Origin of the sequence: Streptomyces sp. CB01201, from assembly GCF_002803085.1 — a bacterium.
GTDB lineage: Bacteria > Actinomycetota > Actinomycetes > Streptomycetales > Streptomycetaceae > Streptomyces > Streptomyces hundungensis.
The window spans coordinates 96852-154032 of the sequence record NZ_NNBJ01000013.1; the positions used below are offsets into that span (position 1 = coordinate 96852).

Genomic DNA, 57181 nt, shown 5'->3' on the forward strand with positions numbered 1-57181 from the left:
GCGTGAGCAGCACGCCGAGGACGAAGACCAGGACCGGCCAGCCGAGCAGGTGCCCGTTGCCGCCGAGTTCGAGCGGAACCGTGGTGTGCGCGGCGTCCGGCATGCGCGAGACGAAGCCCGAGTCGACCAGGCCGATCAGCATGATGAACAGGCCGATGCCGATCGCGATGCCCTTGCGCAGGCCCAGCGGCACCGCGTTCATGACGCGCTCGCGCAGGCCGGTCGCGACCAGGAGCATCACCACGATGCCCGCGAGCACGACCATGCCCATGGCGTCCGGCCAGCTCATCCGGGGTGCGAGCTGGAGGGCGACGACGGTGTTCACGCCGAGCCCCGCCGCGAGCGCGATCGGCACATTGCCGATGACGCCCATGAGCAGCGTGGTGAAGGCCGCGGTGAGCACGGTCGCGGTGACCAGCTGACCGCTGTTGAGCTGGTGCCCGTACATGTCCTTCGCGCTGCCGAGGATGATCGGGTTCAGCACGATGATGTAGGCCATCGCGAAGAAGGTCGCGAATCCGCCACGGACCTCGCGGGCCAGGGTGGAACCCCGCTCGGAGATCTTGAAGTAGCGGTCGAGGCCGTTGGTCGGCCTGTTGGGCACCGGCGGCTGAGCTGCGGCGTCGACCGTGTCGGGGGCCGAGGAGGGCATGCGGAACCTCAGTCGTGAAGGGGCGGGGGAACGGCACGTACCCGAACTTCTTTGGACGTTTTAACGAACAGAATGAGTCAGCCGTAAGCCGTTTCAGTATGAATACATAAGTCGAAGATCACCATCTCCGCGCGTAGACCCCTGTCGCACCAAGGGTCCGAGCGGCCCGGACCAGGTGTGTTCCGGCGCCCGACCCGGCATTCTCCGGTGTCCGGATTCCCGCGAAAGGAGGCGAAAGAGCGCGCCCTACACTGATCGCATGGCGAAGTGGACACCCCAGCACGAGGCGCCGGAGCCCCTTGAGGGCCCCGTGGTCGCCACCATCACCGGCGGCACGATCCTCTGGTTCGTCCTCTTCCTCGTCCAGCTCCCCTTCTACGGCTGGTTCGACGACCACGGCCACCTGTGGTGGGTGTGGACCTGCCTGGCCGGCGGCGGCCTGGGCCTCATCGGCATCTGGTACGTCCGCGGCCGCGACGCCGCCCTCAAGCGGCACGCCGCACAACAGGCGGACGGCACCGCGACGGGCGCAAGGGCCGAAAGTCAGTAGCAGGCGGGACCTGTGTACGGCCACAGGACCATTCGCCTCCTCCCAGGGTCGGATGTTCGGCCGTCCCGGCAGGTGAAGCGCCCGAACCCCCCGTACCGTCGACATCATGACGCAGCCCGCCAACATCGATGCCGGGGCCGAACTCGACCCCGTACACCCCATGAAGTGCCCCGCGACGGCGCGGCGGGCCGGCGGTCTGACGACGGCCGAGGTCGCCGAGCGGGTGGCGCGCGGCGAGGTCAACGACGTTCCGGTACGCAGCAGTCGCTCCACCGCGGAGATCGTCCGCGGCAACGTCTTCACCCGGTTCAACGCGATCATCGGCGTGCTCTGGGCGATCATGCTCGTCGTCGCGCCGATCCAGGACAGCCTCTTCGGCTTCGTGATCATCGCCAACACCGGCATCGGCATCATCCAGGAGATGCGCGCCAAGAAGACGCTGGACGGGCTCGCGGTCATCGGCGAGGCCAAGCCGACCGTGCGGCGCGACGGGCAGGCCGTGGAGATCTCCACCTCGGAGATCGTGCTCGGCGACGTCATCGAGCTCGGGCCCGGCGACAAGATCGTGGTGGACGGCGAGGCGGTCGAGGCGGACGGCCTGGAGGTCGACGAGTCCCTCCTGACCGGTGAGGCCGACCCGGTCCTGAAGAAGCCCGGCGACAAGATGATGTCGGGCGCCTTCGTCGTCGCGGGCGGCGGCGCGTTCACCGCCACCAAGGTCGGCCGGGAGGCGTACGCGGCTCAACTCGCCGAGGAGGCGAGCCGGTTCACGCTCGTCCACTCCGAGCTGCGCAGCGGCATCTCCACCATCCTCAAGTACGTCACATGGATGATGATCCCCACCGCGCTAGGCCTGGTCATCAGCCAGCTGGTGGTCAAGGACAACAACTTCAAGGACTCCATCGCCCGCACCGTGGGCGGCATCGTGCCGATGATCCCGGAAGGGCTCGTCCTGCTGACCTCGGTCGCCTTCGCGATCGGCGTCATCCGGCTCGGCCGCAAACAGTGCCTGGTGCAGGAACTGCCCGCGATCGAGGGCCTGGCCCGGGTCGACGTGGTGTGCCTCGACAAGACGGGCACGCTCACCGAGGGCGGCATGGACGTCACCGAGCTGCGCCCGCTGAACGGCACGGACGAGGCGTACGTGCGCAAGGTGCTCGGCGCCCTCGGCGAATCCGACCCGCGGCCCAACGCCTCCCTCCAGGCGATCATCGACGCCTATCCGGACAGCGAGGTGTGGCGCTGCACCGAGTCGCTGCCGTTCTCCTCGGCCCGCAAGTACAGCGGTGCCGCGTTCAGCGAGGGCGACGGCGAGAACAGCACCTGGCTGCTCGGCGCGCCCGACGTCCTGCTGAAGTCCGGCGACCCGGCGCTCGCGGAGATCGACGCGCTCAACGAGCAGGGCCTGCGCGTGCTGCTGCTCGCCCGCGCGTCGCGCGACCTCGACGACCCCGCCGTCGCCTCCGACGCCAAGGCCACCGCGCTCGTCGTCCTGGAACAGCGCCTGCGGCCGGACGCGGCCGACACCCTGCGCTACTTCGACGAGCAGAACGTCAAGGCCAAGGTCATCTCCGGCGACAACGCGGTGTCCGTCGGCGCGGTGGCCGGGAAGCTCGGCCTGCACGGTGCGGCCGACACGGTGGACGCCCGTCAACTCCCCACCGAACAGGAGGAGATGGCCGACGTCCTCGACTCCAACTCGGTCTTCGGACGGGTCACCCCGCAGCAGAAGCGCGACATGGTGGCGGCCCTCCAGTCACGCGGGCACACCGTCGCGATGACCGGCGACGGCGTGAACGACGTCCTGGCCCTGAAGGACGCCGACATCGGCGTGAGCATGGGCTCGGGCTCGGAGGCGACCCGGGCCGTCGCCCAGATCGTCCTGCTCAACAACAGCTTCTCGACACTGCCTTCGGTGGTGGCGGAGGGACGCCGCGTGATCGGCAACATCACGCGGGTGGCCACGCTCTTCCTGACCAAGACGGTGTACTCGGTCCTGCTGGCCGTCCTCGTGGTCTGCTTCCAGGTCGAATACCCCTTCCTGCCGCGGCACTTGACGCTCCTGTCCACCTTCACCATCGGCATCCCGGCGTTCTTCCTCGCCCTCGCGCCCAACAAGGAGCGCGCCAAACCGCACTTCGTGCGGCGGGTGATGCGGTACGCGATTCCCAGCGGGGTCATCGCGGCGGTGGCCACGTTCGTGACGTACATGATCGCGCGGGCGTACTACACCGGGCCCGGCGACCTGGACGCGGAGACCAGCGTCACGACGCTGACCCTCTTCCTGGTCTCCATGTGGGTCCTGGCGATCATCGCCCGCCCCTACACGTGGTGGCGGATCACCCTGGTCGTCTCCATGGGCGTGGCGTTCCTGCTGGTCCTCGCCGTGCCGTGGCTCCAGAACTTCTTCGCGCTGAAGCTGGTGGGGGCGGTGATGCCGTGGACCGCCGTCGGCATCGCGGTGCTGGCGTCGGCACTGCTGGAACTGGTGTGGCGCCGCGTGACGCTCCGCTACCCGGACTAGGCCCCCGCCCGCCGGGGTGGGTGGGCTTCCGGGGCTGCGCCCCGGGCCCCATTTTTCGGCTGCGGACCGCGGTCGCTTCTCGCGCAGTTCCCCGCGCCCCTAAATGCCTTGGTGCTGGCCCGCATCGGCATCCTCAGCCCGTCATGGGGGTCCCCCCTGGCCCTTAAGGCCTTGGGGGAGATTGAGGACGAGCGCCCTTGAGGCGCGAACGGGGGTCTGGGGGCGGAGCCCCGGCGGCGCGCACCCCGCTAGTCGAACCAGCGGGCCGTAGCGAGTTCGGCGGTGCGGGACGGGTCCTCCAGGAGGGCCGCCACCTCGAAGCGGCGGGGCCACTGGGAGGTCGCCCAGGCGAGGCCCGCCGCCACCCCCTCCAGGGTGGACGCGTGGACCGTGCCGTCCGCCGCGCGGCGCCAGTCCAGCTCCACCCCACCCGCCCGGAGTTCCTCGTGCTCGACGTACGTCGAAGGCGTACCCGGGCCCAGCAGAGCCCGCACCGCCTCCGGCACCGCGTGCTCGACGCCCTCGGACGTCACCTCCGCTGCCGCCGCCTCGCCGAGCCGTCCCACCTGGAGCAGCTCCGCGAGCTCGGCCGCCCGCGCGGGGGCGACCGGGAGCAGGGGCAGGCCGGCGGCGAGCGGCAGCAGGTCGGGGGCGTCCGCCACGACCGCGTCCGCCGCGTCGACCACCCGCACCTCCCCGTCCACCACCGCGCGCAACTCGTCCGGCAGCGTGACCTGCTCGGGGTCCAGGTCCGCCAACGCCGTGTACAGCGCGTGCAGTTGGGAGGCGGACACCGTACGGTCCCGGTCGGCCAGGCGGCCGAGGAGTTCCGCCGCACCGCCCGGCTCGTCGAGCAGCGCGGCCACCGAGGTGCGTACGCCCAGCGCCCGCAGGACCTGTACGTCGTCGAAGCCGGTCGCGTCCACGGACTCGTACAGACCGGCGAGCAGCGGGTCGGAGCCGGCCGCGCGCAGACCCGCGGGGCGGCGGCCGGCCAGCACCGGGTGGTCGCGCAGCCACCACGCGGTGTAGGGGCGTACGGACTCCGTCGTGCCGTCGGGCAGCAGGACGCGCACCGGCTGGACCAGGGCATCCCGCAGCGGCGGCTGCGCGAGCAGCGCGAGCGCCCGCGGCCAGGCGTCGTCGTCGACCAGGTCGAGGTCGCGGACCGCGACGATCTCCGTGGCGACGGGCGGGACCGGCGATTCGGGCAGCCGGTCAAGGACGTCCTCGCACCACACGTCGACCGCGTCGAGCAGCCCCGCGTCGTCCGGCTCGGCGAAGTCCCCTTCGCGGGGCTCCAGTTCGTCCGGGTCGAGGACGACATCGGCGGCGCGTACGAGGGCGAACGTGGCGAGGACGCCGCACGCGGTGAGCGGCTGCACACCCCAGCGTTCCGCCAACTCACCTTCCACTTCTGCGAGTTCACCCTCCCGAATGACGGCGGCGAAGGGCGAGCCGGGCAGTACGAGTTCACCGGCCGGGGCCAGTTCGCCGTCCTCGTCGGGCAGGGCGAGCGCACCGAGCCACGGCTCGTCGCCGGGTTCGAGGTTCGCCTCGCGCACCAACGTCAGTACGGTGTCGGCGAGTTCATCGGCATCGAGGCCGCCGTCCTCGTCCCAGACCTCCCCGCTGTCGAGCGAGGCCGCCACCGCGGCCCGCACCTGAGGGGTCGTCAACACGGCGCGCGGGGTGGCGGGCAGCGCGCCGAGCTTTTCGAGCAGCGGATGGGCCGCATCCGGGTGGGCCACCTTCAGGCCGAGACGGCCCAGGTCCAAGGGGGTGTCCGCGAGCGGAAGCAGGATCTGCCGGGGGCCGATCGCGGTACGGCCGCCCACGAGCGGCACCGGAAGCCCGGACAGCCGGTCGGGGTCGACCCCGGCGAGCGTGTCGTACAGCCGGTGCCACCACTCGGGGGCCCGTTCGGCCCCCGCGATCCGCTCGACGGCGTCACCGAGCGAGAGCCGTCCGACCTCCAACGCCCGCAGTTCTGGGCGCCGTTCGAGCCCACCGGGCAGCAGCGTGGGCAGCACTTCGGCGAGCACCCGCACGGTGTCCACGCCCGCGCCCTCGACGACCTCCGCCTCGAAGGGGCGCAGCGCGACGAGCTCCTCGGTGGGCGCGGCGGGCGCCAGGAACGCGACCCTGGGCAGCCGCTTCAGCACGGCCGCGCGCAGGGCGCCGTCCAGCTCGCCCCGCCCGAGCGGCCCCGGCACCAGGTCGACGACGCCGGTCGACACCGGCCGCCAGGCGCCCAGGAGTTCGGCGTACGCGTCGGCCGCGCGCTGCACCAGGAAGTCGGTGAGGGGGCCGGGCGCGGGGTGGCGGCGCGCGGTGTCGAGCGGGAACGAGGCGATGAGCAGCGCGGGCACGCCGAGCGGCTCGTCGGTGGGGGTCGGCGCGTGCACCACGGCGGCGGTGCGGGGGCGTTCGGGCGCGCCGTCCTCGTCGACCGGGACCGCCCAGGTCACCGTCCAGTGCGGACGCAGCCGCTCCTCGACGGGTCGGTCGGCGAGCAGCTCCTTCCCGATGGGCCCATGGTGACTGACCGTCCGCCAGCGGTGGACGGATGCGTCCCGGCTGTCGTCGATGTGCACGTACGCCTCGTGCACGGACCGGGTCAACACCCTTGTGGCGTCCGGGGTTTCGACGACGATCTCGGTCAGGCCGGGAAGGGTCAGCAGCAGGGCGTCGTCGATGCCGTCGAGGAGGCGGCGCACGAGGTCCTCGGCGGTGCCGTCGCGCAGCGGCAGCACCACAACGGTGTCGTAGCCCTCCGGGGCTGCGCCCTCGGCGGGCAGCGGCAGCCTGAGCAGCGGTACGTGTCCCTCGCGGCGGCGCAGCTCGTCACCCAGGCCGGGGCTGGCGAGGGCCGCTTCGGCGGCCAGCTCGCGGCCCTCGGCGAGCGACCAGCGCACGCCGCCGGTGCGTCCCACCACGGCGGGCTCGTCGCTGACGGCGAGCACCGCCGCGAAGCCGACGCCGAAGCGGCCGACGGCGACCTCGGTGTCGGCCCGCTTGGCGCTGGCGCGCAGCGTGGACAGGGACTCGACGCCGACGGCGTCCAGCGGGGAGCCGGTGTTGGCCGCGGCCAGCACGGCGGGGGTGTCGGGGGTCGCCGGGTGCAGGGTGAGCCGCAGGCGGCCCGTGGTGTTCGCCCTGGCCGCGGCGTCGGCGGCGTTCTGGGCCAGCTCCACGATCAGTCGGTCGCGGTAGCCGCCGAGGGCGAGGTCCTCCTCGGCGTTGGCGTCCTCGCGGAACCTCGCCGGGGCGGCGCCCCAGGCGTTCAGGACCCCGCGCCGCAGCCGCGCCGTCCCGAAGGGGTCGGCCCCTTCGGCCCCCATCGCCATGACGATCACGCCGTACTCCGCTCTGTCCTGCCCCGCGTCCCGGGACCGCGGCCCGAAGGTACCGCGCGCCGGGCCCGCCCCCTCAATCCCCCTCCCCCGGGGCTTGCCCCGGACCCCGGGGGTGCGGCGCCCCGGGGCACGCTGGGGAACGCTGCGGATGCGCTGGGGCTTCGCCCCGGGCCCCGGGGGTTTTGCCCCTCCCCGCCCCTTCCCGTAACCCTCCGGGGGTGGAATGGGGGTGGCTTCCCAGGGGCTGCGCCCCGGGTCCCGTTTGTTTCGGGTGCGAATCGTGCGTGGCTGGTCGCGCAGTTCCCCGCGCCCCCAACCCCCTGTCGGCCTCGCACCGTGCGTGGTTGCTCGCGCAGTTCCCCGCGCCCCCAACCCCCTGTCGGCCTCGCACCGTGCGTGGTTGCTCGCGCCCCCAAAATCCGTTTTCGTCCGCGGGTCGTGGTCGCTTCTCGCGCAGTTCCCCGCGCCCCTAAAAGCCGGTGCTGGCCCGCATCGGCATCCTCAGCCCGTCCGGCGATTGAGGACGAGCGCCGTTCAGGCGCGAACGGGGGTTCGAGGGGCGCAGCCCCTCAGGGGGTCTGGGGCGCAGCCCCAGGGCTCAGCTGATCCAATCCGCTGCACGGGCGGGTGGGTGGGCAAGATGCCCGGGGTCTGGGGCGGAGCCCCAGGGGCCCGGGCTACGGGCGGGCGAACCCCCAGCGCCCCGCGGGGCCAGGGCTACGAGTGGCCCAGGTCTTCCGTGGGGTCCGGCGTCTCCGGGACCGAGCCGTCGCGGGCGGGACGGAGCGGCAGCGGGTCGGGACCGATCGTGTCCAGGACCGGCGCCGCCGGACGCGGCGGCTTCGGCATGACCGCAGCCTCCGAATGCCCCCCGCACCCGTAGTCGAGCGCCACGACACGCCCATCCGCCGGACCGAACTCATTCGCGCAGATCCCGAACGCCTGCGACAGCGACCCCGCGATCGGAACGAGGAACGCGCAGGACTCGCAGGAGGCCGGCGCCGCCTGCGCCATCGCGGTCTTCCCGCCGAAGGACTCCTCCCAGCGGTCGGCCGCCGCGTGCAGCCCGTACCGCGAGAGCACCCGCGCCCGCCGCATGCCGAGCTCGTCGGCGACGGCCGCGATGGAGCCGCGCGCGGTGCCGGCGGAGGCCGCGTCGGACCGGTCCGCCAGCTCGGCGTCCTCCGCGTCGACCCGCTCGGCCATCTCCTCGGAGACCGCCGAGTTCGGCGGCGGCACGTCCTCGCCGGTGTAGCCGGGTTCGAGCCGCAGGTCGTCGGCCTCCGTCGGAAGCAGGTCGCCGGGGCCCATGTCGCCGGGCCGCAGCCGCTCGCTCCACGGCACCCACTCGGGGGCCTGGAGGGCGTCGGGCCCGGGCAGCAGGACCGTCTCGTCGAGGGTGACCAGCTTGGCGCGGGAGGCCCGGGCCACCGTCACGGCCCAGCGCCAGCCCCGGTAGCCGGGTTCCTTGCACTCGAAGAAGTGCGTGACGACCCGGTCGCCCTCCGAGACGAGGGTCACGTGCTCGCCGACCACACCGGGCGCGGCGGCTTCCTCCGCCGCCTCGCGGGCTAGGTCGACCGCCTCGGCGCACAGGCGGTCAGGGGTACGGCTTCGCGTCGTCGCAGCACTCACAGGTCTCGCTTCTCTCCTACGCCGTCTCACGGGTGCGCCGGGGAGCCGAGTGCGTACGGGGCGGGCGGAGCGGACCAGGGGGCCGCGTCAACGTCCGCGCCCGGGCGATCAACTGCCCAGCGGCTGTCCAGTTCACTGACCAAGGGGGTCCCCCCTGCTCCGTATGAGCGTGGAGGCGCACCTTCTGCGACCCATTCTGCGGGATCGCGGAGAGGCGCGCGGCCTTGGGCAGCCGCGGGCGGCGCGCCTGTCACGCTACCCCCTTCGTGGCCCGCGGCCCACCTGCACGTCCGAATCCTGGTTCGGGTCGGACGGGGTTGGGGCACTATGGCGGGGTGGCAACCGCGAGGTCGTCAGGTTCTTCGGACGGGTCCGGCCGCCTGGGCAGGGCAGGGCGGGCGGTCGGTCGCGCCCTGCATCTGCCGTTCACGGGGACGGCGCGTTCGATCAGAAAAGCCACCCATGCGCACGGCGCCGGTGAGTCGGGCCTCGGCAAACTGATCGAGCTGCACGCGGTGAACGGCGCCGGCGACGTCATGATCACCGTGGCGCTCGCCTCGACCGTGTTCTTCTCCGTGCCGACCGACCAGGCGCGCGGCCGGGTGGCCCTCTACCTGGCGATCACGATGGCCCCGTTCACCCTCCTGGCGCCCGTCATCGGCCCCCTGCTCGACCGGATGCCGCACGGCCGGCGCGCCGCGATGGCCGGCGCGATGCTGGCCCGCGCGCTGCTCGCCCTGACCATGTCGGGCGCGGTCGCCACCGGCGGCCTGGAGCTCTACCCCGCAGCCCTCGGCGTGCTGGTCGCGTCGAAGGCGTACGGCGTGGTCAGAAGCGCCGTGGTGCCGCGTCTGCTGCCACCCCGCTTCTCCCTGGTGAAGGCGAACTCACGGGTCACCCTCGCCGGTCTGCTGGCCACCGGCGCCGCCGCCCCGATCGGTGCCGGGCTCTCCCGCATCGGGCCCGAGTGGCCGCTCTACGGGGCGTGCTGTGTCTTCCTGGGGGGTACGTTCCTGGCCTTCACGCTGCCCGCGAAGGTCGACTCGGCCAAGGGCGAGACGAAGGCACGCCTCTCCGACCGCCGCTCCGACCGACTCTCGGACCGTCTCACCGACCGCCTGTCGGACCGGGGCGGCCGCAAGCCCGGCCTGCGGACCGTCGGAGTGTCCGTGCAGAACGGTCTGTACGCCAACGCCGCGCTGCGCGCCCTGTCCGGGTTCCTGATCTTCTTCCTCGCGTTCCTGCTGCGCGAACACCCGCTGTCCGGGCAGAGCGCGGCCGTATCGCTCGGCATCGTCGGCGTCTCGGCGGGCATCGGCAACGCGCTCGGTACGGCGGTCGGCTCGCTCCTCAAGGCGCGCGGGCCCGAGGTGCTCATCGTGACGATGCTGACGATCGCGCTGGGCGCCGCCGTCCTGTCGGCCGCGTTCTTCAGCGGCGTGATGGTGGCCGTGCTCGGCGCCACGGCCGGGCTCACCCAGGCCCTGGCCAAGCTGTCCCTGGACGCGATGATCCAGCGCGATGTGCCCGAGGAGGTCCGCACCTCCGCGTTCGCCCGCTCGGAGACGTTCCTCCAGGTGGCGTGGGTCCTCGGCGGTGCCATCGGCATAGCGCTTCCGCTGAACGGGATCCTCGGCATGTCGGTGGCCGCGGGCCTGCTCGCGCTCGGCGCGGCCGTCTCGGTACGCGGCCTGCTCGGCGCGGCCCACCGCGGCACGCCCCACCCCCGGGTGGCCTGAGCCGCCGGGGACCGGGCGGGCACGTCGGCCGGCCCGCGCCACACCGCACGCCGCACCCCCGCGCGGCGTGGCTCGGGGCGACCGATAGCCTTCACTTCATGACCGTTGCCCCGCGGCGGAGCCGCACAATGTCACTTCATTCCGGTAGGGCCCGCCGGGCCGGCGCCGCACTCGCCGCCGCCTCCGCCGGACTCCTCGTCCTCTCCGCCTGCGACAAGCCGACGCCTCTCGCGACCGTGACGGTCGGCACCAACTCGGTCAACGCCGAGGCGTCCTGCCGCGGCGAGGACGGCAAGCCGCTCGCCGAGTCCAAGCTGACCGGCTGCCTCAGCGGCGTCAAGGACGCCAAGTCGATCGACTACGCGCCCGGCTCGACCCTGCGTCTGGGCGTCGACCCCAAGGTCGTCGAGAACGGCAGCAAGTGGATCGCGCTGCTCGACGGCAGCCCGATCACGGAGGCGTCCGCCCAGACCTACCGGAGCTTCCCCAACGCCGACGTCTTCGCCAGCGGCCAGGGCGGTGCCGCGCCGAAGGAGAAGAAGGTCAGCATCGTGCAGGTCGACAAGGACAACAAGCCCGAGTCGGTCTGGAGCTTCACGCTCAAGCGCACCAACTCCTGACGACCGGGCCTGCCTGATGCGCGTACTGGTCGTGACCGCGGTGGCGGCGGAGGCGGACTCCGTCGCCGCCGGCCTCGCGGTCGCCGGGTACGCGCCGCCCGTCGGCGAACACGTACGTCCCGACGGTACGCGCCCGCCGCTCACCCGCTGCCGTGCCGCAGGCCATGCCGTCGAGATCGACGTACTGCCCGTCGGCGTGGGCCCCGCGGCGGCCGCGGCCGGTACCGCCATCGCGCTCGCCCGCACCCCGTACGACCTGGTCGTGTCGGCCGGGATCGGCGGCGGCTTCCCCGGCGTCGCGCCGCTCGGCTCGCTCGTCGTCGCCTCGCACCTGATCGCGGCCGACCTGGGTGCCGGCTCCCCCGAGGGCTTCCTGCCCGTCAGCGAACTGGGCTTCGGCCGCGACCGGCTGGCCTCCCCGCACCGCCTGTGCCAGGACGCGGCCCGGGCCCTGGGTGCCCTCCCGGGGCCGGTCCTCACCGTCACCACCGCCACCGGCACCGCCGAGCGCGCCGCCGAACTCCTGGCCCGCCATCCGTCCGCCGCCGCCGAGGCGATGGAGGGCTTCGGTGTCGCCGAGGCTGCCGACCAGTACGGCCTGCCGGTCCTCGAAATCCGCGCGATCTCCAACTCCGTTGGCCCGCGCGACCGTTCGGCCTGGCGGATCGGCGACGCCCTCGCCGCCCTCACCGAAGCATTCGGGAAGCTACCCCCAGCATTGGAGAGTTGGACCTCGCATGAGCACTGAACCGGCGCTGAAGATCGCCTACTCTCCCTGCCCGAACGACACCTTCGTCTTCGACGCGTGGGCGCACGGCCGGGTGCCGGGCGCACCCGCACTCGACGTGACGTTCGCCGACATCGACATCACCAACGGCATGGCCGAGCGCGGGGAGTTCGACGTGCTCAAGGTGTCGTACGCGGTGCTGCCCTGGGTCCTCGACGAGTACGCGCTGCTGCCGTGCGGCGGCGCGCTCGGCCGGGGCTGCGGCCCGCTGGTCCTCACGCGCGAGCCCGGCATGGACCTCACGGGCCGGACCGTCGCCGTGCCCAGCGAGAAGTCGACGGCGTACCTGCTGTTCCGGCTGTGGGCCGCGGACGTAGTGCCGGGCGGGGTCGGCGAGGTCGTCGTGATGCCGTTCCACGAGATCATGCCCGCGGTGCGCGACGGCAAGGTGGATGCCGGACTCGTCATCCACGAGGCCCGCTTCACGTACCAGAACTACGGGCTGCACTGCCTCGCCGACATGGGCGAGCACTGGGAGTCGACCACCGGGCTGCCCATCCCGCTCGGCGCGATCATCGCCAAGCGCTCGCTGGGTGCGGACACGCTGCGCCTGCTCGCCGAGTCGGCCCGCACCTCCGTGCGGCTCGCCTGGGAGGACCCCGAGGCGTCCCGGGCGTACGTACTGGAGCACGCCCAGGAGATGGATCCGGCCGTCGCCGACCGCCACATCGGGCTGTACGTCAACGAGTTCACCGCCGACCTCGGCGAGGACGGCTACGCCGCGGTGCGGGGTCTGCTGACACGCGCCGCGGCCGAGGGGCTCGTACCGCCCCTCGGCCGCGATGCGCTGTCGTTCGCCTGAACCCCGACGGGGTCACACGTCCAGTTGGTCCGCCACCGCGCGCAGCAGGCCCGCGATCTTCTTGCCGGCGGCCTTGTCGGGGTAGCGGCCCTTCTCCAGCATGGGCGTGATGTTCTCCAGGACGGTGGTCAGGTCCTGCACGATGGAGGCCAGTTCGTCGGGCTTGCGGCGCTGGGCCGCGGCCACCGAGGGGGCCGGGTCGAGGACCGTCACCGACAGGGCCTGGTCGCCGCGCTGACCGGCGACGACGCCGAATTCGACGCGCTGACCGGGCTTGAGTGCGTCGACCCCGGCGGGGAGCACGGAGGAGTGGACGAAGACGTCGCCGCCGTCGTCGCGGGAGAGAAAGCCGAAGCCCTTCTCGCTGTTGAACCACTTGACCTTGCCGGTAGGCACGTCTGTCCTCGTCCTCGTACTCGTCGTTGTGTGCGGGGGCGCCGAAAACGGCTCTGGATAGCACGACAGCGGGTCGCCTTCCGACCCGCCGACACCAAGGCTAATGGTCCAGGGGCAGCTGACAAGACGTCCCGGCCTGTCCTTACGAGCAGGGAACTACCCTGGCGGGGTGAGTACCGAAACCCAGGCCAGGACCGACCGCGACGCCCTCACCACCGGTGATCGGCTGGTTCGCGTCGGCGTCGTCGTGTTCTTCGTCGGCGCGCTCGCCACACTGGTCACCGTGGCACCGCTGTTCCTGCACACCGCCCCGTTCCCGTCCGTCGCCTATCTGGTCTGCATGCTGATGGGCGTCGGCTTCCTGATCGCGGGGGCGGGCGTGCTGCTCACCATCGGGGAGCAGCGCCGCCGGGCCCGCGTCTGACCGGGCCGGAAGCCCACCCGAACCGGCCGGTCCCGTACGCGAGTACGAGGCCCGGCTGTCAAGCACGTTCGGCGGCGTAACCCTTCAACCAGGCCGGAAATGACGTCAGATCGTCCAGGACGACATCGGCGCCGGCCTCGCGCAGCTCCGCCGCGCCGATCGGTCCGGTCGGCACGCCGACGGACAGGGCGCCCGCGGCCCGCGCGCCGAGTACATCGCCGAGGTGGTCGCCGACGTATATGGCCGCGCCGTGCTCGCGCAGCGCCGTCGCCTTGCCCTCCGCCCACAGCCCGCCGACGACCTCGTCGGGGGTGATGCCGAGGTGGTCCAGGTGCAGCCGGGCCTGGGGCGCGTTCTTGGCGGTGACGACGACGGCCCGCCCGCCGAGTTCCTGCACCGCGCGCACCGCGTCGGCGGCGCCGGGCAGCGCGGGGGTGGGCAGGATCGCGCGTGTGGGGTAGATCTCACGGTAGGCGAGGACCATCGCCGCGATCTGCTCCTCGGGGAACCAGTGCCGCAGCTCCCAGTCGAGCGGCGGCCCGAGTCGGCTGACGGCCTGGTCGGCGTCGATGAACGTCCCGGTCCTGGCGGAAAGCTCCTGGTAGACGGCGTGGATGCCGGGTCGCGAGTCGATCAGGGTCATGTCGAGGTCGAAGCCGACCGTGGGTGCGTCGAGGGGCATGAAGGCCATTGTGCCCAGACGGGCGGCGGAACCGGCCCCCTAGACTGGCCCGGTAGTTAGCCAAGCCTTACCGAAGCCGGCCCGCCGAGGTCAGACCTCGTCGGAGCCGGCCTCACCGAACTCTCGAAACGTCGACCGTGATGGGCCTTATGCCAGCCGCCGCACCCCGCCGGACCAGACGCGTGCTCGCGACGGCGGCGGCCGTCGCGGCGCTCCTGGTCGCCGTCCTGCTCTCGCTCGCCGTGGGCGCGCGCCAGATCCCGCCGTCGGAGGTGCTCGACGCGCTGTTCGGCGGCGCGCACACGCCCAACGCCGAGGTCGTCCGCGAACTGCGGGTGCCGCGCACCCTGATCGGCCTGATGGTCGGCGCCGCCCTCGCGGTCGCGGGCACCGTCCTCCAGGGCATCACCCGCAACCCCATCGCCGACCCCGGCATCCTCGGCATCAGCCAGGGCGCCTCGGTCGGGGTGGTCCTGGCGATCGCGTTCCTCGGCGTGCACACGCTGACCGGGTACGTGTGGTTCGCGTTCGCGGGCGCGGGCATCGCCTCCGTCGTGGTGTACGCCATCGCCTCCAGCGGGCGCGGCGGTGCGACCCCGGTGAAACTCGCGCTCGGCGGGGCCGCGATCAACGCGCTGCTCGTGTCCGTGACGATGGGCGTGCTCACCACGAAGGCCGCGGCGCTCGACGAGTTCCGCTTCTGGCAGGTCGGTTCGCTCGCCGGCCGCGATGCCCAAGTCGCCCACCAGATCTGGCCGTTCCTGCTCGTCGGGGTCGTCCTGGTCGCCTGGGTGGCGCGCGGCCTCGACGCGCTCGCGCTCGGCGAGGACGTCGCGAAGGGCCTCGGCCAGAACGTCGCCACGGTCCGCGTCCTGGGCGGCATCGGGGCGACCGTCCTGACCGGCGTCGGGGTGGCGGCGGCCGGGCCGATCGCCTTCATCGGCCTCGCGATCCCGCACATCGCCCGCGCCATCGTGGGCAGCGACCACCGCTGGGTGCTGCCGATGGCGGCGCTCGTGGGCCCGGTGATGCTGCTCGTGGCCGACACCGCCGGCCGGATCGTGTTCCCGCCGAGCGAGATCCCGGCGGGCGTGATGACCGCCCTGATCGGCGTGCCGTTCCTGGTCACGCTGGTCCGCAGGAAGGCGGTGCCGGCATGAGCGGCACCGAAGCACTCGACCCGCAGGCCCCCCGGCCCCTCGCGAAGGCGGTCCCCGCATGAGCGCCCTCTCCTCGGCCGGGCCGCGCGTACGCCCCGCCGGATACGCCGTCGTGCGGGCCGGCCGGGCCGCCTTCCTGCTGCACCGCAGGGCGGCGGCGGTGGGCGGCTGCCTCCTCGCCCTGCTGGCCGCGCTCTGCGTCGCCTACCTCTGCGTCGGCGAGAGCTTCGTGCCGCCCGGCGACGTGCTCAAGGTGCTGACCGGCCAGGACTCGGACGCCGAACTCGTCGTCAACACCCTGCGGCTGCCCCGCATGGTGGTGGGCCTGATGGTCGGCGCCGCGTTCGGCATCGCGGGCGGACTCATCCAGACCGTCGCCCGCAACCCGCTGGCCAGCCCCGACATCATCGGCATCAGCCAGGGCGCCTCCGCGCTGACCGTGGGCGCGATGACGTTCGGCGTCACCTCGTACACCGTGCTGCCGTATCTGTCCGTCGTCGGCGGAATTCTGGCGGCGGCGCTCGTGTACGTCTTCGCCTGGCGCGGCGGGCTGCACGCCACGCGCTTCGTCCTGATCGGCATCGGCTTCGCGATCGCGCTGCGCTCGATCACCACCCTGTTCATGACCAAGGGCGACTATCTGGTCGCCCAGCAGGCCCAGATCTGGATGACCGGCTCGCTCAACGGGCGCGGCTGGGACGAGGCCGCGCCGCTCGGCTGGGTGCTGCTCGCGCTGGTGCCGGCCGTGCTGTGGGCGGCCCGCGCCCAGCGCACGGTCTCCCTCGACGACGACACCGCGACCGCGCTCGGCGTGCGGCTCGGGCGGGTGCGGCTCGGCCTGGTCGTGATCGGCGTGATCCTGGCGTCGGTCGCCACCGGCGCGGCCGGGCCGGTCGACTTCGTGGCGCTGCTCGCGCCGCAGATCGCCCGACGGATGACCCGTACCGCCCAAATACCCTTGTTCTGCTCGGCGTTGACGGGCGCGGTGATCGTCGTGCTCGCCGATCTGCTCGCCCGCAAGCTGTTCTCGCCGACCGAGCTGCCGGTGGGCGTGCTCACCGCCGTGATCGGCGCCCCGTATCTGATCTGGCTGATCGTGCGCAGCCGTACGACTGGAGGAAAGTAGATGACCAGCCGGCTGACGGCCCGTGAGCTGACCCTCGCCTATGAGGACCGGACCGTCGTGCACGGCCTCGACCTCGCGGTGCCGGACGGGCGGGTGACGGTGATCGTCGGCCCCAACGCCTGTGGAAAGTCGACCACGTTGCGCGCGCTGGGCCGCCTGCTCAAGCCGCGGGGCGGCGCGGTGCTCCTCGACGGTACGGAGCTGGCGCGCATCCCCACCAAGCGGATCGCCCAGGCGATCGGCCTGCTTCCGCAGTCGCCCGTGGCGCCGGAGGCGATCACCGTGGCCGACCTGGTCTCGCGCGGACGCCAGCCGCACCAGCACTGGTGGCAGCAGTGGTCGGACGCGGACGAGCGGGCGGTCACCGACGCGATGGACCGCACGGACGTGACGGCCCTCGCCGACCGCCCGGTCGACGAGCTGTCGGGCGGCCAGCGCCAGCGGGTGTGGATCGCGATGGCCCTGGCCCAGGAGACGGACGTCCTCCTGCTCGACGAGCCGACGACCTATCTGGACATCTCCCATCAGGTCGAAGTCATGGACCTGGTACGGCAGTTGAACCACGAGCGGGGCCGTACGGTGGTGATGGTCCTGCACGATCTCAACCAGGCCGCGCGGTACGCCGACCACCTCGTGGCGATGAAGGCGGGGCGGATCGTCGCCGAGGGGCGCCCCGAGGAGGTGGTGACGGCGGAACTCGTACGCGAGGTGTTCGGCCTGGACTCGGTGGTGGTCCCGGACCCGGTGACGGGCTCGCCCCTGGTGGTGCCCGGCGCCCCCTACGCACCCCCGAAGGAGAGGATTCCCGGATGACCCTTCCCCGCCGTGGCGTGCTGCTCGGCGCGCCGGTGCTGGCACTGGCGGCCTGCACGCCGTCGGGCCGCTCCAACTCCCCTGCCGAGGGCGGCAGTTCACATGTCATGAAGACCGTGATGGGAGACGTACGGGTCACGTCCCGTCCGGAGCGGGTCGTCGTCCTCGACACGGCGGAACTCGACTCGGCGATCACGCTCGGCGTCCGCCCGGTCGGCGCGACGCACACGGACGCCGCCTCCGGGTTCCTCGACTACCTCCCCAAGGACCGGCTCGCCGGGATCAGGGACGTGGGCGCGATGTTGAACCCCGGCCTGGAGTCCGTCGCGGCGCTGAAGCCGGACCTGATCCTGACCAGCAAGGTGCGGCACGGGGACAAGTACGGGGATCTGTCGAAGATCGCGCCGACGGTGATGACGGAGTCCACGGGCTACCCCTGGAAGCAGAACTTCCAGGTGCACGCACAGGCGCTGGGGCGGGTGTCCGAGGCGGCGCGGGTGACGGCCGCATACGGTTCGCGGGTACGGGAGTTGACCGCGCGGCTCGGCGGCCCCGCCAAGGCGGCGGCACTGAAGGTGAACGTCGTACGGTTCGTCGAGGGCGCGGACATCCGCATCTACGAGCGGCAGAACTTCATCGCGACGATCCTGGCGGACGTGGGCCTCGGGCGGCCGGCGGTCGTCGACCAGGCGAAGGGCGGGTTCGCGTACGAGGTGAGCCCCGAGCGGATCGATCTCGCGGCGGCGGACGTGATCTTCTACGCGACGTACGGCGACCCGGGGAAGGCGGGGGCGCCCCGGACGCTGGCCGGCTCCCTGTGGAAGGGGTTGGCCGCGGTGCGGGCGGGGCGGGCGCACGGGGTGGACGACCAGCTCTGGATCCAGGGCATCGGTTACACCGCTGCCGATCAAGTGCTGCGTGAACTTGCCGAGTTGCTCCCGCGCTGACGTCCCTGGGGGGGTTGCCTGCCCACCCACCCGCCCGTTACCCGGGGTTGGTAGGCCCCGGGCCCCCCTGGGGCTCCGCCCCAGACCCCGGGAGGCTTGCCCACCCTCCCCCAAGCTCTTAATGAGCAGGGGGGACCCCCATCCCGTGCGGCGGGGTTGAAGGGCTCGGGCCCTGGGGCTGCGCCCCAGACCCCCTGAGGGGCTGCGCCCCTCGAACCCCCGTCGCGCCTGAACGGCGCTCGTCCTCAAACGCCGGACAGGCTGAGGATGCCGATGCGGGCCAGCACCGAGGCATTCGGGGCCACCTACAGGGGCGCGAGGAACTGCGCGAGAAGCGACCACGACCCGCGGACGAAAACGGATCTTTGGGGGCGCGGGGAACGGCGCGAGAAGCGGCCACGGTCCGCAGACGGAAACGGGTTGGGGGCGCGAGGAACTGCGCGACCAACCACGCACGGTGCGAGGCCGACAGAGGGTTAGGGGCGCGGGGAACTGCGCGACCAACCACGCACGGTGCGAGGCCGACAGAGGGTTAGGGGCGCGGGGAACTGCGCGACCAACCACGCACGGTGCGAGGCCGACAGGGGGTTGGGGGCGCGGGGAACTGCGCGACCAGCCACGCACGGTCCGCACCCGAAACAAACGGGGCCCGGGGCGCAGCCCTTGGGAAGCCACCCCCATTCCACCCCCGGAGGGTTACGGGAAGGGGCGGGGAGGGGCAAAACCCCCGGGGCCCGGGGCGAAGCCCCAGCGCACCCCGGCCAGCCGGACCGCCCTCCCCGGCACCACAAGGCGGAGCCCCCGCACACCCGCCCACCCCCTCAGCGCACGCCCCGCTGAGACCGCCAGACCAGGAACGACGCCGACCCCACCGCCGCGATCCGGATCAGCCACGGCCACATCCCCGACAGGGCAACCCCCATCTCGCCCTGGGCGATCGGATCGCCCCAGCGGCCGTCCTGGCGGCCCCAGAGCCACACCAAGCCCCCCACCAGCGTGAGGCCGGGCACCCCGAAGACCGCCCACTTCGACTCCGCGGGGGTCAGCCGCCGGGACGCGTACGCCAGGAGCCAGCCCGCGCCCAGAGCCAGCCACAGGCCGAACAGCGCGCCCGCCACGAGCAGCGCCGCCGCGAGGAGCAGGAGGGGGTTCGACAGCGCGGCGGCCCGGCTCCTGGCGGGGCGGCGCAGACGCAGGCGGCGGCGCCGCAGAGGGGGCGCCTCGACGAGATCGACGTCCTCCGAGCCATCCTTGCTCTTGCCCTTGCCCTCGGCATCGCCCTCGCCCTCGCCATCCGCGTCCCCGTCCGCATCCCCCTCCCCCTCCTCGTCCTCGTCCTCCACCGGCGGCCGCAGTATCTCCGGGATCTCGACCCCGCCGACGAACCCCGCGACGGAGTCGCCCCCGAGCGGGCCGGGCGGCCCCAGCCGCCACCAGTCGGGCTCGTCGCCCTGGCGGCCGAGTTCGTCCATCCCGGCGAGGTGCGGCGGCGCCGGGACCGAGGGCGCGGGAGGCTCCTCCGCCACCTCACGCCGACGCGGCCGCGGCACGCGTTTGGTCCGCCCCGGGAAGAGCCGGTCCCGCTGGACCGGCACAGCCCGCTCCGAGGCGGGCGACCGCTCCGGGACGGCGTACGACGCGCCGGAAGAGGAACCGGATGAAGAGGAAGGCGCCGCGGGAGGGGAGGGCGCGCCCAGGTCGAGGCCCGCGCCGGAGGCGGCCCGTTCCACCAGCTCCTCCGGCGTGCCGAACCGCCCGAGCACCCGCCGTACCGTCGCCGGGGTTTCCGTCCCGTACTTCGCCCGCTGCCGGTCGATCTCGTTGCGCAGCGACGACACCAGGCGCCTCCGGTCCCCGGAGGGCAGTTGCCGCTGTTGGGCCAGGTCGCCGACCCGGCTCAGATAGTCGTAGACCAGCTGGTCGCTCTCGATCCCCACGCGCGTTTCCCCTCCGCGAGCCCGCCCCGCGGCCACCTGCGAGCCGCCGTCCGCCGGTCCGGTCGCGTTTCGGACCCCGGCTACGGGTCCTGACGGTAGCGCGCACGGGCTACCGTGGGGCGGATGGGGACCGGCGAGCGCAATCAGGAGGCGCACGTGCCCGAAGGATCGACCGGCGCTACGGACAGAGCTGACGCGGCAGCGCGCACCGCCGCCTCGGCACCCCGTACCCTCGCCGAGTCCCTGCGCGCCCGCCCCGACGAATCCCTCGCCGCGCTGCTGCGGACCCGCCCCGATCTGCTCAGCCCGGTGCCGGGCGACCTCACGCAGCTGGCCACCCGGGCCGGCACCCGGGCCTCCGTCGTCCGGGCCCTGGAGCGGCTGGACACGTTCGCGCTCCAGACCGCGCAGGTCCTCGCGGTGGCCCCGGACCCGGCACCGTACGACGCCGTACGCGAGCTGCTCGCCGGGGACGACGGCGACCCGGAGGTCGAGGCCGCGCTGCCCGGCGCGCTCGCCGCGCTGCGCGAACAGGCCCTGGTGTGGGGCGGCGACGACCGGCTGCGCCTGGTGCGCACCGCCCGCGAACTGCTCGCGCCCTCCCCCACGCATCCCTCGCCCACCGGTCTCGGCCCGACCGTCGCCGAGGCGACCTCGGGGATGTCGCCGGGGCGCGTCCAGGAGATCCTCCAGGCCGCCGGGCTCCCGGCCACGCACGATCCGGTGTCCGCGGTCGCCGCGCTGACCGCGCTGTTCACCGACCGCACGCGGATGGCGGAGCTGCTCGACAGCGCTCCGGCCGGCGCATTGACCGTCCTGGACCGTCTGGTGTGGGGCCCGCCGTACGGCGAGGTGTCCGCCGATCCGCCGCCCCCGGTGCGCTGGCTGCGCGACCACGGCCTGCTGCTCCCGGCGACCGCGCGCACCCTGGTGCTGCCGCGCGAGGTCGCCCTGCATCTGCGCGCCGGGCGCGCGCACCGCACCACCGAACCGGTGCCGCCCGCCGTCGCGCCGCTGCGCGAGTACCGTCCACAGGTTGTGGACGCGACCGCCGCGGGCCAGGCGTTCACCGCGCTCACCACCGTCGAGGACCTGCTCGCCGAATGGAACGAGGGCGGCCCCGCCGTGCTGCGCGCCGGCGGTCTGTCCGTACGGGACCTCAAGCGCACCGCGACCGCCCTGGACAGCAGCGAGCCGATCGCCGCGTTCTGGCTCGAACTCGCTTACGCGGCAGGCCTGTTGGCGTCCGACGGCGAGGCGGACGAGCGCTATGCGCCGACCCCCGAGTACGACGACTGGCTGGAGCTGCCGCCCGCCGAACGCTGGTCCCGGCTCGCCGTGGCCTGGCTGGGCGCCACCCGTACCGCCGGGCTCGTCGGCGAACAGGACGCCAAGGGCCGCACCCTCGCCGCGCTCGGCCCCGACCTCGACCGCTCGCCGGCGCCCGAGGTCCGCCGCCGCGTACTGACCCTGCTCACCACGCTGCCCGAGGCCACCTCGCCCGACCCCGCGTCGCTGCTCGCCCGGCTGCGCTGGGAGCACCCGGCCCGCAGCGGACCCGAGGACCTGCGCTCGCGGCTCGCCCAATGGGCCCTGTCCGAGGCCGAGTTGATCGGTGTGACCGGCCGGGGCGCGCTCACCACGCACGGCCGCACGCTGCTGGCCCCGGCCGCCGGCCCGGCCGAACGCGGGGCACTCGGCGTGCTCGCCGCGCAGGCGCTCGCCCCGCACCTGCCCGAACCCGTCGACCACGTCCTGCTCCAGGCGGACCTGACGGCGGTCGCGCCGGGGCCGCTGCGGCGTCCGCTGGCGGCCATGCTGGGGGTGCTCGCGGACATCGAGTCCAAGGGCGGCGCGACGGTCTACCGCTTCACGGCGGGCTCGGTGCGCCGCGCACTCGACGCCGGGCAGACCGCCTCCGACCTGCAAGCCTTCCTGACCGAGCACAGCCGTACGCCGGTGCCGCAGCCGCTCAGCTACCTCATCGACGACGTGGCCCGCAGACACGGGCACCTGCGGGTGGGCGCCGCTTCGGCGTACGTACGCTGCGACGACGAGGCGATGCTGGGCGAGATCCTGGCCGACCGGCGCAGCCAGGCCCTGCGCCTGCGCCGGCTCGCCCCGACGGTCCTGGCCACCACGGCCGAGCCGGGCGCGCTGCTCGACGGGCTGCGTTCGATGGGCTACGCCCCGGCCGCCGAATCCGCCGAGGGCGACGTCCTGATCACCCGTGCCGACGCCCGCCGCACCCCGCGCCGCACGGCCCCCGTGCCGGTCCCGGACGGGCCGCCGCTGCCCGACGAGACACTGCTCGACGCGGCGGTACGGGCGATCCGGGCGGGGGACACGGCGGCCACGGTCGTCCGCAAGGACCAACCCGAGACGGCCCGCACGGACGGCTCGCTCCCGCGCACCTCACCGGCGGAGACGCTGGCTACGGTGCAGGCGGCGGCGATGACGGGCTCGGCGGTGTGGATCGGCTACGTCAACGCGGAGGGCTCCGCCAGTCAGCGGGTCATCGCGCCGGTGCGGGTGGAGGGCGGGTTCGTCACCGCGTACGACCACACGGCGGACGAGGTTCGTACGTATCCGCTCCACCGCATCACCGGCGTGGCCGAACTCGCCGACGACCCGGCGTAACCCCTCCAGGGGCTTGCCCCCTCTCTGCCCCCGGGCTGAACCCCGGCTCCCCGGGGCTCCGCCCCAGACCCCGGCGGATCTACCCACCCACCCGCCCGTATGCCCAGGGTTGGAGAGGCCCGACCCCTGGGGCTCCGCCCCAGACCCCGTTCGCGCCTAAAGGGCGCTCGTCCTCAAACGCCGGACCGGCTGAAATGCCCGGTGCGGGCCCGCACCAAGGCTTTTAGGGGCGCGGGGAACTGCGCGAGAAGCGATCACGGTCCGCAGACGGAAACGGGGTTGGGGGCGCGGGGAACTGCGCGACCAGCCACGCACGGCCCGCAGACGGAAACGGGGTTGGGGGCGCGGGGAACTGCGCGACCAGCCACGCACGGCCCGCAGACGGAAACGGGGTTGGGGGCGCGGGGAACTGCGCGACCAGCCACGCACGGCCCGCAGACGGAAACGGGGTTGGGGGCGCGGGGAACTGCGCGACCAGCCACGCACGGCCCGCAGGCGAATCAGGGGCCCGGCGCGCAGCCCCGGAAGGTCGCCCACGCCGCCCTTCACCCCCGGAGGGTTGCGGGAAGGGGCGGGGAGGGGCCAAATCCCCGGGGCCTGGGGCAGAGCCCCAGCAGCCCACACCCGCCCGGCCGCCCGGCCGCCCGGCCGCCCGGCCGCCCGGCCGCCCAACGAGCTAGTCGATGTCGACCGAACCGTCCCGCTTAGAGGGGCCGTCGCCGGACCCCGATCCCGACCCCGACCCCGATCCCGACAGCAGCCCCGGCAGGGACAGCTGAGCCGGGCCCTTGGAGTCGCGGTCGCCCGAACCGCCGCCGAGGTTCTGCCGGACGGAGTCGAGGATCGTCAGGCCCTGCCCGACGAGCCCGGCCGCGATCTCGCCCAACCCGTCCGCCCCGTTCAGGACGTTGACGTTCGCCCCCGCCAGACCCCCCGCCGCTTCCTTCACGATCAGCGGCAGCTGGTCGATCAGCATCCGGTCGAGCGCGACGCGGTCGTAGGACGCCGCCGCCTCCGCCTGGATCTTCATCCGCTCGGCCTCGGCGATCGCGAGCACCTTGATGCGCTCGGCCTCGGCCTGCGCCGGCTTCACGATCTCCGCGACGAGCTGCTGCTGGCGGAGCTCGGCCGCGCGCTGGGCCAGTTCGGTCTGCGCGAGGAGCACCTCCTGCTGGGCGTGCGCCTGGGCGAGCGGGCCGGCCTGCGCGGCCTGCGCCTGCGCACGGTCGACCTCCGCCGAGTACTCCGCCTTCACGACCGCCGTCTGCCGCGCGTACTCCGCCTGGTTGCGCGCCGCGACCTGCTCCGCCTCGACCGAGGCCTGCGTGGCCTGCGCCTGCGCGACCTGCGCGGCCCGCTGGATCGCGGCCTTGTGCGGCGCGGACATCGCGTCGATGTAGCCGACGTCGCCGTCGTCGATGGACTGGATCTGGAGCGAGTCGACGATGAGGCCGATCTTCGCCATCTCGGTCTTGGAGGTCTCCAGGACCTCCGCCGCGAGCTTCTGGCGCTCGGTGACGATCTCCTCGACGGTCATCGAGCCGATGATGGACCGCAGGTGACCGGCGAAGATCCGGCCGGTCAGGACCGACATCTGGTCCTGGTCGGACAGGAAGCGCTGGCCGGCGTTCACGATGGACTCGGTGTCGTTGCCGACCTTGAACGCGATCACGGCGCGCACGTGCAGCGCGATGCCCTGCTTGGTCACGCACGTCTCGGTGACCTCGGCCTCGCACATCGACAGCGTGAGGAAGCGGGTCTTGCGGAAAATCGGCAGGACGAACTTGCCGTGGCCGGTCACTACGCGGAACGGGGCGCCCCCGAGTCCGCGCCTGCCACCCGAGATCAGCATTGCCTCGTCGGGGGCGGGCACCCGGTAACCGAACATCCTTTGTCTCCTTAGCCGGCGTCGGCGGTGAAACCGCCCAACGCATCCAACGGATCGGCCCACTCGATGACGTCCACCTGGCGAGTGCCACGGGAACCGATCACGAGCACGGTCGCCCCTCTCGGCAGGGGCTCCTCCGACCAGGCGAGGAATGCCTCCGTGCCACCTCTGACGCTCACCACGACCTCACCGGGTCCGGCGGTTCCACGAGTGGCCACGTGCAGCACCCCGGGGCAGCCGACGACGTCGTTGTCCTGTTCCACGGCCTGGCGCCCCCCATCGTTCTGGTCCTGGATTCCAGACCTTAGACCTGCCGGGATCACCCGCCTATGGTCGGGCCACCCCGTGTTGGCCTACCCCTCCAGGGTCCCACCGCAGAGCAGCACGAAGAACATCAACAGGAGCATCAGACCCAAGGCCGCGATCTTCGAGAACAGGACGGCCGCGCCCGCGCCCGTCACCCCCAGACCGATCCGCGCCGGCCGCAGGTTCCGCCGGTGCGGAAGCAGCCAGCTCACGGTGACCAGCACGGCCGGCACCGCGTAGCAGAACGCCGTCTTGGCCGGTCCGGACATCCCCGTCCCGGCCAGCACCGAGAGGTCCAGCCCCGCGCACAGCACCAGCACGACCGTGGACACGGCGGGCGCCACCCACCACCGGCCGTCGGGCCCGACATCACGAATGCCACCCCCGCCAACGGCACCACGGCCGCCCACGAAGCCCCCGAAGCCCCCGAAGCCACTGGCGCTCTGCGCCCATCCCCCGGCCGAGGCCTCCCGGTAGGCGTACGGGTTCCGGTTCCGCCGCGTCTGATTCCCCTGCGTCGTCATGCCCCCATCCCACCCGCCGCCCCCGCCCCACCGGCACCGTCCGCCTACTCATCCGGCCTGCGCCCCGTACTCACCGCGTTCGGATCCGGTGCGCGCCCCACCGGGGCCGCCGATGCGGCAGACTGGAAGTTTGCCCGCCCTCCCCGGGTGGCCAGCCGTCGGAAGGACACGCCCCAGGTGACCGGACCACTCATCGTCCAGAGCGACAAGACCCTGCTCCTGGAGGTCGACCACGAGCAGGCCGACGCCTGCCGCCGTGCCATCGCGCCCTTCGCGGAGCTGGAGCGGGCGCCGGAGCACATCCACACCTACCGGGTGACACCGCTGGGCCTGTGGAACGCGCGGGCCGCCGGGCACGACGCGGAGCAGGTCGTGGACGCGCTGGTCGAGTACTCGCGCTACCCCGTCCCGCACGCCCTGCTCGTCGACATCGCCGAGACGATGGCCCGCTACGGCCGCCTCACCCTCAGCAAGCACCCCGTCCACGGCCTGGTGCTGACCTCGACCGACCGGCCCGTCCTCGAAGAGATCCTGCGCTCGAAGAAGGTCACCCCGCTGGTCGGCGCCCGCCTCGACCCGGACACGGTCGCCGTGCACCCCTCCGAGCGCGGCCAGATCAAGCAGACCCTGCTGAAGCTGGGCTGGCCGGCCGAGGACCTCGCCGGGTACGTGGACGGCGAGGCGCATCCCATCGAGCTCGCCGAGGACGGCTGGGCCCTGCGCCCGTACCAGAAGCAGGCCGTCGAGGGCTTCTGGCACGGCGGCAGCGGCGTGGTCGTGCTGCCGTGCGGCGCGGGCAAGACGCTGGTCGGCGCCGGGGCGATGGCCGAGGCGAAGGCGACCACCCTGATCCTGGTCACCAACACCGTCTCGGCCCGCCAGTGGAAGCACGAGCTGGTGAAGCGCACCAGCCTGACCGAGGACGAGATCGGCGAGTACAGCGGCACCAAGAAGGAGATCCGCCCGGTCACGATCGCCACGTACCAGGTGCTCACCACCCGCCGTAAGGGCGTCTACGCGCACCTGGAGCTGTTCGACTCGCGGGACTGGGGCCTGATCGTCTACGACGAGGTGCACCTGCTGCCCGCGCCGGTCTTCAAGTTCACCGCCGACCTCCAGGCCCGCCGCCGGCTCGGCCTGACCGCGACGCTGGTCCGCGAGGACGGCCGCGAGTCGGACGTGTTCTCGCTGATCGGGCCGAAGCGCTTCGACGCGCCGTGGAAGGAGATCGAGGCGCAGGGCTACATCGCGCCCGCCGACTGCGTCGAGGTCCGGGTCAACCTCACGGACTCCGAGCGCCTCGCCTACGCGACCGCCGAGGCGGAGGAGAAGTACCGCTTCTGTGCGACGACCGCGACCAAGCGGAAGGTCACGGAGGCGCTGGTGCGCCGGTTCGCGGGCCAGCAGATCCTCGTCATCGGCCAGTACATCGACCAACTCGACGAGCTGGGCGAGCACTTGAACGCGCCGGTCATCAAGGGCGAGACGACCAACGCGCAGCGCGAGAAGCTGTTCGGCGCGTTCCGCGAGGGCGAGATCAGCGTGCTCGTGGTGTCCAAGGTGGCGAACTTCTCGATCGACCTGCCGGAAGCGACGGTCGCCATCCAGGTGTCCGGCACGTTCGGCTCCCGCCAGGAGGAGGCTCAGCGCCTGGGCCGCGTGCTGCGTCCGAAGGCGGACGGCCACCAGGCGCACTTCTACTCGGTGGTCGCCCGCGACACCATCGACCAGGACTTCGCGGCGCACCGCCAGCGCTTCCTGGCCGAACAGGGCTACGCCTACCGGATCATGGACGCGGACGAGCTGCTCGCGGACAACCGGCCCACCGGAGAAGCGGACAACTGACCCGCCCCACATGGGGCGTTGGGCCCGGCGGCGACGGACCGCCGGGCCGCCCACCCCGCCCAGCCCAGCACCGCGAGCCCGGCCAGTGCGTACGGTGACGCCAACGGCTGCTGCCACAGCGGCAGTTGGAGATCCAGGTCACCAGCGTGCGGTACGAGCCACAGGCTACGGGCGGTGAAGACGAGGGCGACGACGACGGCCGTACGGGTCCGCCCCTCGGCCCACAGAACGGCGATCAGCGGAACGCACCACACCCAGTGGTGCGACCAGCTGATGGGCGAGATCAGCAGCGCGGTGAAGGCCGCCGCGAGCAGGGCCCGGGGTTCGTCGGCACGGCGGGCGACCCACAGCCCGGCAGCGCCGACGGCGACGGCCCCGACCGCCCACACCGCGCCGGGTTCGGCGGTGTGCAGCAACCGCGCGGTCAGCCCTTGCAGGGACTGGTTGTCGACGATCCACGCCTTGCCCACCCGCCCCGTCTCGAAGAGCCGCCGGGTGAAGAACTCGACGCTGGCGCGCGGGAGTACGAGCGCCCCGATGAGCACGGTCGCCCCGAATCCGGCGAGCGCGGTGACGGCCTCCCGTCGACGGCCCCGCACCAGCAGATACAGGACGAAGAACAGCGGGGTGATCTTGACCCCGGCGGCGATCCCGACCCCGAAGCCCTTACCGAAGCCTCTGTCGAATCCCTTGCCGAAGCCCTTGCCGGGGGCGCCCGTCGGCCGGGAGAGGTCCCAGAGCACGAGGCAGGCGAGCGCGATGTTGACCTGCCCGAAGAGCAGCGTCTGGAAGACGGGCTCCAGCCAGAGCCCGAGAGCGACGGCGACGAGCGCGTGATGGCGCCGGGGCCGGATACCGGCCAGCCGGCAGGAGAGCAGGACGAGAACCGCGAGCAGTGCGGCGTTCCCGACGCAGAAGGCCACCTTCAGCAGCGGAAGCGGCACGAAGGCACTCGGGACGAACACGAGGGCCGCGAACGGGGGGTAGGTGGCGGGCAGGTGCCACGAGGTGACGGTGAACCCGTACAACGAGGTGCCGTGCGCCACGGCGGCTCCCTCCGCCCGGTAGACCAGGGCGTCCGCCATGGGGATGTGCAGGGCGGCGCAGAGCGCGGCGAGCGCGGCCAGCGAGAGCGACAGCACGAGCAGGGCCCCGGCGTTGGCACGCGGTGAACGTTCGGTCACACGAAGTGACCCTAGCGGGGCGGCACATCACGGCGGGCCACGCGGGCCCGCCCGGGCGTGGGCGGCGTCAGTGCTGACGCCGCCGGACCCCGGCCTCCTCGGCGTACTCGCCCATGACGACGACGCTGAACGCGGCACCGGCGAGAACCTTCGCGGCCCGGACGGCATTGCCGATCTTGTGGGTACGGTGTGGGGCGGCGCCGGAGGCGGTGGCCCCGTTGGGGGCGCCGGGGCGGACGGAGGGGGCTGGGGTGAAGGTCGCTGCACTCATGTCTCCATGATGGAACCCGGACAACCCAGGCACATCGACCCCGGGGCTGAACCTCCCCGCCCCCCGCGTAGTCCTCTGGTCCGACCCCGTCCCCTACGGGTATGACCGATCGCCTCCCGCACGCAGGACGAGGGACCCTGGGACGACGATCCAAACCGGCCCGCAAGTCACACCACCCCCTCCCCCGTGTCAGAGCAGAACCCCGCACATCCCCGCACCCCCGCCCCACCGCAGCACCACGCCCGGCCCCACCGCATCACTACGCACCTCACCACCGAGCAACTACGCCACCACGCAACGCGACGGAGGAACACCACGGATGGACGGCGACGTCGAACACCTCACCCAGCGCTTCGAGGAGCACCGCGGCCATCTGCACGCGGTGGCGTACCGGATGCTCGGCTCCCTCAGCGAGGCCGAGGACGCCGTGCAGGAGGGCTGGCTGCGGGCGAGCCGGGCCGACAGCCGCGCGGTCGACAACCTGGGCGGCTGGTTGACCACGATCGTCGCGCGGATCTGCCTGAACGTGCTGCGCTCGCGCGGCACCCGGCGGGAGGCGGCGCTCGACGTCCAGGCGTACGAGTACGTACGGGTGCCGGATCCGTTGCTGGGCCCGGTGGACGTGGTGGACCCGGAACAGGAAGTGCTGCTCGCCGACTCGGTGGGCCTGGCGCTGATGGTGGTCCTTGAGACGCTGGCCCCCGCCGAGCGGCTCGCCTTCGTCCTGCACGACCTGTTCGCGGTGCCGTTCGAGGAGATCGCGACGATCGTCGACAAGACGCCGGCGGCGACGCGCCAGCTGGCGAGCCGGGCCCGGCGCCGGGTGCAGGGCCGCACGCCCTCCCACTCGACCGACCGCACCCGTCAGCGCGAGGTGGTCGAGGCGTTCATCGCCGCGGCGCGCGGCGGCGACTTCGAAGCGCTGCTCGCGCTGCTCGACCCGGACGTGGTGCTGCGCGCGGACGCGGGCGCCATGCCGGGCACGAAGCTGGTGCGGGGCGCCCGGACGGTGGCCGAACAGGCCTACACCTTCCGCAGGTTCGCCCCCCTCAACCGGGTCGTCCTGGTCAACGGCATGCCCGGCATCGCCGCGGTCTCGGAGGGCCGGGCGTTCTCGGTCCTGGCCTTCACGCTGGGTGCGGACGGCCGCATCACGGAGCTGAACATCCTGGCGGACCCGGAACGGGTCCCGTCCCTGGACGTGTCGTTCCTGCCCAGCACCTGAGCGACCCCCTCCGGCCGAGGCCGCCCCTTGCCGACCGGTCCGGGGTGGACCGGCCGACCTGGCCGACCTGGCCGACCGGCCCGGCCGGGGTGGCCCGGCCGGGGTGGCTCGGCCGGTCTTCGGCTGCGGACAGTGCGTGGCTGGTCGCGCGGTTCCCGCACCCGCACCCCTGAAGGCCTTGGCATCCTCAGCCAGTCATGGGGCCCTGACCCTCAAGGCCTTCGGGGAGTTGGAGGACGAGCGCCCTTCAGGCGCGAACGGGGGTCTGGAGGCGGCGGCCCCCAGGGGGCCGGCTCAACCCCGAAAAGCATTGGCCCCCCACCCGGCCAGGGGCCTAAAATCCCCCCTCCCCCAAAACCGCCGGAGGCACCCCGTGCAGAGGCACGACCCCGACCCCGACCCGCTCCTCCACGAACGCACCCACCTCACCCACTCCCGCGCGGCCCTGCGCGCCATGCGCGAAGACGTCGAGTCGCTCGACATCAAGGACGTCACCGCGAACTGGGTGAACGCCGCCGTCCTCCAGCGCCAGATCGACGACCGCATCAAGGCCCTCGCCGACCTCTCCCACACCCCCCTCTTCTTCGGCCGCCTCGACTATCTCCACGCCCCCGGCGCGGATCTCGCGGAGGGCGCCGAGGGGGAGAGGTTCTACATCGGCCGCCGCCACGTCCACGACGCCGACGGCGACCCGATGGTCATCGACTGGCGCGCCCCCGTCTCGCAGCCGTTCTACCGCGCCTCGAAGAAGGACCCGCTGGACGTCGGCCTGCGCCGCCGATTCGGCTACACCGGCGGCGAGTTGACGGCGTACGAGGACGAACACCTCACCGACCCGACGGAGTCGACGCACACCAGCAGACTGCTCCAGGCGGAGATCGAACGCCCCCGTGTGGGCCCGATGCGCGACATCGTCGCGACGATCCAGCCCGAGCAGGACGAGATCGTCCGCTCCGGCCTGAGCGGCAGCGTCTGCGTGCAGGGCGGCCCCGGCACCGGAAAGACCGCGGTGGGCCTGCACCGGGTCGCCTACCTCCTCTACGCCCACCGCGACCGCCTGGCCCGCACGGGCACCCTGGTCATCGGCCCGAACAAGTCCTTCCTGCACTACATCGAGCAAGTACTGCCCGCGCTCGGCGAGTTGGAGGTCAAGCAGGCGACGGTGGACGACCTGGTGACGGCGGGCATCGAGGTGCGCGGCACCGACCCGGCCGAGTCGGCCGTCGTCAAGGGCGACGCCCGCATGGCCGAGGTACTGCGCCGCGCGGTCTGGTCCCATGTCACCACCCCCACCGAACCCCTGGTGGTGGTACGAGGCTCCCGCCGCTGGCGCGTCCCGGCGTACGAACTCGCCGAGATCGTCGAGGAGTTGAGGACAAGGGACATCCGGTACGGGGCTGCGAGGGAAGCCCTGCCCCAGCGGATCGCCCACACGGTCCTGGTCCGGATGGAGCAGGCGGGCGAGGCGCCGGACGACCGGGTGCAGGACGCGGTGGCCCGGAACACGGCGGTGAAGGCGGCCGTGAAGACGATCTGGCCCCCGGTGGACCCGGCGAAGCTGGTGCTGCGGCTGCTGAACGACCCGGACTTCCTGGCCACCCACGCCGAGGGCGTCCTCACTGCCGACGAGCAGAAGACGATCCTCACCGCGAAGCCCGCGCGCAGCGTGAAGTCGGCGAAGTGGTCGGCGGCGGACGCGGTCCTGATCGACGAGACGAACGACCTGGTGGCCCGCACCCACTCGCTCGGCCATGTCGTGCTCGACGAGGCGCAGGACCTGTCCCCCATGCAGTACCGCGCGGTCGGCCGCCGCTGTACGACGGGTTCGGCGACGGTCCTCGGCGACCTGGCGCAGGGCACCACGCCCTGGGCGACGGCGAGTTGGGCCGAGGCGCTGCGCCACCTGGGCAAGGCAGAGGCGGTGGTGGAGGAGCTGACGGCCGGCTTCCGCGTCCCGCGCGAGGTGATCGCGTACGCCTCGAAGCTGCTGCCGTCGATCTCCCCCGGCCTGACCCCGGTGGAGTCGGTGCGCGAGACGCCGGGCTCCCTGAACGTTCGGGAGTCCTCGGCCCCGGACGCGGACGTGGTGGCCGCGTGCGTGGAGTCGCTGGCCCACGAGGGCTCGATCGGCCTGATCGCGGCGGATCCCCGAATCCCCGTGCTGGCGGCGGCACTTGAGGCCGCGGGTCTCCCCTACCTGGCCCCCGGCGAGGAGACGACCGCCGAGTCCCGCCTGACCCTGGTCCCGGCCTCCCTGGCCAAGGGCCTGGAGTACGACTACGTGGTCCTGGACGACCCCGCGACCCTGGTGGCCGCCGAACCCGACGAACGGACGGGCCTGCGGCGCCTGTACGTGGCCCTGACCCGAGCGGTCTCAGGCCTGACGGTGATCCACGCGACCCCCCTCCCACCCCAGCTGACCTAGCCCCCGACACTGCGGGGCCGTTCGCGCAGTTCCCCGCGCCCCTGGAACCCGCCCTCGACTGCGGACCGTGCGTGGCTGGTCGCGCAGTTCCCCGCGCCCCCAACCCCGTCTCGGTCTGCGGACCATGCTCGCTTCTCGCGCAGTTCCCCGCGCCCCTAAAGGCCTTGGTGCTGGCCAGCATCGGCATCCTCAGCCCGTCCGGCGATTGAGGACGAGCGCCCTTGAGGCGCGAACGGGGGTCTGGGGGCGGAGCCCCCAGGGGCCCAGGGTCACTTCACCCCCCGGAGGGTTGCGGGAAGGGGCGGGGAGGGGCGACTCCCGGGGTCTGGGGCGGAGCCCCAGGGGCCGGGACCGACCAACCCCGGGGCCACGGGCGGGAGGGCGGGCAAACACCCTCACCCCGCACCCGCTACGCGTCCAGCGCCCCCCGCCACTCCGCGACGGCCGCGGAGGACACGGGGGCGGACCACCCGTCGGGACGCGACGCCCCGCCGATGTGGAACGCGTCGATCCCCGCCCCCCGCAACACCGGCAGGTGGGCAAGGGAGAGCCCACCCCCGACCAGGATCTGCGGCTCGTAGCCGGGCTCCGCCAGCCCCGCCTCCGCGAGCAGCACCGGCAGCCCGTCGTCGACGCCCCGCGCCGACCCCGCCGTGAGGTAGGTGTCGAGCCCGGGCAGCCCCGCCAGCTCCTTGCGCAGGGCGTCGCGGGACGCGGCCCGGTCGATGGCCCGGTGGAAGGTCCAGCGGCACCCGTCGAGCGCGGCGGCCAGCGCCCGTACCGCGGCCATGTCGGGCCCCCCGGTCTCGTCGAGGAAGCCGAGCACGAACTCGTCCGCCCCCTCGGCCCGCAGCGCCTGCGCGTCCCGTACCAGCGCGTCGACGTCCCCCGCCGCGAACCCGTCCGCCGCCCGCAGCATCACGCGCAGCGGGATGTCGACGGCCGCGCGGATCGCCGCGAAGGTCTTCAGGGGCGGGGTCAGCCCGTCCGCCGCCATGTCGGTGACCAGCTCAAGACGGTCCGCCCCGCCGGCCTGGGCCGCGACGGCGTCCTGCGCGTCGAGCGCGATCACCTCAAGCAGTGCGCGGTTGCTCATCTGACCCCATTCCTCCGTAACCCGGGCCCGACTCGGCCCAAATAGGTCTAGTCCATTCACTAGCCTACGCCGCGAGATGCCCATCCACGCGGACGGTAAAACACGGCCGTCCGGACCTTCCCGCCGCGCCGGAGGCCCGAGCGGAGGCCGCCCGCGCACCGCAGGGCCGTGAGGCTCCCGGTGCACCAATACCCCCGCCGGGTATCGACCCACCCATCCCCGCCCCCTTGCATCCCATACACCTGGGGGGTATACATGAACCCGAAGGTGGTACCCCCAGGGGGTATCGAGAAGCGTCCCGCCGGCATCGCCGGCCACAAGGAGCCGCAGCCATGACCACCACCGCACCCGGCGCAGCATCCGGCGCCGCCGCCGATGTAGAGCTCGCCATCGGCGGCATGACCTGCGCCTCCTGCGCGGCCCGGATCGAGAAGAAGCTCAACCGCATGGAGGGGGTCGAGGCCACCGTCAACTACGCCACCGAGAAGGCGAAGGTCACCTTCCGCGAGGACGTGTCCGTCGCCGACCTCATCGCCACCGTCGAGGCCACCGGCTACACGGCCGAGGAGCCCGCTCCCGTACGGACCGGCGCCGGGGCCGGGGCCGGGGCGGACGACGGGGCCGGGGCCGACGACGGCGGCGCCGGGCGGGCGGCCGACGAGCTGCGCCCGCTGCGCCAACGGCTGCTGACCGCGATCGCCCTCGCCGTGCCGGTGATCGCGATGTCGATGGTCCCGGCCCTCCAGTTCGAGTACTGGCAGTGGCTCTCGCTGACCCTGACCGCCCCGGTCGTGACGTATGCCGCCTGGCCCTTCCACCGGGCCGCCTGGACCAACGCCCGGCACGGCGCGGCGACCATGGACACGCTGATCTCGGTCGGCACGTCGGCCGCGTTCCTGTGGTCCGTATGGGCCCTGTTCTTCGGCACGGCGGGCCACCCCGGCATGACCCACCCCTTCGAGCTGACCATCGGCCGCTCGGACGGCTCGGGCAACATCTACCTGGAGGCCGCCGCCGGGGTCACCGCGTTCATCCTGGCCGGGCGCTACTTCGAGGCCCGCTCCAAGCGCAAGGCGGGCGCGGCCCTGAGGGCGCTGCTCGAACTGGGCGCCAAAGACGTCACCGTGCTCGACCCGGACGGAAGCGAACGGACCGTACCGACAAGCGAGTTGGCGGTAGGAGACCGCTTCCTGGTGCGGCCCGGCGAGAAGATCGCCACGGACGGCACGGTCGTCGAGGGCTCGTCCGCCGTCGACGCGTCCATGCTGACCGGCGAGTCCGTCCCGGTGGAGGTGGCCCCCGGGGACGCCGTCACCGGCGCCACCCTCAACGCGGGCGGCCGGCTCGTCGTCGAGGCGTCCCGGGTCGGCGCGGACACCCAGCTCGCCCGCATGGCCAGGCTCGTCGAGGACGCGCAGAACGGCAAGGCCGCTGCCCAACGGCTCGCGGACCGGATCTCGGCCGTCTTCGTGCCGGTCGTGATCGGCCTGGCGCTCGCCACCCTCGGCGTGTGGCTCGCCACCGGCTCCGGCCTCACCGCCGCCTTCACGGCCGCCGTCGCCGTACTGATCATCGCCTGCCCGTGCGCATTGGGGCTCGCCACTCCGACCGCCCTCATGGTGGGTACGGGCCGGGGCGCCCAGCTCGGCATCCTGATCAAGGGGCCCGAGGTCCTGGAGACGACCCGCAAGGTCGACACGATCGTCCTGGACAAGACCGGCACGGTGACCACCGGCCGGATGACGCTGCTCGCCGTCCACACCGCCGACGGCGTGACCCGCCCCCAAGTCCTGCGTCTGGCAGGCGCGTTGGAGCACTCCTCCGAGCATCCCATCGCCCGCGCGGTCGCCGAGGGCGCCACGGCCGAGGTCGGTACGCTGCCCGCCCCCGAGGACTTCGCCAACCTCGCCGGTCTCGGCGTCCAGGGCGTCGTCGAGGGGCACGCGGTCCTGGTCGGCCGCGAGAAGCTCCTCGCGGAGTGGGCCATGGCACTCACCCCGGCCCTGACGAAGGCGAAGGAGCGGGCCGAGGCGGCGGGACGCACCGCCATCGCGGTCGCCTGGGACGGCGAGGCCCGCGCGGTCCTGGAGGTCGCCGACGCCGTCAAGGAGACCAGCGCCGAGGCGATCGAGCGGCTGCGCGCGCTCGGCCTCACCCCGATCCTGCTGACCGGCGACAACCGGGCCGTCGCGGAGGCGGTCGCGGCCGAGGTCGGCATCGAGAAGGTGTACGCGGAGGTCATGCCGCAGGACAAGGTGGACGTCGTCAAGTCCCTTCAGGCAGAGGGGCGTTCGGTCGCCATGGTCGGTGACGGCGTCAACGACGCGGCCGCCCTCGCCCAGGCCGACCTGGGCCTGGCAATGGGCACCGGCACGGACGCCGCCATCGAGGCCGGCGACCTGACGCTGGTGCGCGGCGATCTGCGCGCGGCGGCGGACGCGATCCGGCTCTCGCGCCGGACGCTCGGCACGATCCGCTCCAACCTGTTCTGGGCCTTCGCCTACAACGTCGCCGCCCTGCCGCTCGCCGCGGCCGGTCTGCTGAACCCGATGATCGCGGGGGCCGCGATGGCCTTCTCCTCGGTCTTCGTGGTCGGCAACTCCCTGCGCCTGCGCCGCTTCCGGCCCACCGAAAACTGAGCGCCGCCCCGGCCGGGTCCCGGTTAGGCTCCGCGGATGACCTTGGAATGGGAACAGGTAATCGTCCACTCGGCAGACCCGGCGGCCCTGGGGCAGTGGTGGGCCGATGCGCTGGGCTGGGTCGTGGTGCACGCCTCCGACGACGAGTTCGAGATCCGGCCCGCACCGGACCGGATGCCCGGCCTGGACTTCGTGCGCCTCGCCGAGGCCAAGAAGTCCAAGAGCCGGCTGCACCTCGACTTCCGGCCCGACGACCAGGCCGCGGAGGTGGCCCGTCTGGTGGCCCATGGCGCCCGGCGCGTCGACATCGGCCAGGGCGCGGCGTCGTGGGTCGTCCTTGAGGACCCCGAGGGCAACGAGTTCTGCGTCCTGGGCCGGCGGTCACCAGCCACCGGCTGAGCGGGGCCGCCCAGCGGGGCGCGGGGAACTGCGCGACCGGCCGCGCACGGTCCGCGGACAGGAACGGGTTCCAGGAACGGGTTCCAGGAACGGTTCTGGGAACGGGTTCTGGGAGGTGCGAGCCGCCCCCGATACCCTCGGCCGCATGCCGCACACCGACCCCCTCCGCGCCCGCTGGCAGCACGCCCTCCTCGCCGCCCGCCCCGCCGACGCCGCCCCCGTCGACCCGGCCCCGTACGGCGAGAACCTCCTCGCCCGCTGGGCGGAACCGCAGCGCCGCTACCACGACACCGCCCACCTCGCGGCCGTCCTGGACCACATCGACGTACTGGAGCAGTACGCCGACGCCCCCGACCTCGTACGCCTCGCCGCGTGGTTCCACGACGCCGTGTACTTCCCGGACCGTTCGGAGAACGAGGAGCGCTCGGCCCGCCTGGCCGAACGTGCCCTGGGCGAGGCCGGGTTGAGCCCGCAGGACACCGCCGAGGTCGTGCGCCTGGTCCGCCTCACCGTCACGCACGACCCCGAGGAGGGCGACACGAACGGCGCCGTCCTGTGCGACGCGGACCTCGCGATCCTGGCCGCCGCCCCGGAGGCGTACGCCGCCTATGCCGCCGCCGTGCGCGAGGAGTACGCGTTCGTGCCGGGCGAGGCGTTCCGCACCGGCCGCGCCGAGGTGCTGTCCCAACTGCTCGCGCTGCCAAGGCTGTTCCGTACCCCGTACGGCGAGCGCGAGTGGGAGACCACGGCTCGGGAGAATCTTGAGGCGGAACTGACCCTGCTGACCGCATAATCGGCCCCGAACGCCCCGTGCGCGAGCCCACCAACCGCTCGCCCACCCACCGCTCGCCCACCCCGGACGGAAAGCAGGTAACCCGCGTGCTCCCCGTGACCGTCAAGGCCGACCGCATCGCCCTGCACGAGCTGACCCGCGCCGCGGCGGCCGAGTTGCAGGAGGGCGGCTCCGGCGGCTGGGACTGGGCACCCGGCGGCCCGCACGAGGGCAGCCGCTTCGCCGCCGCGAAGATGCTGGCGGGCATGGCCACCGGCCGGCACCGCACGGGCTGGGGCGCGTACGTCATCGTCCGCACCGAGGACGGCCGGGCGATCGGCGGGATCGGTTTCCACGGCCCGCCCGAGGACGGCCGCGCGGAGATCGGCTACGACCTGGCGGAGTCGGTACGCGGCCACGGGTACGCCACCGAGTCGCTGGCCGCGCTGACGGCCTGGGCGCTCGCCCAGCCCGACGTCGAGACGGTGTACGCGACCACGGACGAGGACAACACCGCCTCGCAGCGCGTCCTGGAACGGGCCGGCTTCCGCCGCATCGGCGATACCCCCCGCCCGATCGGCGGCCGTGAGGCCCAGCACCTCTTCGAGCACACCCGGGACGACCGACGGGGCAGCGCGACCACCCAGCGCTAGCGCCGAGCCGGCCGGTCCGAGGCGCGCCGGCCGGTCCAGCGGCTCGGCCGGTTCGAGCCGCGCCCGACCAGCCGCGCCCGGGAATACGGATCCGGCCGGCGCCGTTGGCACCCGATATGCCCGCCGAGCCCATACCCACGCCCGCGCCCGCCTCCCCACCCCCCGGCCCGACCGGATCGACACCGAGCGAATCGACCGGATCGGCCGGATCTACCGCCTCAGCGGCGGCCCGTATGCCGCTCGCCGTCTACATCCTCGGCCTCTCCGTCTTCGCCCTCGGCACGAGCGAGTTCATGCTCACGGGGCTGCTCCCGGACATCGCGGACGACATGAACGTGTCGATCCCGCAGGCGGGCCTGCTGATCTCCGCCTTCGCGATCGGCATGGTCGTGGGCGCCCCGCTGCTCGCGGTGGCCACCCTGCGGCTGCCCCGCCGCACCACCCTCATCTCGCTGATCACGGTGTTCGGCCTGGGCCAGGTCGCGGGCGCGCTGGCCCCGAACTACGCCCTGCTCTTCGCCTCCCGGATCGTGTCCGCGCTGGCCTGCGCGGGGTTCTGGGCGGTCGGCGCGGCGGTCGCCATCGCGATGGTCCCGGTCACCGCACGGGCCCGCGCGATGGCCGTCATGATCGGCGGCCTGTCGATCGCGAACGTCCTGGGCGTGCCGCTCGGCGCGCTGCTCGGTGACGGCCTCGGCTGGCGTTCCGCGTTCTGGGCGGTCGGCGCCGCCTCCGCGATCGCCCTGGTCGGCATCCTGACCCGGATCCCCCGCATCCCGCTCCCCGCCGAGAAGCCCCGGCTCAGCCGCGAGCTGCGGATCTACCGCGATCCGCAGGTGCTGCTCTCGGTCGCGGTCACCGCGCTCGCCGCGGGCGGCGTGTTCTGCGCGTTCAGCTACCTCAAGCCGCTCCTCACGGACGTGGCGCACGTGGACGCCGGCTGGGTTCCGGCGGTGCTCGGCCTGTTCGGCGTGGGCGCGCTCATCGGCACGACGATCGGCGGCCGGGTCGCCGACGCGCACCTCTTCGGCGTGCTGCTCAGCGGTGTCACCGCCTCGACCGTGTTCCTCGTCGCGCTCGCGCTGTTCGCCTCGACTCCGGCCGTCGCGATCACGCTGTCGTTCCTGATCGGCCTCTCGGCCTTCTACACGGCCCCCGCGCTCAACGCCCGGATGTTCAACGTCGGCGGCGCCGCCCCGACGCTGGCCGGGGCGACCACGACGTCCTCGTTCAACCTGGGCAACACCGCCGGCCCCTGGCTCGGCGGCCTCGTGATCAGCGCGAACATGGGCTTCGCGGCCACCGCCTGGGCGGGCGCCGCGATGACGGTGGTCGCCCTCGTCCTCGTCACGGTCTCGCTGCGCCTGCACAAGTCGCAGTCCCGCATCGTGGCCCGCTCGGCGGAGCAGGCCCGGGTGGCCGCCCCTGCCGAGGTGTGACCCCTCCCGCACACGGCGAAGCGCCCCGCATCCGGTCTCCCGGGTGCGGGGCGCTTCGGTGTTCGTTCCCCCGGCGGACCGGGGTCACTCACTGCTTAGGCAGGGGTGACGTTCTCCGCCTGCGGGCCCTTCGGGCCCTGGGTGACGTCGAAGTTGACCTGCTGGTTCTCCTGGAGCTCACGGAAGCCCGTGGAGTTGATCGCGGAGTAGTGGACGAAGACGTCCGGGCCGCCGCCGTCCTGCGCGATGAAACCGAAGCCCTTTTCGGCGTTGAACCACTTGACGGTGCCGGTTGCCATGTGTTTCCCCTGTCGAGGATCGCGGGGTACTGGCTTGTCAGTACCCCTGGGTGAGGTGATCGCCCTGGTCCTCGGACATTGCTGCAAGGCAAACGCCCACGGCGTAAACCGCGGGCGCTGAGACTTCGGAACCACGACTACTGGCAAGGAAGTTAGCCGATCCGCAGTCGTCTGGCTACGGGCCGCAGCCGAACCGGCGACAAGTTCCGGCCTGCGGAGTCCTCCGGCCGGGTCCCGGCGGCCCTTCGGGCCCTTGCTCGACGCCTCAGGCGGGCCGCCCTTTGGGGCGTCTGAGCCCCGCCTCCGTCAGCCGCCGTACGAGTTCCTTCGAGCCGATCTCCCGCGCGCCCGCCCGCACCGCGTCCGCGTAGCGGTGCGAGGGAACGTCGTAGTGGTCGCGCTCGAAGGCGCGCGGCGGGCAGCCGATGGACGCCGCGAACGCGTGCAGCTCCTCGTACGAGACGTCGCTGACGAGATGCGACCACATGCGGCCGTGCCCCGGCCAGGTGGGCGGGTCGATGTAGAGGGTCATTCGCCGGGTCCGCCGGGTCCGCCGGGCCGGCCGAGCGCGCCGACCGAGGCCACCACGACGCCCGCCTTGCCGCAGACCCAGTGCGGGTCGGGCCCGAGCTCCGGCTCCACGTCGAGGGCGTGCGGGTCGCCCGCGTCACACACCGGGCACAGCGGCCAGCGCCCGTAGCGCTCCAGGAGCGCGTCCTGTACGTCCTGGGCGACGAGCCCCGCCACGTACTCCGTGCCCTCCGGCCACTGCTCCACCCACCAGCGCCGGTGGGTCACCGCGTCCTCGACCATCGAGACGACGTCCGCGTGCGCCACGTCGCGCGCCGCCAGATCCGCCAGGACCAGGGCGCGGGCGGCATGCAGTGCTTGTTCGAGGGGCTGGATGGGCTGTACGTCGTCCATGCCCTCCATTGTCACTCCCGGCGCACGGGGCGTCGTCACTCCCTCCGCACCCCCCTCCGCACCCCCCCTCCGCGCTCCCTCCGTGTCGTCGTCCGGGACGAAGGGCCCGGACGACGAAGGGACCAAAGAGGGGTTGACCACGGGACGGCGCGAAAATATCTTTCAAGAGTGACCAACGACCTGAAGGAAAGTTTCAGCGGAAGCGACGGCGCCCCGCCCGCGCCGGCGGCCCTCGCCGCCAAGGTGCGTACGCTCGCGCCGTCCATGACCCGCTCCATGCAGCGGGTCGCCGAGGCCGTGGCCGGCGACCCGGCCGGCTGCGCGGCCCTCACGGTCACCGGCCTCGCCGAGCTCACCGGCACCAGCGAGGCCACCGTGGTGCGCACCGCCCGCCTCCTCGGCTACCCCGGCTACCGCGACCTGCGCCTCGCGCTCGCGGGCCTCGCGGCCCAGCAGCAGTCCGGCCGGGCCCCCGCGGTCACCGCCGACATAGCCGTCGACGACCCGATCGCGGACGTCGTGGCCAAGCTCGCCTACGACGAGCAGCAGACCCTCGCCGACACCGCGGCCGCCCTCGACACCGTCCAACTCGGCGCCGCGGTCGGCGTGTTGGCGGGCGCCCGGCGCATCGACATCTACGGCGTGGGCGCCTCCTCGCTGGTCGGCCAGGACCTCGCGCAGAAGCTGCTGCGCATCGGCCTCATCGCGCACGCCCACACCGACCCGCACCTCGCGGTCACCAACGCCGTGCAGCTGCGCTCGGGCGACGCGGCGGTGGCGATCACCCACTCCGGCTCGACCGGCGACGTCATCGAGCCGCTGCGCGTCGCCTTCGACCACGGCGCCACCACCATCGCGATCACCGGCCGCCCGGACGGCCCGATCTCGCAGTACGCCGATCACATACTGACGACCTCGACGGCCCGCGAGAGCGAGCTGCGCCCGGCCGCCATGTCGTCCCGCACGAGTCAACTCCTCGTCGTGGACTGCCTGTTCATCGGCATCGCGCAGCGCACCTACGAGACGGCGGCCCCGGCCCTCTCCGCCTCGTACGAGGCGCTCGCCCACCGGCACAACCCCCGCACCCGCTAGCCCCACCGGCACCCCCGCCCGGGCCGCCGAAAAACGACACCCGCACTCGCACCCGCACCCGCACCCGCCAGAGCCGTACGCAGAGAAAGAGCAGCCGTCACCATGACCACCCAGGACTACGCCGAGCTGCGCGCCCAGCTGGCCACCCTCACCACCGAGGCGTTCCGGCCCGACCTCGCGGAGATCGACCGGCTGCCGACCGCCGAGATCGCCCGGATCATGAACGCCGAGGACGCCACGGTCCCCGCCGCCGTGGCCGAGCGGCTCCCGGACATCGCGGCGGCGATCGACGCCACGGCCGCGCGGATGTCGCGGGGCGGCCGGCTGATCTACGCGGGCGCCGGCACGGCCGGGCGGCTCGGTGTCCTGGACGCCAGCGAGTGCCCGCCCACCTTCAACACCGACCCGTCCGAGGTCGTCGGTCTGATCGCGGGCGGCCCGTCCGCGATGGTCAAGGCGGTCGAGGGCGCCGAGGACTCCAAGCAGCTGGCCGCCGAGGACCTGGACGCGCTGCGCCTGACCGACCGCGACACCGTCGTCGGCATCTCGGCCTCGGGCCGCACCCCGTACGCGATCGGCGCGGTCGAACACGCGCGGCGCGTGGGCGCCCTCACGATCGGGCTGTCCTGCAACGCGGGCTCCGCGCTCGCGGCGGCGGCCGAGCACGGCATCGAGGTCGTGGTCGGCCCGGAGCTGCTGACCGGCTCGACCCGGCTGAAGTCGGGCACGGCCCAGAAGCTGGTCCTCAACATGATCTCGACGATCACGATGATCCGGCTCGGCAAGACCTACGGAAACCTGATGGTCGACGTGCGGGCGTCCAACGAGAAGCTGCGCGCCCGCTCGCGCCGCATCGTGGCCCTGGCCACCGGCGCGGACGACGCCGAGATCGAGGCCGCGCTGGCCGCGACGGACGGCGAGGTGAAGAACGCGATCCTGGTCATCCTCGGCGGCGTCGAGGGCCCCACCGCCGCCCACCTCCTCGCCGAATCCCGAGGCCATCTGCGCGCGGCCCTGCACGCGGCCCCCTGACCCACCCGCGCCGTCACAGCGACCCCCAACCCCACCCCAACCCCACCCCACCGCACCGTCACAACAAGGCACCACCCGCACAGCAAGGCACCCGCACCATGGCACCAGAGAACAAGAACCGCGCCACAGCCGCCGCGATCCTCCCGCTCGTCGGCGGTGCCCGGAACATCGACTCGATCGCCCACTGCATGACCCGTCTCCGCCTCGGCCTGAAGGACCGCTCGCTGGTCCAGGACGACGCGCTGAAGGCGCTGCCCGCAGTGATGGGCGTGGTCGAGGACGACACGTACCAGATCGTGCTCGGCCCCGGCACGGTGGCAAGGGTGACCCCCGAGCTTGAGGCGCTGGTGGCGATGGAGGGCGACTCCCAACCGGCCGCCGCACCCGAGCAGTTGGCGACCAGGGGAGCCGAACTGAAGGCGGCTCAGAAGGCGAAGAACGCCACCCCCTTCAAGCTCTTCCTCCGCAAGGTGGCGAACATCTTCGTCCCGCTGATCCCGGCCCTGATCGGCTGCGGCATCATCGCGGGCCTCAACGGCCTTCTGGTGAACCTGGGTTGGCTGCCGGGGGTGACCCCCGCGCTCGCCGCGATCGCCTCCGGCTTCATGGCGCTGATCGCGGTGTTCGTCGGCTACAACACCGCGCGGGAGTTCGGCGGTACGCCGATCCTGGGCGGGGCGGTGGCGTCCATCATCGTGTTCGCGGGCGTAGCGAAGATCACCGTCTTCGGCCAGACGCTGGCCCCCGGCCAGGGCGGAGTCCTCGGCGCGCTGGGCGCGGCGCTGCTCGCCGTGTACGTGGAGAGGTGGTGCAGGCGCTGGGTTCCCGAAGCCCTGGACGTCCTGGTGACCCCGACCCTCACGGTCCTGGTCTCGGGCCTGGTGACCCTCTACGGCCTGATGTTCCTGGCGGGCGAGGTCTCGACGGGCATCGGCCACGGGGCGAACTGGCTCCTGGACAACACGGGCGCGTTCGCGGGCCTGGTCCTGGGCGGCCTGTTCCTGCCCCTGGTGATGCTGGGCCTGCACCAGGCCCTGATCCCGATCCACACCACCCTGATCGAGCAGCAGGGCTACACGGTCCTGCTCCCCATCCTGGCGATGGCGGGCGCGGGCCAGGTGGGCTGCGCGATGGCGGTCTACCTCCGCGCGAAGCGCAACGAGCCCCTGCGCGCCACCATCAAGTCCGCCCTCCCGGCCGGCTTCCTGGGCGTGGGCGAGCCCCTGATCTACGGTGTCTCCCTCCCCCTCGGCCGCCCTTTCATCACGGCGTGCGCGGGCGGCGCGGCGGGCGGCGCGTTCGTCGGCCTGTTCTCGATGCTGGGCGACAAGGTGGGCTCCACGGCGATCGGCCCCTCGGGCTGGGCCCTGTTCCCCCTCCTCCAGGGCAACCACGGCCTGGGCACGACGATCGCGATCTACGCGGCCGGCCTCCTGGTGGGCTACGCGGTGGGCTTCCTGGCCACGTACTACTTCGGCTTCACCCAAGCGACCCTGACCGACCTGAACGCGACCGCCCCCACCCCGACGGAGCCCCCCACCCCGACCCCGGCGGAACCGGCCCGAGCCTGACCCTCGGCCGCATGGACCGCTCGTCCCCGACGGCCGGCCCACGGCCGGGGAAACGGCGGGACGTGGCACCCGTCACGATCATGGTGAGACGCGGTCTACCTTGTTGGGGTGTCGCCCCTCACCCTTTCCGCTTCCTCGCACTCATCGGCCGCTGCCGCCGTCGTCTACGCGGCGCTCCTGGATGCAGAATCGTGGCCGGCGTGGTCCGCCCACGCCGACGTCGAATGGGAGGTCCCCGCGGGAGTCGACCGCCCGGCACGCGTGGGTGACCGGCGCATCATCCGCAGCCGCAATGCAAGCGTGTGCTGCCGCGAGCGCGTCGTCGAGATGGTTCCCGACCGGCGTTTCGGCTACGAACAGGCCTCAGGACTGTTCACCTCCCACCGGGGCTCCGTGGACCTGGCCCGAGCCCCCCATGGCGGCACCGACATCACGTGGTCGGCGACCTACCGGCACGCCCTCCCCCTCTTGGACACGCTCAGGAGACGGCGCCTACAGGTCTGGGTCTACGATCTCGCGTCGTACGCCAACGCCGTCGTGATGCGCAACTCCTAGAATTGAAGCGCCAGTTCGCGATCCCATCCTCTCGTTGGGCTTCCCGCAGGGGGTGCTGTGTCCCGATGAGCCGCTGACTGGGGTAGAAGCGCCCGCCGCCCCGACCTCGCCCCCCGGGCGCCCCACCCGCCGCCGTGCACGGCGGTACCGTCACCAGCACCGCCGCGCCACCGTCTACGGTGAGCCACCCCAGTTGGACGTCAGCCCCGCCCCCCGGCCCACTCCTCGAACTCCCCCACCACGTCCCGCAGCCGCCACGGCGGGTCCTTCAGGAACATGTCGCGGAGTTCGGGGACGGGGACCGACGCCGGGCGGTAGTCGTCGTCCTCGTACAGGTCCTCGTGGTCCGGGTCCTCCATGGGGTCCCCGGGGACGCCGACGAACGGGCCGTCCCACGTCGCGAAGTCCGACGCCGGATTGACCTTCCAGACCGCCCCCGCCCGCACGCACACCTCGCCGAGGTACCAGGCGGGGGCGGTCAGGCGCGGGGTGTCCTGGGCGGCGCGCACGTCCTCCCAGGCGGCCCCGGCGAAGTCCGCGCGTACCGCCCGCTCCAGCGCGTCGACCGAGGACGCGGAGAAGTCCCACTGCCCGGGGTGCGAGGCGGCCCACTCCCCGAACGCCGCCTCCTGCCGAGCCAGCCACGCCGCGAGCCGCGGGTGGTCCGTCCACTGCTGATCGAGCTCGCTCATGGCACCCGAGCGTACGGGAGCGGTGTAAGGGGCTTGTGGAGATGGGGAGTTGGGAGTTTGGCGGCTCGGAAAACTGTGGGGCTCCTGTGGGCCGCGAGGGCTACCGTGTGGTGCTGCGCGACACCATCGAGCACGGGGGCCCCTGGTGTCGCTGCATGCTGCACGCCCACTTCTTCGGGCTCCCGGGGAAAGACACGTTCGCGTGAACCGACCGATCTCCCGGATATCTCCGATATCCGCATCCACCCGCCGACAGCACCTGTGGCCACGCGCAGCCGTCGCGCTCGCCACCGTCGGCATCCTCTCCGTCAGCGGCCTTCCGCAGCTCCAGGGCACCGCCGACGCCGCGACCAAGGCCATGCCCTGCCAGCAGATGTTCAAGCTCAAGGGCAAGCCCACCGACCCCGGCAAACTGCCATGGGCCAACGGTGACGCGGCCCGGCCTGAGGCCGACTGGGACTCCTACGGATTCCCCAACCAGCGCCAGGCCATGGACGGCCTGACCCTGCCCGACGACCCCGCCGAGCGCGACAAGATCCTCGGCAAGCTCACCCTGCCCTACAAGAAGTACGCGGAGGGCACCCCCGAGCGGGTCTACGCCACGTACAAGGACTACCTGTCGCGCAACGGCAACACCGACACCAAATACGGCGGCTTCGGCAACTGGCTCAACGAGGCCTATATCGAGGTGTACGGGCGCAATCCGCGCGGCGAGTCCTTCCACGGCAAGGTCGTCAAGGACCTCGGGCTCATCGGTCCGGACTGGATCTGCGAGGAGAGCCTCACCGTCACCGATCCGGACACCGGCAAGCCGTACACCCGGCGCTTCGACGCGGTCAATCACAAGACCAAGGAAGTCCTGGAGATCAAGTCGGGCGGGAACCACGACAGTTCGCAGGCTCCGAAGGACCGCGCGTTCCTGAAGGATCCCAAGTACAAGGACTACAAACTCCGTTACACCTTCGGGCAGGAGCAGTCCGCGGACACCCTGCGCTACACCGACAGCCTCAAGAAGCTCGGCGGCTCGGGCCGGGTGACGACGTACGAGCATGTCTCCACCCCGGAGGCCGAGTTCAAGCCCGGCAAGTACACCGCGCAGGACACCGCGCGCAGCATCGGCCGCGGCGCCGACGTCATCCGCCAGTCGCCGCCCAACCCGGCCGACATGAAGCGCCAGATGGACCGCATCCGCGCCGCCGACCCCGAGGGGCTGCGCGTGCGCGGCCCCGGCGGCGTCGACTTCTCCACCCTGGAACTGCGCTACGTCGGCAAGCCGGTCAAGGGCCAGGGCCTGAACTACTCGTTCTCCGCCAACAAGGTCGACGAGTCCTCGGGCCTCGGCTACGGCGGCAAGGAGCGGGCCGAGCTCATCTCCGACTCGTTCTTCACCTGGCTCGCGCTGACCCCCGAGAAGTTCTGGGTCAACCTCAACCCGGACGAGCCCGACCGGGTCATGGACAAGACGTTCGGCACCACCGACGCCGGCCGCGTCCTGCTCCAGGCCGACCTGGAGATGAAGCACGACTACGCCAAGGACATGGACCCCCGCACCGGCATCGGCAAGCAGCTCTTCGACAAGCTCGCGACGGAGCACATCCCCTGCACCCACGGCGTGCGCAACTGGATCGTGCCCAAACCCGCCGAGGTCCGCGAGCAGGACGGCGGTCTGTACATCCTCGACGCCCCGCTCAAGGTCAACTCGGTCCCGCAAGACTTCAAGACCCCGCAACCGAACGGCAGTTGTGACCTCACCGAGGCCCAGCACAAGCGCGTCCAGGAACTCATGGACGCGATGATCGTGCCGGACATCGAGAAGAAGGTGAACACCGACGCCAAGTACGCGGACCTGCGCACGGTCTACAACGCGCGCGTCGCCGCCGAGTGGATCCGCCAGCAGGACGCGAAGTCGCCGACGGACTACCACGCGGTCATCAACAGCAACAAGGTGACCAGCTGGCCCCTGCGCGGCAAGAACGCCTCGTGGACACCCACGCAGACCTACAAGGAGTACGTGAAGTCCTTCACCGAGGGCGACTACAGCTACCCCTGCGAGAAGGCCGGCCGCCCCGGCACCTGCGTGGCGGGCGGCGTCGACTTCTCCAAGTCGCCCAAGCAGAACGTCACTCAGGCCAAGTTCACCGCCGAGCACAAGAACCTGCCGCGCACCACCGACATCTCCGTCAAGGCGATGACGGACGACGCGGAGAACAAGGCGCTCCTCGCCCTCGGCGGCAACACCGCCGCCCACACCGGTACCGGCACGGGCGGCAACCCGACGCCCACCCCGACCCCGACCCACACGGGCGGCGGCGGGTCCTCCACTCCGCCGTCCACTCCCGCCCCGGCCCCCTCCGGCCAGGGCGGCCACCGGCCCGCCCCCGGCGACCAGCACGCCAGTGGCGGCCTCGCCGACACGGGCACCCAGGTCGCCGCGCTCGCGGGCGCGGCCGTACTCCTGGTCGGCGCGGGCGCCACCCTGGTCTGGCTCCGACGCCGCCGGAACAGCCTCGGCTAAGCAGGCTCAGCCGTAGGCCGCTCAACAGCGCCAGAGGGAGGGGTGTCGCCCACGGGCGGCGCCCCTTCCGCGCTGTACGTCCCGGCCAGTACGGCCACCAGGCGCAGCGCCATGTCCATGTTGCAGCGCCCCAGGTCGACCAGCGGGAACAGGACGTGCCCCCCGCACGTCAGCGGGTCGATCCTGAGCGACGGCAGCACCACCCCGGCCCGCCCCAGTTCCGTACGCAGCTGCTCCACGGCCTCCTCCGCCGCCCGCACCCGCTCCATTGCCGTCAGTGCCATCCGCCTTGCCCTCCTGCACACCGAGTGTTCTGCTTTCCTCACCCAGCGTGGCCGAGTCCCGCTAGCCTGACTACCGGCGGCAGCCCAACAAACCCGCATGTCGCAGGAGTTGCCCATGCCAGGACCCAAGGACCTCGACCCCTCATCCTCTCCCCGCGCCTTCCTCGGCGCCGAACTCCGCTTCGCCCGCGAAAAGTGCGGCCTCACCCAGGACGAGCTCGGCCAGCCCCTCTTCGTCTCGGGCTCCTTCATCGGCCAACTCGAAGCGGGCACGCGGCGGATGCACCTCGAATACGCCCGCCAGATCGACGACATCCTCGGCACGGAGGGCTTCTTCACCCGCAACTGCGTCGCGGCGGCGAAGTCGAAGTACCCGGATCACTTCGCGGAGGCGGCGGAGGCGGAGGCCGTGGCGACGACCATCCGCGAGTACGCGCCGCTGCTGATTCCTGGGCTGCTTCAGACTGAGGCGTATGCGCGGGCGATGTTCCGCGCTGGTCATCTCACGGCGCCGGAAGAGGCGATAGACGAACTAGTCGCCAACCGCCTGGCTCGCTCTCAACTCCTCAACGATCCAACGAAGCCTCTGTTGTGGGCCGTCCTCGACGAAGCAGTCCTAAGGCGAAGGGTCGGTGGACCCGCAGTCATGGCCGAGGCGCTGGCCCACGTCGCCGCGTTGGGCTTCCGACATCGCGTCATCGTTCAGGTGCTGCCGTTCGACGCCGGCGCACACATGGCACTGGGGGGCTCCCTCAAACTGATGGCCTTCGAGGACGCACCCCCGCTCGCCTATCTCCAAGGCCTCGGAACTGGACGGCTCCAGGACGACCCGGCCACCGTCACTCAGTACGAGCTGACCTACGATTTGGTCGGGGCCAGCGCGCTGTCACCACAACAATCCCTGGCCCTGATCGAATCAGTGGCGGAGGATTACGCCCATGAGGATCAGCCCTGAGTACGACCTGAGCAAGGCCACGTGGCACAAGTCGAGCTACAGCGGAGCAAGCGGCGGTGACTGCCTTGAGATCGCTCGCTGGCACAAGTCCAGCTACAGCGGCGGGGATGGCGGCAACTGCCTTGAGGTGGGCCGCTGGCGCAAGTCGACGTACAGCGACAGCAGCGGCGGCGACTGCCTCGAAGTCCGCGACGACGTACCGCACATCGTCCCCGTCCGGGACTCGAAGACCGCCCCCCACGGCCCGACGCTCGTGTTCCGAGCCGGGGCGTGGTCGGCCTTCATCGCTGACGTGAAGGGATCCAACACGGCTGACTGAGAACGCAGTTCGCCGTTCGCTACTGACTGGCCGTTCGGCCGGGACGAGCCGGTCACCTCCCCCGAGGTGGCCGGCTCGTTCGCGTACGGCTCGAAGCTCACGCGCCGGACGCCGAGCCGTGCTTGAAATCGAATGGGCGGAGGGTCTCAACCCACCCTCCCACCCTGCGAGTTGGGCTCACCGAACAGCGTTTGGCACATTCCGCGTTCGACTTGCCACAGAGGGTGACGACCGTCTAGCGTCCCAGACAACGAAATAGCCCCCGACAGGTGCGGGAACACCTCCGGGGGCTTGACCGCAAGATCGAAGAGACCGATCCGGCGGTGCGACCACCTCGATCGTTAGGCGATCCGATGGCTGACAGCCACTTTAGTGCCGACCCCTTCGCCGCGCATCCAGACCGGCACCCGATGGCCAATCCGGGCTACGGAAAACGGCGCGTTCCCGATCAACACCCGCGCACCAAACATGACTTCACGCACCTGCCGCCGCGCGAGGCGGCCGTCGCCGGGTACGTGGACCGGCTTCCCGAGGGCGCGGACATGTCCGTGAAGACGCTGGCCAAGGTGCTGCCGTACGGGCAGTGCGCGCTGCGTACCGCGCTTCAGCGACTCGTTCAGGCCGGACATCTGCGGCGGGGACGGGAACACCTGCGCGGCTCGGACAGTGCGCGCTGGGTGACCCGGACGTGGTTCTCGCGGACGGCGCGGGACGACGCGTGGTGGGCGGAATTCACCCGTGGGGGTGTCGGCGAAGGTTCCTCGTCACCGCCACAACCACCGCCGTCCCCGCCGCCTCACCCCGCTCCCCCGATCGCCTCACCCACGTCCCCGACAGCCCAACCGGCCGTCCGGAGACGGGCGTTGATCCTGCTGGCGGCCCTGGGACGTACCGCACCGCCGCTGTCCCTCTCGGCGCGGGACTGCGCCGAGCTGGCACCGCTGGCGTCCGCGTGGTTCGAGCGCGGGGCGACGGATGAGGACGTACTGCGTGCCCTGACCTGCGGTCTCCCGAACCCGGTTCACAGCCCGGCCGCCTTCACCCGGGCGCGGCTCATCGACAAGCTGCCCCCGGAACCGCCACCGTCCCCGCCGACGCGTCCGGTGCTGCGCATCCTGGAGTGCGTGAAGTGCGGTGCGCCGGGCCGCGCCGAGGCCCTGCCGGGCGGCGCATGCGGACCCTGCCGAGGCGAACCCGCGCCCCGTCCGGCGGGCCCGCCCCTGGCCTCCGAACGCGTCCGCGCCCACGCAGCCGAGGCCAGGGCGGCAGCGGCGGGCCGGGGGCGGGAGGACACCCCTGCGCGGGACCGCCTGCCGCCGACCGCTCAGGCCAGCTCCATCGCCTCGGTCCTGCGACGGAGGTTGCCCTCGGTGTCGCTGTCCGAGTCGGAGCCGTAGTCGGTCGTCACCTTCGGGGTCCCGTTGGACGTCGCGATGGTGATCTCGTGGTCGGCGTCGCATTCCCATTGCAGGGTTGCGTAGGTGTTCCCGACCGCCTGGTCCACGCGGCTGACGAACAGCGGGGCGTTCTTCGCCGAGTAGCCGGCCATTTCGATGTTGGCGGCTCCGGAGATCCAGAGCGGCCCGGGACGCGTTTCGGTACCGATGAACAGGTTCGCGTAGCACGAAACACAGGGGCGCTTCGTTCCCGCCAGGCTGTCGGGGATGACCTGGTCCGGTCCGTCGCCGGTGAGATGCGAGACGATCCTGCGCTCGGCGTGATAGCCGTCCTCACCGTCGGAGGCCACGGTCACGGGCTTGGTGAGTGCGGCGATGACGTTCTTGTACTTGTCGGCGACTGCCGCATCGACATCGTCGCCGACAATGCGCTTGTCCGTCTTGTCCGTGTGGCGGGCGAGCCTGCCTTCGGCGTTTCCGCTGTTGAGATGGCTCGTCTCGGCCGGGTACTCCTCAAGGACCTTCTTCAGGAAGGCGCTCCCGCTGAGCCCTTCCAGGTGTTCCGCGAGCATGCTGTTCGATGCCGCGGTGTTTCCGGCTATGTACAGGGCCCCTTCGTGGACTGCCGCCTGTATCTCGACCGGATTTGCCCCGTAGTCCGTCAGATAGTTCTTCACCACGGTGGCCACCCAGCGCATGGCCTGCTTATCGGGTTCTCCGCGGTAGGAGCGGGGAGCGATGGTGTTCCCCTCGTTCTCCTTGTAGGCCGCCGTGCTGGACTTGTAGGCGGCGGCCTGCTTCGCGTCCATCCCCCCGATCTTGTGGAGGGTCATCCGGGACCAGACCTCCGGACTGCCGTCGGCCTTCCAGCCCTTGGCCTCGAACCCCGCCTTGACGGCCCGGGCGAACTCCTTGTTCGCTCGGGCCTCCGGGGACTGCTTGGCCTTGGGCATGCGCTGGATGGCGGCGGCCGCGGGGGCCTCGTGGACATGTCCCGCCGACTCCGCCGACGCCTCTCGGGCGGGCCGGGCCGCCGACGACATCACCCGTGTCGCGTTGGCTTCCGCTTCGCGTTCGAAACGGTCGGAGGGGTCGGAGACCTTGAGTCCCGAGCCGTTGTCGGTGCCGGCGACCGGGCCCTGGCGCTGCTGGATGACGTGGGTCAACTCGTGGGCCAGGGTGTGCTTGTCGGCTCCGCCGTCGCCGATGACGACGTGGTTGCCCGAGGTGTAGGCCCGGGCGCCGACCTCCGCCGCGGAGGCCTTGGCGGCGCTGTCGTTGTGGACGCGTACGTCGGAGAAGTCCGCACCGAGGCGCGACTCCATGTCCGTACGGGTGGCGCTGTCGAGGGGGCTTCCGCCGGTGCGGAGCACGTCGTGCACGGCGGAGCGCTGCACCGCGTGCCCGGCGGAGCGCTGCATGTGCGGTCCGGCCGCGCGCTGGACCGCGGACTGCGCCGCCGGCCGCTCGGCCTGCTCGTGTCCCTGGTGCCCGCATCCCGCGCCGTGCTGGTGCCGCTCCTGGTCGGCCGCCTGGGCGCCGGGGTGGCCCGCGCGGCGGAGCATCTGGACTACGGCGGCATTGCCCGCGCTGCCCTGGAGGGAGTGGAGGCCATGGGGAACGCCGCCGCCCGACGCGGAGGACTTGGCGGGGCCGGCCGGCTTCTTGTTCTCGGAGGTCTGGGCCTGGTCGTTGGCGTGCACAGGGTCCTTTCTGCATGGCGCGCAGCTCGCACTACGGTCTCGGTAAGCGTGACCGATGTGATCACTCCCCCACTCCATAGTGCCCGCTCCCCGCTGAGCCCACGAGACCGGACCGCCGAGATCGGCATCGCACGACCGGCGCCGCCCCGGGCCGCCCGGGGCCGAGGATCGCCGGACCGCAAGTCCGGGCCCCCAAGACCCCATGGCATCAAACCTGGTTGACCGGCGCATTCGCGGTGCCCGCCGGCCACATCGTCCTCGACGAGCCCGGCCGCTGGGCGCTTCCGCCGCCCACCCCGTCAATTGGTCGGCTAGTGCGCGGACTTCAGGGTTATGCCGCCGTTGCCGCTGGTCAGATTCAGGTGATGGGTGGCGTTGGGGTCATCCGATATGCCGAGGGTCTTGTGGCCGTGCCCGGTCCGGGCGGAGACGCGGTAGGGGGCGGGCGGGGCGGTCACCGTGATGCTGCCGTTGGAGGTCTGGGCCGTGACGTTCTGGGCGGTTTCGGGGGTGAGGGAGATCGAGCCGTTGGACGCCATGGCCGTGATGCCCGTGCCCTTCAGGCCGTTCGCGTCGATCGAGCCGTTGCTCGTGCGGATGTCCACCGGGCCGGTCGCACCCCGTACCTTCACCGAGCCGTCGCTCGTGGACACCCGCACCTGGCCGACCGAGGACAGGCTCAGCGCGCCCGCCCTGGTGGAACCGGTGACCGGGACTCCGGCCGGCACGTCCACCGTGTAGTCGACCGCGCAGTGGCCCGCACAGCCGCCGAGCACGAGCACGCCGTTCTCCACCCGGTACGTCGACCCCGTCGGCTTCGCCTTGTCGCGGTAGGTGACCTCGCGGTGCACGGACGCCTTTGCCAGGTCCTTCTTGCCGCGCACCCGGAAGCCGTCCGCGTTTCCGTCGATGCGTACCGCGGTGATCGTGTCCTTGACCGTCGCGTCGTCCTTGAACGTCTGGTCGTCCAGCGGGCCGCAGGCGGCGAGTCCGCCGGCCGCCAGGACGGTCAGGGTCACGGCCGCGGCGGAGCGGATGCGCAGTCGTGTGCTGGTCATGAAGGTCCCCCGGATGTGCGTCAGTTGGGGCGGTCCGTGGCTGCCCCCTGATCACCAAGCTAGCCCCGACCCGGGTACCCGCACCATGGAGCCAGTACCACCTTCGATGGTTCGGATTCTCCTACCCCGGTGGTACGGAAACGCCGAGGGCGGCACCCCCTCGATGGGGAGTGCCGCCCTCGGCGCGCGTACGGATGGAGCTACTGAGCCGTGGCTCAGAAGTCCATGTCACCGCCCGGCATACCGCCCGGAGCGGCCGCGGCGGCCTTCTCCGGCTTGTCGGCGATGACGGCCTCGGTGGTGAGGAAGAGCGCCGCGATGGAGGCGGCGTTCTGGAGCGCGGAGCGCGTGACCTTCGCCGGGTCGATGATGCCCTCGGCGATCATGTCGACGTACTCACCGGTCGCGGCGTTGAGGCCGTGGCCGACGGGCAGGTTGCGCACCTTCTCGACGATGACGCCGCCCTCAAGACCACCGTTGACGGCGATCTGCTTGAGCGGGGCCTCCAGGGCCAGCTTCACGGCCTTGGCGCCGGTCGCCTCGTCGCCCTCAAGCTCAAGCTTCTCGAACACCGCGGAGGCCTGGAGCAGGGCCACGCCACCACCGGCGACGATGCCCTCCTCGACGGCCGCCTTCGCGTTGCGAACGGCGTCCTCGATGCGGTGCTTGCGCTCCTTGAGCTCGACCTCGGTCGCGGCACCGGCCTTGATGACCGCAACACCGCCGGCGAGCTTCGCCAGGCGCTCCTGAAGCTTCTCGCGGTCGTAGTCGCTGTCCGAGTTCTCGATCTCGGCGCGGATCTGGTTGACGCGGCCCTGGACCTGGTCGCTGTCACCGGAGCCGTCGACGATCGTCGTCTCGTCCTTGGTGATGACGACCTTGCGGGCGCGGCCGAGCAGGTCGAGACCGGCGTTCTCCAGCTTGAGGCCGACCTCCTCGGAGATGACGGTGCCGCCCGTGAGGATGGCGATGTCACCGAGCATGGCCTTGCGGCGGTCGCCGAAGCCCGGAGCCTTGACGGCGACGGACTTGAAGGTGCCGCGGATCTTGTTGACGACCAGGGTCGACAGGGCCTCGCCCTCGACGTCCTCGGCGATGATCAGCAGCGGCTTGCCGGACTGCATGACCTTCTCAAGGAGCGGCAGCAGGTCCTTGACCGAGCTGATCTTCGAGTTGACGATCAGGATGTACGGGTCGTCGAGCGACGCCTCCATACGCTCCATGTCGGTGGCGAAGTACGCCGAGATGTAGCCCTTGTCGAAGCGCATGCCCTCGGTGAGCTCAAGCTCAAGACCGAAGGTCTGCGACTCCTCGACGGTGATGACGCCTTCCTTGCCGACCTTGTCCATCGCCTCGGCGATGAGCTCGCCGATCTGGGTGTCGGCGGCGGAGATGGAGGCCGTGGAAGCGATCTGCTCCTTGGTCTCGACATCCTTGGCCTGCTCCAGGAGGGCGGCGGAGACGGCCTCGACGGCCTTCTCGATGCCGCGCTTCAGGGCCATCGGGTTGGCGCCGGCGGCTACGTTGCGCAGACCCTCGCGCACCAGGGCCTGAGCGAGGACGGTCGCGGTGGTCGTTCCGTCGCCGGCGACGTCGTCCGTCTTCTTGGCGACTTCCTTGACCAGCTCGGCGCCGATCTTCTCGTACGGGTCCTCAAGCTCGATCTCCTTGGCGATGGAAACACCATCGTTGGTGATCGTGGGGGCGCCCCACTTCTTCTCAAGGACGACGTTGCGGCCCTTGGGGCCGAGGGTGACCTTGACGGCGTCGGCGAGCTGGTTCATCCCGCGCTCGAGACCGCGCCGTGCCTCCTCGTCGAACGCGATGATCTTGGCCATGTGAAGTGGTCCTCCCGGACAGGGGTGGCGTTCTTCGTGGATCGCGCCGGTGCCCGCGACGGACGGCCCGCATCCCTTGTGGTTCCTTGCCCCACGCGGTCTGCCGACCTCACTGACCCGATCCAAGTTCTGTCACTCTCACTGGGAGAGTGCTAAGCCCAATGATTAGCACTCGGCCCCTGCGAGTGCAAGCGAGTCTCTTGAACCGGGCGCCTTCTCCTCGGTGCCTCGGGGGGTGTTCGGCGTGCCTCACCGGGCCTTCGGGGTGCCTGACCGGCCCCGGGCCCCGGGTCCCGGCGGGGGCTCCGCCCCCGCGCCCCTGTAGGTGACCCGGTCCCCACGGTCGGGCTCGCCGTACCGGTGTCCGGGATGCTTGAAGGGGGCCACCCTCGCGGGTGGCCCCCTTCAAGTCTGCTTGCGTCGCTGGTCGATCGCGCCGAGATCAGACGGCGAGCTTGACCATGTCCGCCTGCGGACCCTTCTGGCCCTGCGAGATCTCGAACTCGACTCGCTGACCTTCTTCAAGGGTGCGGTAACCGTCCATCTGGATCGCGCTGTAGTGGACGAAAACATCCGCACCACCGTCGACCGCGATGAAGCCGTACCCCTTCTCCGCGTTGAACCACTTGACGGTGCCCTGAGCCATGCCTAACTCCCCTATTACTGGCCCTTGCACGGGACCACACTTCGCGGACCCGGGTCAGACCTGCACCCTCCGACAGGAGAGGGTGTGCGCCGGAACGCGTCGACCGCGGCTGAATGTATCTGCCCAACTGCCCTCTGCAACAGGTCAATCGGACGAGAATTCCGGGCACGCGCGGGGAGCGGAATGCCATTTATTCTGCATTCCGGGGCAAGTCGGGCCGGACAAAGCGCACTTACTGCGCAAAGGGCTCTCACACTTTGACCCCATGTTGTCGCGTTCTCATATGCACTTGGCACTCGAAGCGAAGGGGCTTCCCCAACTGTACCCCGCTCAACCATGTTGAATTGCCCCCTCCGCTTCTCGTGCGGAGGGGGCAACTCAGGGGCAACTCACGAGCAACTCCGAGTACGACCCGGGTTAATCGGGGCCGCGGCTCAGCCGCCCGCGACCGCCGGGATGATCGAGACGCCGGCGCCCTCGGGCGTGGCGGTCTCCAGGCCCTGCTCGAAGCGCACGTCGTCGTCGTTGACGTACACGTTGACGAAGCGGCGCAGCTTGCCCTGGTCGTCCAGGACGCGGGCGGCGATGCCCGTGTGGTTCTTCTCCAGGTCCGCGAGGACCTCGGCGAGGGTGGCGCCCTCGGCGGCGACCTCGGCCTTGCCGCCGGTGTAGGTGCGCAGGATCGTGGGGATGCGGACGTTCACGCTCATGGTTCGGTACTCCTAGTCGATCAGCAGTGGCTCAGTGGGCGAGGCCCGCGTCGCGGAAGGCGTCCAGGCTCGGGCGGATGGTCGCGGTCGCCTGGGACGTGGCGGCCACCGCGTCCAGCGTCTTGAGCCCGT

At 72.1% G+C, this 57181-nt stretch carries 51 protein-coding genes (2 of these 51 only partly in view); 28 read left to right on the forward strand and 23 right to left on the reverse strand.

All coding sequences use genetic code 11. The features are described from left to right. A protein-coding gene (locus tag CG740_RS26100) for an NCS2 family permease (protein WP_100577715.1) crosses the window boundary here: on the reverse strand, window positions 1-652 show its 5' end (the start). It extends 803 nt beyond the left edge of the window; the window shows 652 of its 1455 coding nt (coding positions 1-652); its start codon is at window positions 650-652; the stop codon falls past the left edge of the window. A 259-nt stretch (window positions 653-911) separates the two neighbouring features. On the opposite strand from CG740_RS26100, the gene CG740_RS26105 reads away from it, so the two are divergent. Next, on the forward strand, window positions 912-1202 hold the full coding sequence (locus CG740_RS26105) for a DUF2530 domain-containing protein (RefSeq protein ID WP_100577716.1): 291 nt from the start codon (window positions 912-914) through the stop codon (window positions 1200-1202). A 106-nt stretch (window positions 1203-1308) separates the two neighbouring features. Further along, complete coding sequence (locus tag CG740_RS26110; RefSeq protein WP_100577717.1) at window positions 1309-3726, forward strand: cation-translocating P-type ATPase; 2418 nt, start codon at window positions 1309-1311, stop codon at window positions 3724-3726. A 248-nt stretch (window positions 3727-3974) separates the two neighbouring features. On the opposite strand, the gene CG740_RS26115 is transcribed toward CG740_RS26110, so the two are convergent. Continuing rightward, entirely contained in the window at window positions 3975-7076 is a 3102-nt protein-coding gene (locus CG740_RS26115; protein WP_234376504.1) for a sacsin N-terminal ATP-binding-like domain-containing protein, read from the reverse strand. Window positions 7077-7802: 726 nt separating this feature from the next. After that, the gene (locus tag CG740_RS26120) at window positions 7803-8720 is read right to left on the reverse strand and encodes a DUF3027 domain-containing protein (RefSeq protein WP_100577718.1); all 918 of its coding nucleotides are present in this window, start codon (window positions 8718-8720) and stop codon (window positions 7803-7805) included. A 317-nt stretch (window positions 8721-9037) separates the two neighbouring features. Between CG740_RS26120 and CG740_RS26125 the strand changes: the two genes are divergently transcribed. The 4 genes from CG740_RS26125 to CG740_RS26140 all read left to right on the forward strand — a co-directional run bounded on the left by CG740_RS26125 (window position 9038) and on the right by CG740_RS26140 (window position 12668). Then, on the forward strand, window positions 9038-10459 hold the full coding sequence (locus tag CG740_RS26125; protein WP_385021154.1) for an MFS transporter: 1422 nt from the start codon (window positions 9038-9040) through the stop codon (window positions 10457-10459). Window positions 10460-10587: 128 nt separating this feature from the next. After that, window positions 10588-11079, forward strand: coding sequence for a DUF2771 domain-containing protein (locus CG740_RS26130; protein WP_199846575.1), 492 nt, complete (start codon window positions 10588-10590; stop codon window positions 11077-11079). 16 nt (window positions 11080-11095) lie between these two features. Beyond that, on the forward strand, window positions 11096-11827 hold the full coding sequence (locus tag CG740_RS26135) for a futalosine hydrolase (protein WP_100577721.1): 732 nt from the start codon (window positions 11096-11098) through the stop codon (window positions 11825-11827). Next, on the forward strand, window positions 11817-12668 hold the full coding sequence (locus CG740_RS26140; protein WP_100577722.1) for a 1,4-dihydroxy-6-naphthoate synthase: 852 nt from the start codon (window positions 11817-11819) through the stop codon (window positions 12666-12668). Before CG740_RS26135 ends, CG740_RS26140 begins: the two co-directional genes overlap by 11 nt. Window positions 12669-12680: 12 nt before the next feature. On the opposite strand, the gene CG740_RS41770 is transcribed toward CG740_RS26140, so the two are convergent. After that, window positions 12681-13064: a cold-shock protein gene (locus CG740_RS41770; RefSeq protein WP_100577723.1), complete on the reverse strand. Its 384-nt coding sequence runs from the start codon at window positions 13062-13064 to the stop codon at window positions 12681-12683. A 136-nt stretch (window positions 13065-13200) separates the two neighbouring features. Between CG740_RS41770 and CG740_RS26150 the strand changes: the two genes are divergently transcribed. After that, window positions 13201-13488 carry a hypothetical protein gene (locus CG740_RS26150; RefSeq protein ID WP_234376505.1) on the forward strand — a complete coding sequence of 96 codons (288 nt, stop codon included), beginning with the start codon at window positions 13201-13203 and terminating at the stop codon, window positions 13486-13488. Window positions 13489-13546: 58 nt separating this feature from the next. Here the strand turns inward: CG740_RS26150 and CG740_RS26155 are convergent, their stop codons facing one another. After that, complete coding sequence (locus CG740_RS26155) at window positions 13547-14179, reverse strand: HAD family hydrolase (protein WP_100577725.1); 633 nt, start codon at window positions 14177-14179, stop codon at window positions 13547-13549. Between the two features lie 140 nt (window positions 14180-14319). Here CG740_RS26155 and CG740_RS26160 point away from each other — a divergent pair, with 140 nt between their 5' ends. From CG740_RS26160 to CG740_RS26175, 4 genes are read left to right on the forward strand one after another with little or no spacing between them, the layout of a single operon-like run. Next, complete coding sequence (locus CG740_RS26160; protein ID WP_100577726.1) at window positions 14320-15330, forward strand: FecCD family ABC transporter permease; 1011 nt, start codon at window positions 14320-14322, stop codon at window positions 15328-15330. Between the two features lie 58 nt (window positions 15331-15388). After that, entirely contained in the window at window positions 15389-16456 is a 1068-nt protein-coding gene (locus tag CG740_RS26165) for a FecCD family ABC transporter permease (protein WP_100577727.1), read from the forward strand. After that, the gene (locus CG740_RS26170; protein WP_100577728.1) at window positions 16457-17269 is read left to right on the forward strand and encodes an ABC transporter ATP-binding protein; all 813 of its coding nucleotides are present in this window, start codon (window positions 16457-16459) and stop codon (window positions 17267-17269) included. Next, entirely contained in the window at window positions 17266-18216 is a 951-nt protein-coding gene (locus CG740_RS26175) for an ABC transporter substrate-binding protein (RefSeq protein ID WP_100577729.1), read from the forward strand. The genes CG740_RS26170 and CG740_RS26175 overlap by 4 nt, the downstream gene beginning before the upstream one ends. Before the next feature lie 821 nt (window positions 18217-19037). Here CG740_RS26175 and CG740_RS26180 read toward each other — a convergent pair. Further along, window positions 19038-20153: a hypothetical protein gene (locus CG740_RS26180; RefSeq protein WP_100577730.1), complete on the reverse strand. Its 1116-nt coding sequence runs from the start codon at window positions 20151-20153 to the stop codon at window positions 19038-19040. A gap of 123 nt (window positions 20154-20276) precedes the next feature. On the opposite strand from CG740_RS26180, the gene CG740_RS26185 reads away from it, so the two are divergent. Beyond that, a complete protein-coding gene (locus CG740_RS26185) occupies window positions 20277-22793 on the forward strand; it encodes a helicase C-terminal domain-containing protein (RefSeq protein ID WP_100577731.1) in 2517 nt (838 codons plus the stop codon). Between the two features lie 676 nt (window positions 22794-23469). Here the strand turns inward: CG740_RS26185 and CG740_RS26190 are convergent. The 3 genes from CG740_RS26190 to CG740_RS39870 all read right to left on the reverse strand — a co-directional run bounded on the left by CG740_RS26190 (window position 23470) and on the right by CG740_RS39870 (window position 25511). Further along, window positions 23470-24681, reverse strand: a complete 1212-nt coding sequence (locus CG740_RS26190; RefSeq protein ID WP_234376491.1) for an SPFH domain-containing protein — start codon at window positions 24679-24681, stop codon at window positions 23470-23472. An 11-nt stretch (window positions 24682-24692) separates the two neighbouring features. Next, entirely contained in the window at window positions 24693-24944 is a 252-nt protein-coding gene (locus CG740_RS26195) for a hypothetical protein (protein ID WP_100577732.1), read from the reverse strand. 90 nt (window positions 24945-25034) lie between these two features. Beyond that, window positions 25035-25511, reverse strand: coding sequence for a hypothetical protein (locus CG740_RS39870; RefSeq protein WP_159030410.1), 477 nt, complete (start codon window positions 25509-25511; stop codon window positions 25035-25037). Between the two features lie 177 nt (window positions 25512-25688). Between CG740_RS39870 and CG740_RS26205 the strand changes: the two genes are divergently transcribed. Then, window positions 25689-27356, forward strand: a complete 1668-nt coding sequence (locus CG740_RS26205; protein WP_100577734.1) for a DNA repair helicase XPB — start codon at window positions 25689-25691, stop codon at window positions 27354-27356. Here the strand turns inward: CG740_RS26205 and CG740_RS26210 are convergent. Beyond that, on the reverse strand, window positions 27290-28540 hold the full coding sequence (locus CG740_RS26210; protein WP_234376492.1) for a glycosyltransferase 87 family protein: 1251 nt from the start codon (window positions 28538-28540) through the stop codon (window positions 27290-27292). The two genes, CG740_RS26205 and CG740_RS26210, sit on opposite strands and share 67 nt — an antisense overlap. A gap of 67 nt (window positions 28541-28607) precedes the next feature. Next, window positions 28608-28811 carry a hypothetical protein gene (locus CG740_RS26215; protein ID WP_100577735.1) on the reverse strand — a complete coding sequence of 68 codons (204 nt, stop codon included), beginning with the start codon at window positions 28809-28811 and terminating at the stop codon, window positions 28608-28610. A 319-nt stretch (window positions 28812-29130) separates the two neighbouring features. On the opposite strand from CG740_RS26215, the gene CG740_RS26220 reads away from it, so the two are divergent. Beyond that, window positions 29131-30036, forward strand: coding sequence for a sigma-70 family RNA polymerase sigma factor (locus CG740_RS26220; RefSeq protein ID WP_100577736.1), 906 nt, complete (start codon window positions 29131-29133; stop codon window positions 30034-30036). A gap of 454 nt (window positions 30037-30490) precedes the next feature. Continuing rightward, window positions 30491-32461, forward strand: a complete 1971-nt coding sequence (locus tag CG740_RS26225; RefSeq protein WP_199846583.1) for a HelD family protein — start codon at window positions 30491-30493, stop codon at window positions 32459-32461. A 409-nt stretch (window positions 32462-32870) separates the two neighbouring features. Here the strand turns inward: CG740_RS26225 and CG740_RS26230 are convergent, their stop codons facing one another. Continuing rightward, on the reverse strand, window positions 32871-33557 hold the full coding sequence (locus CG740_RS26230; RefSeq protein WP_100577738.1) for a copper homeostasis protein CutC: 687 nt from the start codon (window positions 33555-33557) through the stop codon (window positions 32871-32873). 332 nt (window positions 33558-33889) lie between these two features. Here CG740_RS26230 and CG740_RS26235 point away from each other — a divergent pair, with 332 nt between their 5' ends. The 5 genes from CG740_RS26235 (at window position 33890) to CG740_RS26255 (ending at window position 39459) form a co-directional block, all read left to right on the forward strand. Beyond that, the gene (locus CG740_RS26235) at window positions 33890-36196 is read left to right on the forward strand and encodes a heavy metal translocating P-type ATPase (RefSeq protein ID WP_100577739.1); all 2307 of its coding nucleotides are present in this window, start codon (window positions 33890-33892) and stop codon (window positions 36194-36196) included. A gap of 36 nt (window positions 36197-36232) precedes the next feature. Continuing rightward, window positions 36233-36595, forward strand: a complete 363-nt coding sequence (locus CG740_RS26240; RefSeq protein ID WP_100577740.1) for a VOC family protein — start codon at window positions 36233-36235, stop codon at window positions 36593-36595. Window positions 36596-36740: 145 nt separating this feature from the next. After that, a complete protein-coding gene (locus CG740_RS26245) occupies window positions 36741-37388 on the forward strand; it encodes an HD domain-containing protein (RefSeq protein WP_100577855.1) in 648 nt (215 codons plus the stop codon). 17 nt (window positions 37389-37405) lie between these two features. After that, window positions 37406-38020, forward strand: a complete 615-nt coding sequence (locus tag CG740_RS26250; RefSeq protein WP_234376493.1) for a GNAT family N-acetyltransferase — start codon at window positions 37406-37408, stop codon at window positions 38018-38020. A 233-nt stretch (window positions 38021-38253) separates the two neighbouring features. After that, window positions 38254-39459, forward strand: a complete 1206-nt coding sequence (locus tag CG740_RS26255) for a Cmx/CmrA family chloramphenicol efflux MFS transporter (protein ID WP_100577741.1) — start codon at window positions 38254-38256, stop codon at window positions 39457-39459. Between the two features lie 95 nt (window positions 39460-39554). Here CG740_RS26255 and CG740_RS26260 read toward each other — a convergent pair whose 3' ends face one another. The 3 genes from CG740_RS26260 to CG740_RS26270 form a co-directional block, all read right to left on the reverse strand. Beyond that, window positions 39555-39758 carry a cold-shock protein gene (locus CG740_RS26260; protein WP_053724154.1) on the reverse strand — a complete coding sequence of 68 codons (204 nt, stop codon included), beginning with the start codon at window positions 39756-39758 and terminating at the stop codon, window positions 39555-39557. Window positions 39759-40023: 265 nt separating this feature from the next. Continuing rightward, the gene (locus CG740_RS26265) at window positions 40024-40290 is read right to left on the reverse strand and encodes a DUF4031 domain-containing protein (protein WP_100577742.1); all 267 of its coding nucleotides are present in this window, start codon (window positions 40288-40290) and stop codon (window positions 40024-40026) included. Continuing rightward, on the reverse strand, window positions 40287-40682 hold the full coding sequence (locus tag CG740_RS26270) for a hypothetical protein (RefSeq protein ID WP_100577857.1): 396 nt from the start codon (window positions 40680-40682) through the stop codon (window positions 40287-40289). Before CG740_RS26270 ends, CG740_RS26265 begins: the two co-directional genes overlap by 4 nt. Window positions 40683-40850: 168 nt before the next feature. On the opposite strand from CG740_RS26270, the gene CG740_RS26275 reads away from it, so the two are divergent. The 4 genes from CG740_RS26275 (at window position 40851) to CG740_RS26290 (ending at window position 44932) form a co-directional block, all read left to right on the forward strand. After that, window positions 40851-41774 carry a MurR/RpiR family transcriptional regulator gene (locus CG740_RS26275; RefSeq protein ID WP_100577743.1) on the forward strand — a complete coding sequence of 308 codons (924 nt, stop codon included), beginning with the start codon at window positions 40851-40853 and terminating at the stop codon, window positions 41772-41774. Window positions 41775-41876: 102 nt separating this feature from the next. Further along, entirely contained in the window at window positions 41877-42806 is a 930-nt protein-coding gene (gene murQ, locus CG740_RS26280) for an N-acetylmuramic acid 6-phosphate etherase (RefSeq protein ID WP_100577744.1), read from the forward strand. Window positions 42807-42904: 98 nt separating this feature from the next. Then, window positions 42905-44377 (forward strand): PTS transporter subunit EIIC, encoded by a 1473-nt coding sequence (locus CG740_RS26285; protein WP_100577745.1) that lies wholly within the window; start codon window positions 42905-42907, stop codon window positions 44375-44377. Window positions 44378-44485: 108 nt separating this feature from the next. Beyond that, window positions 44486-44932, forward strand: a complete 447-nt coding sequence (locus CG740_RS26290; protein ID WP_100577746.1) for an SRPBCC family protein — start codon at window positions 44486-44488, stop codon at window positions 44930-44932. 200 nt (window positions 44933-45132) lie between these two features. On the opposite strand, the gene CG740_RS26295 is transcribed toward CG740_RS26290, so the two are convergent. Further along, on the reverse strand, window positions 45133-45624 hold the full coding sequence (locus CG740_RS26295; RefSeq protein WP_100577747.1) for a hypothetical protein: 492 nt from the start codon (window positions 45622-45624) through the stop codon (window positions 45133-45135). A gap of 202 nt (window positions 45625-45826) precedes the next feature. On the opposite strand from CG740_RS26295, the gene CG740_RS26300 reads away from it, so the two are divergent. Beyond that, entirely contained in the window at window positions 45827-48139 is a 2313-nt protein-coding gene (locus tag CG740_RS26300; protein ID WP_100577748.1) for a hypothetical protein, read from the forward strand. Here the strand turns inward: CG740_RS26300 and CG740_RS26305 are convergent. Further along, window positions 48136-48423, reverse strand: a complete 288-nt coding sequence (locus tag CG740_RS26305) for a hypothetical protein (RefSeq protein ID WP_234376494.1) — start codon at window positions 48421-48423, stop codon at window positions 48136-48138. The two genes, CG740_RS26300 and CG740_RS26305, sit on opposite strands and share 4 nt — an antisense overlap. Window positions 48424-48538: 115 nt before the next feature. Between CG740_RS26305 and CG740_RS26310 the strand changes: the two genes are divergently transcribed. The 3 genes from CG740_RS26310 (at window position 48539) to CG740_RS26320 (ending at window position 51094) form a co-directional block, all read left to right on the forward strand. Beyond that, window positions 48539-49378, forward strand: coding sequence for a helix-turn-helix domain-containing protein (locus tag CG740_RS26310; RefSeq protein ID WP_100577749.1), 840 nt, complete (start codon window positions 48539-48541; stop codon window positions 49376-49378). Continuing rightward, window positions 49362-49697, forward strand: coding sequence for a DUF397 domain-containing protein (locus CG740_RS26315; protein ID WP_100577750.1), 336 nt, complete (start codon window positions 49362-49364; stop codon window positions 49695-49697). The genes CG740_RS26310 and CG740_RS26315 overlap by 17 nt, the downstream gene beginning before the upstream one ends. A gap of 353 nt (window positions 49698-50050) precedes the next feature. Further along, window positions 50051-51094 (forward strand): hypothetical protein, encoded by a 1044-nt coding sequence (locus CG740_RS26320; RefSeq protein WP_234376495.1) that lies wholly within the window; start codon window positions 50051-50053, stop codon window positions 51092-51094. Here the strand turns inward: CG740_RS26320 and CG740_RS26325 are convergent. The 6 genes from CG740_RS26325 to thrC all read right to left on the reverse strand — a co-directional run. Then, a complete protein-coding gene (locus tag CG740_RS26325; protein ID WP_234376506.1) occupies window positions 51022-52659 on the reverse strand; it encodes an eCIS core domain-containing protein in 1638 nt (545 codons plus the stop codon). The two genes, CG740_RS26320 and CG740_RS26325, sit on opposite strands and share 73 nt — an antisense overlap. A gap of 449 nt (window positions 52660-53108) precedes the next feature. Then, on the reverse strand, window positions 53109-53855 hold the full coding sequence (locus tag CG740_RS26330; protein WP_100577752.1) for a DUF4097 family beta strand repeat-containing protein: 747 nt from the start codon (window positions 53853-53855) through the stop codon (window positions 53109-53111). A gap of 215 nt (window positions 53856-54070) precedes the next feature. Then, window positions 54071-55693, reverse strand: a complete 1623-nt coding sequence (gene groL / locus CG740_RS26335) for a chaperonin GroEL (RefSeq protein WP_100577753.1) — start codon at window positions 55691-55693, stop codon at window positions 54071-54073. 442 nt (window positions 55694-56135) lie between these two features. Further along, window positions 56136-56339 carry a cold-shock protein gene (locus tag CG740_RS26340; RefSeq protein ID WP_005315736.1) on the reverse strand — a complete coding sequence of 68 codons (204 nt, stop codon included), beginning with the start codon at window positions 56337-56339 and terminating at the stop codon, window positions 56136-56138. Window positions 56340-56773: 434 nt separating this feature from the next. Then, window positions 56774-57049, reverse strand: a complete 276-nt coding sequence (locus CG740_RS26345) for a ubiquitin-like small modifier protein 1 (protein WP_100577754.1) — start codon at window positions 57047-57049, stop codon at window positions 56774-56776. 31 nt (window positions 57050-57080) lie between these two features. Further along, window positions 57081-57181, reverse strand: partial view of a threonine synthase gene (gene thrC, locus CG740_RS26350; RefSeq protein WP_100577755.1) — the 3' end only. 1195 nt of this gene lie beyond the right edge of the window; only the last 101 of its 1296 coding nucleotides appear in the window; its start codon lies off the right edge, out of view; the stop codon is at window positions 57081-57083.

Coding starts and splice junctions, on each gene's coding strand:
- CG740_RS26265 (WP_100577742.1), bottom strand. CDS start 40,290: ATGACCCTCTACATCGACCCGCCCACCTGGCCGGGGCACGGCCGCATG.
- CG740_RS26245 (WP_100577855.1), top strand. CDS start 36,741: ATGCCGCACACCGACCCCCTCCGCGCCCGCTGGCAGCACGCCCTCCTC.
- CG740_RS26295 (WP_100577747.1), bottom strand. CDS start 45,624: ATGAGCGAGCTCGATCAGCAGTGGACGGACCACCCGCGGCTCGCGGCG.
- CG740_RS26185 (WP_100577731.1), top strand. CDS start 20,277: ATGGGGACCGGCGAGCGCAATCAGGAGGCGCACGTGCCCGAAGGATCG.
- CG740_RS26220 (WP_100577736.1), top strand. CDS start 29,131: ATGGACGGCGACGTCGAACACCTCACCCAGCGCTTCGAGGAGCACCGC.
- murQ (WP_100577744.1), top strand. CDS start 41,877: ATGACCACCCAGGACTACGCCGAGCTGCGCGCCCAGCTGGCCACCCTC.
- CG740_RS26170 (WP_100577728.1), top strand. CDS start 16,457: ATGACCAGCCGGCTGACGGCCCGTGAGCTGACCCTCGCCTATGAGGAC.
- CG740_RS26305 (WP_234376494.1), bottom strand. CDS start 48,423: ATGGCACTGACGGCAATGGAGCGGGTGCGGGCGGCGGAGGAGGCCGTG.
- CG740_RS26260 (WP_053724154.1), bottom strand. CDS start 39,758: ATGGCAACCGGCACCGTCAAGTGGTTCAACGCCGAAAAGGGCTTCGGT.
- CG740_RS26135 (WP_100577721.1), top strand. CDS start 11,096: ATGCGCGTACTGGTCGTGACCGCGGTGGCGGCGGAGGCGGACTCCGTC.
- groL (WP_100577753.1), bottom strand. CDS start 55,693: ATGGCCAAGATCATCGCGTTCGACGAGGAGGCACGGCGCGGTCTCGAG.
- CG740_RS26140 (WP_100577722.1), top strand. CDS start 11,817: ATGAGCACTGAACCGGCGCTGAAGATCGCCTACTCTCCCTGCCCGAAC.
- CG740_RS26130 (WP_199846575.1), top strand. CDS start 10,588: ATGTCACTTCATTCCGGTAGGGCCCGCCGGGCCGGCGCCGCACTCGCC.
- CG740_RS26320 (WP_234376495.1), top strand. CDS start 50,051: ATGGCTGACAGCCACTTTAGTGCCGACCCCTTCGCCGCGCATCCAGAC.
- CG740_RS26240 (WP_100577740.1), top strand. CDS start 36,233: ATGACCTTGGAATGGGAACAGGTAATCGTCCACTCGGCAGACCCGGCG.
- CG740_RS26255 (WP_100577741.1), top strand. CDS start 38,254: ATGCCGCTCGCCGTCTACATCCTCGGCCTCTCCGTCTTCGCCCTCGGC.
- CG740_RS26165 (WP_100577727.1), top strand. CDS start 15,389: ATGAGCGCCCTCTCCTCGGCCGGGCCGCGCGTACGCCCCGCCGGATAC.
- CG740_RS26235 (WP_100577739.1), top strand. CDS start 33,890: ATGACCACCACCGCACCCGGCGCAGCATCCGGCGCCGCCGCCGATGTA.
- CG740_RS26105 (WP_100577716.1), top strand. CDS start 912: ATGGCGAAGTGGACACCCCAGCACGAGGCGCCGGAGCCCCTTGAGGGC.
- CG740_RS26270 (WP_100577857.1), bottom strand. CDS start 40,682: ATGGACGACGTACAGCCCATCCAGCCCCTCGAACAAGCACTGCATGCC.
- CG740_RS26190 (WP_234376491.1), bottom strand. CDS start 24,681: ATGTTCGGTTACCGGGTGCCCGCCCCCGACGAGGCAATGCTGATCTCG.
- CG740_RS26285 (WP_100577745.1), top strand. CDS start 42,905: ATGGCACCAGAGAACAAGAACCGCGCCACAGCCGCCGCGATCCTCCCG.
- CG740_RS39870 (WP_159030410.1), bottom strand. CDS start 25,511: ATGACGACGCAGGGGAATCAGACGCGGCGGAACCGGAACCCGTACGCC.
- CG740_RS26175 (WP_100577729.1), top strand. CDS start 17,266: ATGACCCTTCCCCGCCGTGGCGTGCTGCTCGGCGCGCCGGTGCTGGCA.
- CG740_RS26110 (WP_100577717.1), top strand. CDS start 1,309: ATGACGCAGCCCGCCAACATCGATGCCGGGGCCGAACTCGACCCCGTA.
- CG740_RS26230 (WP_100577738.1), bottom strand. CDS start 33,557: ATGAGCAACCGCGCACTGCTTGAGGTGATCGCGCTCGACGCGCAGGAC.
- CG740_RS26315 (WP_100577750.1), top strand. CDS start 49,362: ATGAGGATCAGCCCTGAGTACGACCTGAGCAAGGCCACGTGGCACAAG.
- CG740_RS26155 (WP_100577725.1), bottom strand. CDS start 14,179: ATGGCCTTCATGCCCCTCGACGCACCCACGGTCGGCTTCGACCTCGAC.
- CG740_RS26340 (WP_005315736.1), bottom strand. CDS start 56,339: ATGGCTCAGGGCACCGTCAAGTGGTTCAACGCGGAGAAGGGGTACGGC.
- CG740_RS26160 (WP_100577726.1), top strand. CDS start 14,320: ATGCCAGCCGCCGCACCCCGCCGGACCAGACGCGTGCTCGCGACGGCG.
- CG740_RS26225 (WP_199846583.1), top strand. CDS start 30,491: ATGCGCGAAGACGTCGAGTCGCTCGACATCAAGGACGTCACCGCGAAC.
- CG740_RS26215 (WP_100577735.1), bottom strand. CDS start 28,811: ATGAGTGCAGCGACCTTCACCCCAGCCCCCTCCGTCCGCCCCGGCGCC.
- CG740_RS26115 (WP_234376504.1), bottom strand. CDS start 7,076: ATGGCGATGGGGGCCGAAGGGGCCGACCCCTTCGGGACGGCGCGGCTG.
- CG740_RS26330 (WP_100577752.1), bottom strand. CDS start 53,855: ATGACCAGCACACGACTGCGCATCCGCTCCGCCGCGGCCGTGACCCTG.
- CG740_RS26345 (WP_100577754.1), bottom strand. CDS start 57,049: ATGAGCGTGAACGTCCGCATCCCCACGATCCTGCGCACCTACACCGGC.
- CG740_RS26325 (WP_234376506.1), bottom strand. CDS start 52,659: ATGCTCCGCCGCGCGGGCCACCCCGGCGCCCAGGCGGCCGACCAGGAG.
- CG740_RS26310 (WP_100577749.1), top strand. CDS start 48,539: ATGCCAGGACCCAAGGACCTCGACCCCTCATCCTCTCCCCGCGCCTTC.